Origin of the sequence: Mesorhizobium sp. M2A.F.Ca.ET.067.02.1.1 (genome assembly GCF_004023285.1) — a bacterium.
GTDB lineage: Bacteria > Pseudomonadota > Alphaproteobacteria > Rhizobiales > Rhizobiaceae > Mesorhizobium.
Genome location: NZ_RZSB01000002.1, coordinates 1 through 57,671, shown reverse-complemented (window position 1 = coordinate 57,671; position 57,671 = coordinate 1). Strand labels below are relative to the sequence as shown.

Annotated in this window: 40 protein-coding genes, 5 pseudogenes and 1 riboswitch; of the genes and pseudogenes, 24 read left to right on the top strand and 21 right to left on the bottom strand. The window is 60.8% G+C overall.

Annotated elements, in window-relative coordinates; genetic code table 11:
- Nucleotides 1-702 precede the first annotated feature (702 nt).
- Both EOA28_RS00600 and EOA28_RS00595 read left to right on the top strand, forming a co-directional pair.
- Nucleotides 703-923, top strand: a pseudogene (locus tag EOA28_RS00600) (insulinase family protein); the annotation flags it as partial.
- 57 nt (nucleotides 924-980) lie between these two features.
- Nucleotides 981-2,039: a class I SAM-dependent methyltransferase gene (locus EOA28_RS00595; protein ID WP_024504268.1), complete on the top strand. Its 1,059-nt coding sequence runs from the start codon at nucleotides 981-983 to the stop codon at nucleotides 2,037-2,039.
- Between the two features lie 606 nt (nucleotides 2,040-2,645).
- Here the strand turns inward: EOA28_RS00595 and EOA28_RS00590 are convergent.
- From EOA28_RS00590 to EOA28_RS00580, 3 genes are read right to left on the bottom strand one after another with little or no spacing between them, the layout of a single operon-like run.
- Nucleotides 2,646-3,701: a hypothetical protein gene (locus EOA28_RS00590; RefSeq protein WP_126057630.1), complete on the bottom strand. Its 1,056-nt coding sequence runs from the start codon at nucleotides 3,699-3,701 to the stop codon at nucleotides 2,646-2,648.
- Nucleotides 3,698-5,764, bottom strand: coding sequence for a hypothetical protein (locus EOA28_RS00585; protein WP_126057629.1), 2,067 nt, complete (start codon nucleotides 5,762-5,764; stop codon nucleotides 3,698-3,700). The genes EOA28_RS00590 and EOA28_RS00585 overlap by 4 nt, the downstream gene beginning before the upstream one ends.
- Nucleotides 5,765-5,766: 2 nt before the next feature.
- Nucleotides 5,767-7,224 carry a metallophosphoesterase gene (locus EOA28_RS00580; protein WP_126057628.1) on the bottom strand — a complete coding sequence of 486 codons (1,458 nt, stop codon included), beginning with the start codon at nucleotides 7,222-7,224 and terminating at the stop codon, nucleotides 5,767-5,769.
- A 59-nt stretch (nucleotides 7,225-7,283) separates the two neighbouring features.
- Here EOA28_RS00580 and EOA28_RS00575 point away from each other — a divergent pair, with 59 nt between their 5' ends.
- On the top strand, nucleotides 7,284-7,613 hold the full coding sequence (locus EOA28_RS00575; protein WP_186815491.1) for a hypothetical protein: 330 nt from the start codon (nucleotides 7,284-7,286) through the stop codon (nucleotides 7,611-7,613).
- A gap of 21 nt (nucleotides 7,614-7,634) precedes the next feature.
- On the opposite strand, the gene EOA28_RS00570 is transcribed toward EOA28_RS00575, so the two are convergent.
- Nucleotides 7,635-10,319 carry an AAA family ATPase gene (locus EOA28_RS00570; protein WP_126063811.1) on the bottom strand — a complete coding sequence of 895 codons (2,685 nt, stop codon included), beginning with the start codon at nucleotides 10,317-10,319 and terminating at the stop codon, nucleotides 7,635-7,637.
- Between the two features lie 671 nt (nucleotides 10,320-10,990).
- Between EOA28_RS00570 and EOA28_RS00565 the strand changes: the two genes are divergently transcribed.
- The 3 genes from EOA28_RS00565 to EOA28_RS00555 are packed head-to-tail and all read left to right on the top strand — an operon-like array spanning nucleotide 10,991 to nucleotide 20,722.
- Entirely contained in the window at nucleotides 10,991-16,954 is a 5,964-nt protein-coding gene (locus EOA28_RS00565; RefSeq protein WP_126057627.1) for a DUF3320 domain-containing protein, read from the top strand.
- 13 nt (nucleotides 16,955-16,967) lie between these two features.
- Nucleotides 16,968-18,092, top strand: coding sequence for a DNA repair exonuclease (locus EOA28_RS00560; protein WP_126057626.1), 1,125 nt, complete (start codon nucleotides 16,968-16,970; stop codon nucleotides 18,090-18,092).
- A complete protein-coding gene (locus EOA28_RS00555) occupies nucleotides 18,089-20,722 on the top strand; it encodes an ATP-binding protein (protein ID WP_126063810.1) in 2,634 nt (877 codons plus the stop codon). Before EOA28_RS00560 ends, EOA28_RS00555 begins: the two co-directional genes overlap by 4 nt.
- A 21-nt stretch (nucleotides 20,723-20,743) precedes the next feature.
- On the opposite strand, the gene EOA28_RS00550 is transcribed toward EOA28_RS00555, so the two are convergent.
- From EOA28_RS00550 to EOA28_RS39870, 3 genes and pseudogenes are all read right to left on the bottom strand, one after another.
- A complete protein-coding gene (locus EOA28_RS00550) occupies nucleotides 20,744-21,121 on the bottom strand; it encodes a DUF5615 family PIN-like protein (RefSeq protein ID WP_126057625.1) in 378 nt (125 codons plus the stop codon).
- A gap of 4 nt (nucleotides 21,122-21,125) precedes the next feature.
- The gene (locus tag EOA28_RS00545) at nucleotides 21,126-21,776 is read right to left on the bottom strand and encodes a DUF433 domain-containing protein (RefSeq protein WP_126057624.1); all 651 of its coding nucleotides are present in this window, start codon (nucleotides 21,774-21,776) and stop codon (nucleotides 21,126-21,128) included.
- A gap of 533 nt (nucleotides 21,777-22,309) precedes the next feature.
- Nucleotides 22,310-22,832, bottom strand: a pseudogene (locus EOA28_RS39870) (SMC-Scp complex subunit ScpB).
- Between the two features lie 898 nt (nucleotides 22,833-23,730).
- On the opposite strand from EOA28_RS39870, the gene EOA28_RS41055 reads away from it, so the two are divergent.
- The 11 genes and pseudogenes from EOA28_RS41055 to EOA28_RS00480 form a co-directional block, all read left to right on the top strand.
- On the top strand, nucleotides 23,731-24,192 hold the full coding sequence (locus EOA28_RS41055) for a hypothetical protein (protein ID WP_306283303.1): 462 nt from the start codon (nucleotides 23,731-23,733) through the stop codon (nucleotides 24,190-24,192).
- A gap of 662 nt (nucleotides 24,193-24,854) precedes the next feature.
- Nucleotides 24,855-25,082: a hypothetical protein gene (locus EOA28_RS00530; protein WP_245454713.1), complete on the top strand. Its 228-nt coding sequence runs from the start codon at nucleotides 24,855-24,857 to the stop codon at nucleotides 25,080-25,082.
- Nucleotides 25,083-25,203: 121 nt separating this feature from the next.
- Nucleotides 25,204-25,320, top strand: a riboswitch (TPP riboswitch).
- A 103-nt stretch (nucleotides 25,321-25,423) separates the two neighbouring features.
- Entirely contained in the window at nucleotides 25,424-27,259 is a 1,836-nt protein-coding gene (gene thiC, locus EOA28_RS00525) for a phosphomethylpyrimidine synthase ThiC (RefSeq protein WP_126063809.1), read from the top strand.
- Complete coding sequence (gene thiO, locus EOA28_RS00520) at nucleotides 27,256-28,257, top strand: glycine oxidase ThiO (RefSeq protein WP_126057621.1); 1,002 nt, start codon at nucleotides 27,256-27,258, stop codon at nucleotides 28,255-28,257. The genes thiC and thiO overlap by 4 nt, the downstream gene beginning before the upstream one ends.
- Nucleotides 28,226-28,423 (top strand): sulfur carrier protein ThiS, encoded by a 198-nt coding sequence (gene thiS, locus EOA28_RS00515; RefSeq protein ID WP_126057620.1) that lies wholly within the window; start codon nucleotides 28,226-28,228, stop codon nucleotides 28,421-28,423. Before thiO ends, thiS begins: the two co-directional genes overlap by 32 nt.
- Before the next feature lies 1 nt (nucleotide 28,424).
- Nucleotides 28,425-29,198: a thiazole synthase gene (locus EOA28_RS00510; RefSeq protein WP_126057619.1), complete on the top strand. Its 774-nt coding sequence runs from the start codon at nucleotides 28,425-28,427 to the stop codon at nucleotides 29,196-29,198.
- Nucleotides 29,195-29,800 carry a thiamine phosphate synthase gene (locus EOA28_RS00505; protein WP_126057618.1) on the top strand — a complete coding sequence of 202 codons (606 nt, stop codon included), beginning with the start codon at nucleotides 29,195-29,197 and terminating at the stop codon, nucleotides 29,798-29,800. The genes EOA28_RS00510 and EOA28_RS00505 overlap by 4 nt, the downstream gene beginning before the upstream one ends.
- Nucleotides 29,791-30,606, top strand: a complete 816-nt coding sequence (locus EOA28_RS00500; RefSeq protein ID WP_126057617.1) for a hydroxymethylpyrimidine/phosphomethylpyrimidine kinase — start codon at nucleotides 29,791-29,793, stop codon at nucleotides 30,604-30,606. The genes EOA28_RS00505 and EOA28_RS00500 overlap by 10 nt, the downstream gene beginning before the upstream one ends.
- Nucleotides 30,607-31,233: 627 nt before the next feature.
- Nucleotides 31,234-31,458: a DUF982 domain-containing protein gene (locus EOA28_RS00490; RefSeq protein WP_245454712.1), complete on the top strand. Its 225-nt coding sequence runs from the start codon at nucleotides 31,234-31,236 to the stop codon at nucleotides 31,456-31,458.
- A 531-nt stretch (nucleotides 31,459-31,989) separates the two neighbouring features.
- The gene (locus EOA28_RS00485) at nucleotides 31,990-32,622 is read left to right on the top strand and encodes an Hsp20/alpha crystallin family protein (protein ID WP_126057616.1); all 633 of its coding nucleotides are present in this window, start codon (nucleotides 31,990-31,992) and stop codon (nucleotides 32,620-32,622) included.
- Nucleotides 32,623-32,651: 29 nt separating this feature from the next.
- Nucleotides 32,652-33,434 (top strand): annotated as a pseudogene (locus EOA28_RS00480) (sensor histidine kinase); the annotation flags it as partial.
- A 298-nt stretch (nucleotides 33,435-33,732) separates the two neighbouring features.
- On the opposite strand, the pseudogene EOA28_RS00475 reads toward EOA28_RS00480, so the two are convergent.
- Together EOA28_RS00475 and EOA28_RS00470 are read right to left on the bottom strand one after the other, a co-directional pair.
- A pseudogene (locus tag EOA28_RS00475) lies at nucleotides 33,733-34,015 on the bottom strand (transposase); the annotation flags it as partial.
- Nucleotides 33,915-34,127: a hypothetical protein gene (locus EOA28_RS00470; RefSeq protein ID WP_126057615.1), complete on the bottom strand. Its 213-nt coding sequence runs from the start codon at nucleotides 34,125-34,127 to the stop codon at nucleotides 33,915-33,917. The gene EOA28_RS00470 and the pseudogene EOA28_RS00475, both read right to left, overlap by 101 nt.
- A 122-nt stretch (nucleotides 34,128-34,249) precedes the next feature.
- Here EOA28_RS00470 and EOA28_RS38560 point away from each other — a divergent pair.
- A pseudogene (locus EOA28_RS38560) lies at nucleotides 34,250-34,763 on the top strand (transposase); the annotation flags it as partial.
- Between the two features lie 314 nt (nucleotides 34,764-35,077).
- Here EOA28_RS38560 and EOA28_RS00460 read toward each other — a convergent pair.
- Nucleotides 35,078-37,660: an EAL domain-containing protein gene (locus tag EOA28_RS00460; RefSeq protein WP_126057614.1), complete on the bottom strand. Its 2,583-nt coding sequence runs from the start codon at nucleotides 37,658-37,660 to the stop codon at nucleotides 35,078-35,080.
- A gap of 422 nt (nucleotides 37,661-38,082) precedes the next feature.
- On the opposite strand from EOA28_RS00460, the gene EOA28_RS00455 reads away from it, so the two are divergent.
- From EOA28_RS00455 to EOA28_RS39860, 3 genes are read left to right on the top strand one after another with little or no spacing between them, the layout of a single operon-like run.
- Complete coding sequence (locus tag EOA28_RS00455; protein WP_245455307.1) at nucleotides 38,083-40,554, top strand: hypothetical protein; 2,472 nt, start codon at nucleotides 38,083-38,085, stop codon at nucleotides 40,552-40,554.
- Nucleotides 40,514-41,446, top strand: coding sequence for a shikimate kinase (locus tag EOA28_RS39865; protein ID WP_245455306.1), 933 nt, complete (start codon nucleotides 40,514-40,516; stop codon nucleotides 41,444-41,446). Before EOA28_RS00455 ends, EOA28_RS39865 begins: the two co-directional genes overlap by 41 nt.
- A complete protein-coding gene (locus tag EOA28_RS39860) occupies nucleotides 41,334-41,876 on the top strand; it encodes a shikimate kinase (RefSeq protein WP_306462658.1) in 543 nt (180 codons plus the stop codon). Before EOA28_RS39865 ends, EOA28_RS39860 begins: the two co-directional genes overlap by 113 nt.
- Before the next feature lie 540 nt (nucleotides 41,877-42,416).
- Here the strand turns inward: EOA28_RS39860 and EOA28_RS00450 are convergent.
- The 11 genes from EOA28_RS00450 to EOA28_RS00400 all read right to left on the bottom strand — a co-directional run bounded on the left by EOA28_RS00450 (nucleotide 42,417) and on the right by EOA28_RS00400 (nucleotide 55,217).
- Nucleotides 42,417-43,646, bottom strand: coding sequence for an HlyD family efflux transporter periplasmic adaptor subunit (locus tag EOA28_RS00450; RefSeq protein WP_245463413.1), 1,230 nt, complete (start codon nucleotides 43,644-43,646; stop codon nucleotides 42,417-42,419).
- Nucleotides 43,647-43,651: 5 nt separating this feature from the next.
- Nucleotides 43,652-46,015, bottom strand: coding sequence for an ABC transporter permease (locus EOA28_RS00445; protein ID WP_127249581.1), 2,364 nt, complete (start codon nucleotides 46,013-46,015; stop codon nucleotides 43,652-43,654).
- Nucleotides 46,016-46,019: 4 nt separating this feature from the next.
- On the bottom strand, nucleotides 46,020-46,727 hold the full coding sequence (locus EOA28_RS00440) for an ABC transporter ATP-binding protein (RefSeq protein ID WP_127249582.1): 708 nt from the start codon (nucleotides 46,725-46,727) through the stop codon (nucleotides 46,020-46,022).
- Nucleotides 46,728-46,730: 3 nt separating this feature from the next.
- Entirely contained in the window at nucleotides 46,731-47,195 is a 465-nt protein-coding gene (locus EOA28_RS00435) for a hypothetical protein (protein ID WP_127249583.1), read from the bottom strand.
- Nucleotides 47,192-47,866: an isoprenylcysteine carboxylmethyltransferase family protein gene (locus EOA28_RS00430; RefSeq protein WP_127249584.1), complete on the bottom strand. Its 675-nt coding sequence runs from the start codon at nucleotides 47,864-47,866 to the stop codon at nucleotides 47,192-47,194. Before EOA28_RS00430 ends, EOA28_RS00435 begins: the two co-directional genes overlap by 4 nt.
- Complete coding sequence (locus EOA28_RS00425; RefSeq protein WP_127249585.1) at nucleotides 47,863-48,144, bottom strand: DUF2933 domain-containing protein; 282 nt, start codon at nucleotides 48,142-48,144, stop codon at nucleotides 47,863-47,865. Before EOA28_RS00425 ends, EOA28_RS00430 begins: the two co-directional genes overlap by 4 nt.
- Nucleotides 48,145-48,153: 9 nt before the next feature.
- The gene (locus EOA28_RS00420; protein ID WP_126080597.1) at nucleotides 48,154-48,531 is read right to left on the bottom strand and encodes a cupredoxin domain-containing protein; all 378 of its coding nucleotides are present in this window, start codon (nucleotides 48,529-48,531) and stop codon (nucleotides 48,154-48,156) included.
- Nucleotides 48,528-51,059: a copper-translocating P-type ATPase gene (locus tag EOA28_RS00415; RefSeq protein WP_127249586.1), complete on the bottom strand. Its 2,532-nt coding sequence runs from the start codon at nucleotides 51,057-51,059 to the stop codon at nucleotides 48,528-48,530. Before EOA28_RS00415 ends, EOA28_RS00420 begins: the two co-directional genes overlap by 4 nt.
- 650 nt (nucleotides 51,060-51,709) lie before the next feature.
- Nucleotides 51,710-53,029 carry a glucoamylase family protein gene (locus EOA28_RS00410; RefSeq protein ID WP_127249587.1) on the bottom strand — a complete coding sequence of 440 codons (1,320 nt, stop codon included), beginning with the start codon at nucleotides 53,027-53,029 and terminating at the stop codon, nucleotides 51,710-51,712.
- A 69-nt stretch (nucleotides 53,030-53,098) separates the two neighbouring features.
- Nucleotides 53,099-53,542 carry a Spy/CpxP family protein refolding chaperone gene (locus EOA28_RS00405; protein ID WP_189341864.1) on the bottom strand — a complete coding sequence of 148 codons (444 nt, stop codon included), beginning with the start codon at nucleotides 53,540-53,542 and terminating at the stop codon, nucleotides 53,099-53,101.
- Nucleotides 53,543-53,738: 196 nt separating this feature from the next.
- Entirely contained in the window at nucleotides 53,739-55,217 is a 1,479-nt protein-coding gene (locus EOA28_RS00400; RefSeq protein WP_127249589.1) for a multicopper oxidase family protein, read from the bottom strand.
- A 789-nt stretch (nucleotides 55,218-56,006) separates the two neighbouring features.
- Between EOA28_RS00400 and EOA28_RS00395 the strand changes: the two genes are divergently transcribed.
- The 3 genes from EOA28_RS00395 to EOA28_RS00390 form a co-directional block, all read left to right on the top strand.
- Nucleotides 56,007-56,420, top strand: coding sequence for a hypothetical protein (locus EOA28_RS00395; RefSeq protein WP_127249590.1), 414 nt, complete (start codon nucleotides 56,007-56,009; stop codon nucleotides 56,418-56,420).
- Nucleotides 56,421-56,674: 254 nt separating this feature from the next.
- A complete protein-coding gene (locus EOA28_RS40805) occupies nucleotides 56,675-56,971 on the top strand; it encodes a caspase family protein (protein ID WP_281059021.1) in 297 nt (98 codons plus the stop codon).
- The coding region (locus EOA28_RS00390; protein WP_281060877.1) for a caspase family protein at nucleotides 56,968-57,671 on the top strand (704 nt) is incomplete at its 3' end. The genes EOA28_RS40805 and EOA28_RS00390, both read left to right, overlap by 4 nt.

Here is a 57,671-nt window from a genome sequence, read left to right as displayed (position 1 = left end):
AGAAACGCCAAGTCAAAAGCAAGCTGTTTGCGTAGCGACGCGCACCTGTAACGAGTACGGGGAATGAGCGACCCATGTAATCCTCCCTGGGGCATTTTGCCAATTTTTGGGTCCACTCCTCCATCCCGAGTTTGCTCATAGCCACAATAAGCGGTTTCCAACGACCTCGCTCTGAATGCACCAGGCCAACTGGGTAAAAACGGGTAACCGGCACTTAAAGGCGATGTAGTATCGCCACCAGAAATACTGCTCCGTGGTGCTGGCCTTTGCCTGGGGGCGCAACACGGCAACTACCCGCTCAAAACGGTTGGTCCTCTACCTCTTATTCACCGTCGCTTTCCTCGCGGCCTAACCCGGCCGGAATATCCGTTGCCAGAAAAAGGCCTCGCGGCCGGTTCGAGGCGCATCCCTCCTCCGAAGCAGCACGCTCAAGTATCGTCACAAGCCCCGAGCGCTTCGCGTTCGGCGATGTCCAAATTCCGACAATGTCGGATACAGTCAGATCTACTGGATTGCGTTTGAATGGTTTTCTCATTTGGCACAGTACATGCGGGTCATCCGCAAAACACGTGACCGACCAACAAGAGTTCGCATGATCACCTTACCACAACATACAGCCGCCGCGGAACAATCACTTGGCCCCTGATCGCCCGCCCCGGCACCACAACCGGAGTCATCGATGTTCTGACAGGCTGCCCAAGGATACCTGCTGCAACAGGGCTTGCCCTGGTGACGACCACTCCGGCTCCGCCGGTTACCGACGAGGGCAAAGTGACGGATTTCCTGCTTTTCAACGGCATGGAGGTGGCTGTCATTCCCGACCACCGCGCCGCTCGTCACCGATATGGTCTGGTGCAGGATCGGCAGCGCGGATGAGCCGCCGGGGATATCTGCATGTCTTCGAGCATCTGATGCTCAAGGCGCCTCATGACGAGCACGGCTCCGTCGCCTGGAGAGATTGAACCCAAAGGGAGATTCAGATGTCTGAAGCGAATCAGGAAAAGTTGGACGCATTCTTGGGGAAAATGGTCGGCGATCTCGGTGCGATCGCAACGGGCGCGGGAGTCCTGCTGGGGGACAGACTCGGCCTGTTTAAGGCATTGCGCGAAGGCGGCAAGATGACGGCCGCCGAACTTTCGACACGCACCGGCACCCAGGAACGCCTCGTAAGGGAATGGCTTTCCGGGCAGGCGGCGGCGGGTTACGTCGACTACGATGAAGCGAGCGACAAATTCTATCTCAACGCCGAGCAAGAGCTGGTGTTCGCTGATGAAGACAGCCCGGCCTTCATGGCAGGCGCATTCGAGTTCCTGTCCGCGCTGTGGCTCGATGAAGAAAAGGTGAGGCAGGCATTCCAGTCCGGCAAGGGCGTCGGGTGGCACGATCATAGCGCGTGTCTGTTTCGCGGTACGGAACGGTTCTTCCGTCCAGGCTACAATGCCAATCTGATCGACTCCTGGCTGCCGGCCTTGGAGGGCGTCGTCGAGAAGCTCGAACGCGGCGTGGACGTCGCGGATGTTGGATGCGGTCATGGTGCATCGACCGTGCTCATGGCACAGGCCTTCCCCAATTCGCGCTTCGTCGGCTTCGACTATCATGCCCCCTCGATTGAGCGCGCCCGCAAGGCGGCCGAGGTAGCCGGCGTCGGCGTTAACACGCGGTTCGACGTGGCGGCCGCCAAGAGCTATCCCGGAACGTATGACCTCGTCACATTCTTCGATTGCCTTCACGACATGGGCGACCCGACGGGCGCCGCCACCCATGTCCACGGATCGCTCAAGCCGGACGGCACGTGGATGATCGTCGAGCCGTTCGCGCATGATCATCTGGCGGCGAACCTCAATCCCGTCGGCCGCGTTTACTATGCCGCTTCCACTTTCGTGTGCACGCCCGCATCCGTGTCGCAGGAAGTCGGGCTCGCGCTTGGAGCCCAGGCCGGTGAGGCGAGGCTGCGCAAGGTTGTGACCGGCGGCGGCTTCAAGCGATTGCGTCGCGCCGCGGAGACACCGTTCAACATGGTGCTGGAGGCCCGCCCTTAGCGTGGCCGTCGCCAGAAATTGCAGCTCATCGCATTTGATTGAAGATCACCGCCAAAAATCCGGACGCATCGGGGACATTTTCAAGGCGCCTGGGTTCACGCAGAGGTCGCTGCCGAGTTGTGTGCCAAGAGTCCCATACGTTGCGGCTCAGAAAGGACCCGACGCACGGCTACGAACATGCCCATAGTGATGGCCGCTATAATCACATATGCCCACCATGGCGCGTTCACAAAGCTGGTAAGCCACGTCGCACCGAACGCGCTTACGACAAAAACGAGAGCCTCGATAAAATGACTGAGCCTGTACACATTCAGTCGTCTCATCCTCATACCACCCATCCAAAGACTGAGCTTGTTGCGCTACTGCGACAGAGCCTAACATATTGGAGAGCGCTCACTATTTCTATGCTAAACAGTCTCGCCTGAGTATATGTTTTGAGTCGCTAATTATGGAATTCTGCCAGTCTGCATTTCCCCTGATCTGATGTAGAGCAGCTTCTAAGTGGGAATTAGTCCCCCATCGACCGGATCGGGCGACACGAACATGCGCTGAAGGCTTGGCGGAACGGCTACTGGGACCATGATGCTACTCGAATGCAAGATCGTGTCAGAACGTCCCGGGAAGGCTGCAGGCAGGGGATGTCAGGTCAATCAGCCTATAGATATGATACCGCCCATTCGCTGAGACTTCACGATGGGCATAGGAGGTGGGAATTCGTGCCTTGAGATGGACGCGGCTGTCGGAGCAGGCGAGCACGGCAGCAGCGATGGCCTGAACCTTCGGGCCGCTGACAAAAACGTTCACCACCGCACGCGAGCCGAACCCGTCGAGATACGTCTCGAAAGCATCGAGGTGGGCCATCAGCCCGAAAGCCTGGATGTCGCGAACTTCGCCATCTTCGAGCCGGTGGGTTTCACGTACCTTGGCCACCTGTTGATCGAGCAAAGCATCGATATGCGCATTCTTCTCGCTTCTTGGGACGAGGAGCGAGATCCGTTCCGGACTGACGATATCGATCAATCCGTAGAATACGTCGGCATCTCCTCCGATCCCCACGAGCAGGACTTTCTCTTCGCCCATTCCTCCGCTGCCTTGAAGATGAGGGACGGTGACGTATCGGTCCAAGCCGCTGGAAAAATCCTCTTTGCCGATCGCGTTCCCGTAGATACCTTCGGCGTACCCGAATTCGAGAGACTGAATCGACATTTTCTTGAATGCCACCGCAATCAGCCATTGGATGTAGATTCGCGGCATCGTCGAGCACTCGACGAAAACCTTCCGCAGGCTTCCTTCGTATGAGCCACATGAAGCGGCCATCTGAGTGAGCAGGTGATCGAGGAGATTGATGTTCTTCTGATACTCGATGGAAGGCTCGAGGGTGATCGCAGTCACTTCGACGCCCCATCGGGTACCCATAGCGATGAGCTTTCGCCGGTTTTCTTCGACGGCTGGGACGTTCGCTTCCTTCAGAGCAAAGTCCAGAACCACGATTTTGCCGACCTTCAGGTCAAGATGGTTTTCGAACGCGGCGAAACGCGTTTCCCATCCAAGCGCGACGATCGCGATATCTGCCTCCATCGTTTCGCAGGTACCTGCATCTCTCGCCTTCTCAGTGACGGCCAGATGGCCGAAGACTCGATACTCGACAGTTGAAGCGGTCATTCGAGATCGCTCTCGAAAAGCGAGTGCTGGAATTCGGTCTTGAGTGCGGGCCGCGCGACGAGCTCCTTAAACACCGAGTCGGCCCAGTCTTCTGGGAGCCGATGCCTGGTAAAAAGCAGGTCGACCATCTGCGCCGCAGGGATTGTGTTGATTTCGTACGGGCCGCGATAGGAGAACCCGAAGTAAGGTGCAAATCGCCGATGCAATCTGATCAGCATCTCCTTCGATGCGGGGTCGGCGCGGTCCACCTCAAAGTTGCCGGCGGCGGAGACCTCCCGGATAAACCCATCCCTTTCCGCCCGACGCAGGACCTCGTCCAGTTTTCCGCTGGGTTGCTCCAGTCGGTTCACCAGCGAGCGCATTTCCTTTAGATCAACCCTGAAAATGCCTCTCTCTGTCGTTCCTAGAGCATTTTCTTCGGCAAACTCTGTCTGGAGGCGAGCGGTCAGGTAACCCAACGCCCGCACCATGCGCACGCTCTCTTCTTCGTACGGATGTGAAAGCGCCTGAAGTCCATCAAGCTTCCGTTGAGAGGCGGCGTTCACAGCCTGTCTCTGCTGTTCGAGATGAATCTGTAAATCCGAGTTGATGAATTCCACCAGTTTTCGTGGATCACTGGAACTCGGAACACTGCGGCGGAAGATCTCTCCCATTATATCAAGGAAATCGCGTATACAGACGTCGCTCAATGATGTGATGATCTGGTGCCCTACGTACGGGTAGTCATGCAGACGCAGCATCTGGCACGCTTTCAGAAAAGCCCATCCCTGTTTCCGGGCGATCGACCTCTTCAGATTTGAAGCATCCGCCTTGCTCATGGGCCGGCGCTTGATTTCCGGGTTCATGAGCGCGAGCGCCAGCCCTTCGGCATAAGGGCGCGCTTTTCGATCAAGAAGGAATTGCTGCTGATCCGCCGTCCTCAAATTCACGGAGAGGAATTCACGTGCTGCATCAGCGAGTGCCACAAGCTCTTCTCTGCCCTCGGAATGACCCGATATGATAACCCGCTCGATGATGTCATTGACGGAAAGCCGCCCCAGCCGGTTTTTGAGCGAAAACGCGCTGAGCGCATCGTTGCGCTTGAGATCACTCCGCAGATGGTCAGGAAGCGCATAGTAGAGCCGAAGCGACGACACGTTCTCGCACAGCGTGGCGAACTCCCTCGGATCGACTGAATCAAGATTCTCGACGTCCCGGTCAGCATTCGAGAGCGACTGGCCGGGTATGATCGTCCGGATCGTGTCGTAAAGGCCGCCGATGTAGGCGAGGACCCATTTCACATTGCCGCGCGTCTTCCTCACCAAGGTGTTCAGGAACTGCTGTTGGAGCGGTGTCAGTGCCTCACAGTCGTCAATCAGGATCTTGAAGAAGGGCGCCCTGTCACCGGCGAAAGATGGGCCATTTAAAAGTGGGGTGATCGCGGTCGCGACCTTGTTAATGATCGCGCCAGGGTCTGTCGCTCTGAAGCCGGTCGCTCCCTCATCGGCGGCAAAGAAGAACGCGTTGAAGCATTCGTCGACGTACCGGGTTATCCCACCCCGCAGCTCATCTATGCTGAAGAAGTCGAGACGGGCAGGTTGGGGTATGAAGTGCAGCACTTCGCGATGCAGTGCCAAGGCGACGTCCCTATCTTCAGAGGCCCGGTATTTCAAGTGGCTGTCGCGTCTGAGCTGGCTGATGCTCTCGAGCAGGCGTTCGACTATCTTCAGCTCCAGATAGTGAGAGAAGATTACGAATTGCCGCGGGATCACGGCGGCCGTGTCGAAGCGTATCCGCTCCGGAATGAGGTTCAGAACCGCGTTGTCGATTAGGGGCGAAAATGTCTCATTGAGCTGGAAGAAGACGCCATACCAGCCGAGCTTGCCGACTTGGTCCGCGAGACTTTTGTCTTCGAGGATATGAACTGTGGAAAGCGAGCGAAGAATACTGGTCTTGCCGCTGCCTCTCGTCCCTGCGACGAAGACCGGCTTGGCGGCGGCAGAAATCAAGGCCGACTTCTGACTGAACCACAGTATCGGGCGACTTTCGTACTCGATCCTGTTGGGGCCGAACGGATTCTCCATCTCTATTCGTCCCTTACCTTAATGCGCCAAGCCGAGTTTGCCTTCGTGAGGCCGTCTATCTCGACGAAGCGCGCCGCTTGGAGCATCAGAAGAGAGTCTTCCAAATCTAGCCCGAGCTCGGCGGAGGCGGCAATCTCAGTGATCTCGTCCCAGAAGAGTAACCCATTCCCGCGCCTGGTGGCATGGTCGCGCAGTCGGCGCATCAGGTCAAACGTGTCGTTGTTCAGAAAGGCCTTGCCGTTGGACATAGTCGAGATGAAGCAATGTTCGCCTTCCATGACCGTCCCGTCGGCGACATTGGTGCGGTAGGGTATAAGTCGGATGCCGACGAGCTCTCCCTGATCGGTCGTGAAGAAGACGAGCTCATTGAAACCTGACTGTATCTCTGGTGCTGAGATGCAGATCAATTTGCCGTCCGGAAACCTTGGATCGTTGACGATCTCGACCGGATCGGCATGTATGTGTCCATGCAGGTAGACGATAGGCTTGTTGCCCTGCAGCAGCTGAGTTCTGACAAATCCGCTGTTGAGCATCTCCGCGTATGGCGTAATGCGCGGAGTCTTTTGTGGCAGCAGATTGTGATGGCCGATCATGATGCCGTAACGCATGTCGGGCTGCTGGAGCAATTCCTGTAGGCCTGCAAGCATCTCACGCGAGATGTATGGCGTGTCCATCTGACCGTAATACTCGTCGTCGGACGCCTCCTTGTCTGGATCGCTGGGAGGTGTCGCGGGCGAATGTCCCGAGGTGTCCGGCGAGCCGAGATCTACAGGTTCTGTAGAAGGACCGAGTGCCTCGAGACGATCACGAAGGAACGCGGGAAGGTTCTGAAGCTCCCAACTGCCTATCGCTGTGTTGACGAGGATGAAGTTTGCGCCTGCGGATCCTGTCGGAAGTCTGAAGTGCACGGGTTGGTCCACGGGAACGGTCTGCCAACCCAAGCGGGCGGCTAAACTCGCCATTTCGCTGAATTTCTCAGTCGGTCCAAGTTCGCGCGCGTCATCACGGTTCACATCGTGATTTCCCGGTACGAATATCAACGGAAGCGCCTTTGAACTGCGCCCCTGTGCGCGGCAGAGCAACGTGAAATGCTGGAATGCCGAAGCAATGAAAGTCTTGTCGCCACGGCTCGTGAAATCCCCCATGAAGGCGATCGAATCCAAGGGCTTCGAAGTCGTCAGCCGCCGAAGCTTCGTCAAGACGGCACGCAGCGAAGACGCGCGTAGCTTCTGCGTTATTTTCGGAGCGAACTTGCTATCCTTGGCATCGATGTTGCTAGAGGAAGGATGCCAATCCGGATAGTGAATATCGCCTACTTGAAGGATTCGCACCCGTCGCATAACTCGCCCCCCCGCCGAGAGCCATAGACTAATCCGTTCGCTTTTGCCAAGCGCGAAACGATCATCCGACCGCATCGCCTGGAAAGCGCGTTTATCTTTTTGTTGGTAATGGAGAGGCACGACGCAATTGTGCCCCCGGTTGCTTGTCTGCCCACCAAATGGGCACTCAATCTGGGCGCATGGCTTATGATTTCTCGAGTTTGTCCCATAACGAGTTTGAGGATTTGGCCCGCGACCTCGTAGGTCGCGAGATCGACAAGCGTTTCGAGGCCTTTCCCGAGGGACCGGACGACGCGATGGATGGTCGACATGCCCTTGCCGGCGGCGACATTGTGCAGGCGAAGCACTACCAGCGGTCAGGCTTCTCGGCGCTGAAATCCAAGATGAAGAGCGAGCGCACAGCCATTGATGGCTTGGCGCCCTCGCGATACTTCCTCGTCACGTCGGCTTCGCCCGCGGCAGGCGGACACCGGCATGCGCAGCAGGATGAAGCCAGTGAGGGCCAGTAATACACGACAATAGTCATTAGGCTAGAGTACAGTCGCCTTGGGAGGCTGTTCGAATTCAATCCGGCGCTTTTCGGCATCCTTTTTTCGTTTGGTGGTGTCGATACGATATTGGTCAATTCCATCAAGATCGCTCTTCATATCGTTTGGTGTTGGAACTGGAATGGCCTTGGCGGACGCCATGTCATGTCCAGAACGCTCCGAAACTCGCTTCATGGCCCAATAGATTCGCTTGTGGTCTTCGTCCTCGACCACCACACCCTTCAGGCTCTGTGTCTTGACATCGCTGTTAAATCGCTCGACGACTTTACCGAGCAGGATTTCTTCAACGAGCCTCTCCCAGGTTTCCCGAAGATCGCTGTAGAAATCCTTCGCTGACCTTCGCCAAGCATCGGTGGTGAAATCAGTGGCGCCGTCGAAGCTCTTCAGGCGCGTCTTGAGAGTCTCGATGCGCTTCGTGACAGACTGTGCGATCCACGGCTCGTCAGTTTCGCTAATCAAGCCAAAACCGGCAGATTCGGACTTGTTGATGTAGTTTCGAACAAGGGGAATCGGCGGATTGGCCTGCGCAGCTGCGTCAACCACCTCGTTGAAGAACAGAAGATTATGGGTGAAAATAATAATCTGACGTCCTGTGGCCGCTTCTTTTACGAGCCTTGCCGCGACCCGCCTGATCCGAACATGGTCGAGAGATGACACGGGGTCGTCGATGATCATGCCTTGACGCGATGTGTCTCCTCCGACCTCGGCTAAGAAACAGGCCAGGGCAAGCGCGCGCTGCTCTCCTTCGCTTAAGACCTTGCTGTTTGAGATCGCTTTTGCCGCGTTGAGCCCGACCTCGAAATAGCTCTGCCCATCTTGACTACGATCATTAACTGCGAACGGGATGTGCGTTAACGCCAGAGTCTCAATCTCGGCGACGACGCGCTTTTCGAGATCCTGCATGACGAGGCTTCGTCGAAGCGACGTCATCTGCCGTGACACCGAGCCTGTTTCGACAGCATCGCAGCATGAGAGAAGCTTGCGCCGCTCTTCGAGATTCGCCAAGCGCGCGAGAACGATGGTGAGATCGTCGCCCAGTTTTTTCCGATCCTTGAGTGTATCGCGACGAGCTCGATCGGTAGCGCGGTTCCCGTCGTCGGCCGCTGCCTTGTCGTCCGTCAGCGCTTCGGCCTCTAGCGCCTCCGCCTCCGTTCGGAGTTTCGATGCAACTGGCGCCGCAAGTTGCGGGAACGCAGCGTACTCGGACAGCGCAGCCGCAACGACAATTGCATCACGCCTTTTACCTGCCTCGACATAATATGCCGAGATCAGGGCCACCATCGCCTTGCGTGCGGCGGACAGATCGCCAAACTCTCCGAGAGCCGCCTCAACCGCCTCCCCGGTCGCAATGGTGAGTCCTTTGATTTGGCGCAGGGCCTCTTCATGGGCAATAGATGCGACTTGCGCCGCCTTATTTGCGGCGCCCGTTACGAAGTCATTGAAGGATTGGATCCGCCCCGCGGCGTCCGCCGTCATCGGCTCCTGGCAGAGCATGCAACGATCGCCTTCCTGATCTGGCAAGTGCTGATGATCGATGCCAGTGACGCTCGCTAAATAGGCTCGTGCATGGTCGAACATATACCGCCAGGGAGAAAGCCCAACGCCGCTCAACGGCATAGTCGCGAACGCTCCTGAGGCGGCAAGTTGTGCAGCCTGCGCTGTAGAATCGGCTGTTGCATATAGATTGCGATAAATCTCGAGGGCCGCCGCTGAGAGAGCCGCGTCGATCTGTTCAGATGCAGTCAGCAGTTTTTCCAAGGCCGCCTTGGCACGCCGACGCTTTGTCGCCATCGTTGAAGGGTCGCTTGCCAGAGCCTGTTCGAGGCCAGCGAGATCAGCCATGTCCTGCTCTGAGAGGGCAGCGAGGTTTTTGATTTCGGCTGCGGAAGGCATCACGTCCTTTGACTTGATTTCGAGACGAGCCAGCAGCTTTACGACCGCGCCGGCAGCTGTGTACCCACTCGGCAATGGTGTCTTTAGGTTCTTTTCGATCGCTTTGATTTCTTCCCGGAAGTCGGCTTCGAGCTCGGTGCGGTGACGTCCATGGCTTTCGAGAAGCGCGATGGCTGCGGGCAGAAAACCGATACGGTTTTGCTTATCGACGTAGAGGCGAGCGTTCGCGGAGTCGAAAACGGAGATCCGTGCAATTGACGCGGGGGGCAGCGTTCCGTCCTTCCAGGTTATGGGGGTCGGTTCCGTAGCACCCTCTTCGAGAAACCGGACAAGCACTTCGGCTGGCGGTTTGGTGCCGATCTCGAACACGTTGCCAAGAAGATCATCCGCCGTCAGACTACGGCAAAGCTTCTTCGCGATCCGGCAATAGCCGCTCTTTCCGCTTCCATTGTCGCCGTAGATAATGGTGATGCCATCGGTGGCGAAACGCAGTTGCTGCTCTTCGGCGAGGCGGTTCAAATGCTTGACGGGGCCGAGTGAGCAAAGCACCGCGCGCGGCTCGTTCGAACTGTTGGCCCTCAAATGCTCCGCCGAGAGCGGAGAGCATTCGGGCAGATCAGCGGTAAATCCACCGACGTGGCGGACCCGAGCTGTTACACCGGCCTTATCCTCCTGCTCGAGGTTGAAGCCCGGCCGCGCGGCGTGTCTTCTTAAGGCATCCCTAATCCAGTCGGGCTGCTTATCCGCCCATTCCAAAAGTCCAACCTCGGCCATTCCTGCCCCCCGAATCTTACCATCATTATACTTATTGATTAGTCCAGATTCGATGAATTCGCTTGTCTGGACAAATTTTCCTCGCGATCGCACATAGAGTGCTGGAGATGTACCCAATAAATGACCTCCCCCCGCGCCGCTAGGTCAGCAAACAAATGCTTCAGCGATCAAACGTCTCCACAACGACATCAGCAATCAAAGGCATTGGACCGCGCGCACGAATTTAGGTAGCCGGCAACGCGTACGAGGAGATAGAGCTGGAAGTGCGTGCCTTTCGATAGTCTATGGGCGGAATTCGACCGCCTCACCGATAGGCCGATCGAGGTTCGCCGTCACTGTCGGGCTGGGTCCGAGTCCGCGATAGGCGCCACGACAGCGCTCGCGATAGGCGCGCAACGCTTGGTCCATGGCGCCCGGACCGCCACACATTTGCGGATGACGTCCTGCCCGTCTTGGGTTTCAGCAGCGTGCGCCGGCGCTCCGATTTCCGCGACTTTTGGATCCCCTCCAATCGTGACGACCGATTATCGCCTGTCTCCATTTCGACCGTTATCTGGGCGGTAACACTTTTAGAAATCTATGCTGCTGGACATAAGCGGCGACCATACCGAGAATTTACTTTCAAATTCTGGCGGCAAAGTTCTATCGTAAATGAAAATAGGGGATGGGGTATGGAAACGAGTTCGGAGACTGGCGATGCTGCCGGTATATCAGCCGCGCCCGTAATAGAAGTCGTGGCGGACATCGCCGCCAGCTTTACATATGCGTCCTTCCAAAATGCTATTCCGGTGATCCGGTCTATCGCGCTCAACAACCCGACCCAGCAGGGTTTCGAAAAATGCACTCTCGAGCTGACATCGAACCCCCCTTTTTTGCGCGCCAAAAGCTGGACAATTGATCGGATCGTTGCTGGCGACCGGCTTCCCTTAAGCGATCGAAAAATCGATCTCGACGCCGGCTATCTGGCCGGTCTCAACGAGGCTGAGCGCGGGGAGATAACGTTGCGCCTAACCTCAGGAGGCGCAGTGCTGGCCGAGCAGCGCGTTGCGGTGCGCCTGCTTGCCCGCGACGAATGGGGTGGCGTCGTCGATATGGCGCAATTGCTCGCCGCATTCGTCATGCCGAACGACCCGGCGATCGCAGGACTGCTGCGTTCCGCAGCGGAGCTGCTCGCAGCGCATGGTCATCCTTCCAGCCTCGATGGCTATCAAAGCGGCAATCCGCAACGCGCATTCATGCTGGCGGCCGCAATTTATTCGGCCATTGCTGGCCTATCGCTGCATTATGCAGAGCCACCTGCGAGCTTCGAAAGCCGCGGCCAAAAAATTCGACGTCCCTCAATTATTACGGCAGAAAAGCTGGCAACCTGTCTCGATACCAGTCTGTTATTCGCGTCCGCCCTGGAGGCGACGGGCTTGCATCCCGTCGTTTTGATGTTTCAGGGACACGCGGCCGTCGGCGTCTGGATGACACAAAGGACGCTCGCCAACGCCATTGAACCCGATGCCATGGAGGTCCGCAAGGCGCTGGCATCGCGCGAACTCATCGTGTTTGAGACGACAGGCGTGACGCATCGGCCGGCGATGACGTTGGAGGCTGCCCAACACGCAATCGAACAGCGGCTCGACGAAACGCAGGTAGCCACCTTTGTCGCAGCCATCGATATACGCCGCTCGCGCAGCGGCGGCATCACACCGCTTGCTTCGCACGAACCGACGCGCCGCAGCGTGGATGCAGAGGCGGCAACCGAAATCGCGTTGCCGTTGCCAGCCGCACCGGCCGTGGTAGCCCTGCCGGTCGAGATCGTCGAGGTAAAGCCGACGACAGCGGCCGGACGGATCGACCGCTGGCAGAAAAAGCTCCTCGATTTGACACTGCGGAACCGCCTGCTCAATTTTCCGGACTCCAAGAAGACAATTCCGTTTCTTTGTACTGACGTCGGCTACCTCGAGGACCGTCTGATGGCAGGCGCTTCGATCCGGCTGATTTCGCTCCCCGAACAGAATCCACTGGGCGAGCGGGATGCTGTCCTCTATCGCGAGGTGCACGGACGTGACCTCCAGCGTGGCTTTGCCGCGGAAGCGCTTCTGCGCGACGAGCTCCCGTCGACGCTCGATGGGCGTCAATTGGAATCCCGGCTGATCGATCTTTACCGGCAAGTGCGCAACGATTTTGCCGAGGGCGGCGCGAATACGCTCTTCCTGGCGGTCGGCTTCCTGCGCTGGAAGAAGAAGGCCGAGGACGAGCGCAGCTATCGCGCGCCATTGCTGCTCGTACCGGTCAAAATCGAGCGCCGCAGCGCAACATCGCATTTTACCTTGCGCTTCCATGAAGATGAACCGCGATTCAACGCAACCTTGTTGCAGTTTCTCGAACGCGACTTCGAGCTCAAACTGCCACAGTTTTCCGGTGAGCTGCCCGAGGACGAAAGCGGCGTTGATGTGCCGAGGCTGCTCGGTCTTATGCGCCAGGCAGTGCGCGACGTCCCCGGCATGGAGGTGGTGGACGAGACGGCGCTGTCGACCTTTTCCTTCGCCAAGTTTCTCATGTGGAAGGATCTGGTCGAGCGTACCGATGCGCTGCGCGAAAACCGTGTCGTGCGCCATCTGATCGACACGCCGGAGATAGCTTTCGAGGGCAATGGCGCATCATTCCGCGACGAGCGCGAACTCGACCGGCACTATGCCCCGTCCGACATGGTTTTGCTGCTGCCGGCCGACTCCTCACAGACCGCCGCAAGTCTTGCCGCCGCTGAGGGTCGCGATTTTGTCATCATCGGTCCTCCCGGCACTGGCAAGAGCCAGACCATTGCCAACATGATTGCCAACTGTCTTTCAGTTGGCAAAACCGTGCTGTTTGTGGCCGAGAAGACGGCGGCGCTCGATGTGGTGTATCGCCGCCTGCGCGAACATGGCCTGGGCGCGCATTGTCTCGAACTCCATTCCAGCAAGGCGGACCGACGCAACTTTCTCACCCAGCTCAGGATCAGCTGGGAAAGCGGCGTGCGCGTGGACGCAGCGGAGTGGATTGCGATCAACGAGCGGCTTCGCGTCCGTCGCGACGAACTGAATGCCTATGTCGAAGCGCTGCATCGGCACCATGTCAATGGTCTGACGCCTTATCTGGCGCTCGGCATCGCTCTCAAGAACAAGCGGCAGCACGCTCCGAGATTGTCCTGGCCATCGCGCGATTCCCATGACGAGGCAAACCGGCTGGCGCTGGAGCATATTGCCGCCGAAACAGGTCTCGCATTTCAGTCGGTGGAGATGCGGTCGGTCTTGCGTCTTATAGATGTCACCGAGTGGACGTCAGGCTGGCAGGACAATTTGCTCGAAGGGGCAAAGACCCTCAAGAATGCGTCCGAGGTTCTAGCGACCGCACTCGACGCCTTCCTGGTGAGCATCGGCCTGCGCGCCAAAGGCGACGCGTCAAAAGCGGAGCTCGAAGCGCTGCGAAAACTAGCAGCGGCACTCCAGGACAGTGCCGGCTATGACGTCAGCATTGTCTTTGATCGAGATTTCGCCCAGTTGCGGGGAGCCCTCGCCACTCTCAATGAGGCAATCGGAGACTATCGCAAGTCTCGCAAGGACCTGTCGGCCCGCTATGACGAGGCTGCCGTTGCGCGCATACGGGTGGAGGACATAGAGCAGCAATGGCAGCAGGCCGCTTCTGCATTCTGGCCAAACAGTCAGTTGGGCAAACGCAAAGTCCAGAAGCTGCTTCAAGGCTATGTCACAGAGGGGGTAGCCGATCCTCAGCACGACTTGCTGCTGTTGCGCCTGATGCAGGACCGCCGGGCCACTGTCGAAGCCAACATCCTATCTGGGAAGCCGATCGGATTTGCCGCACTTGATACCGACACCCACCGTATCGATCAGATACTCTCGATGGCCGAAAGGCTTCGACAGACGCTACGCCTGCCCGGCCTCGGCACGGAGGATTTCAAAGCGCTCCTGCAAGCAACCGCCCCGAGCCTGCGAAGCGGTGCAGCAGATAGCACGATGCGCTATGGGGCAGCCCGCTTCCTTGCGGCTTCTGCAGCATTCGAGGCTGCCAAGACCCAATTTGCGATCCCTGCTGGAAAGACGCCTTCTTGGGCAGAACATGATAACCCGCTGACCGAATTGACGACTGCGATGGGAGACTTGCTCGACGCCCGTCATCTTCTCCGGGACTGGACTTCGTGGTGCGGCATTCGTCGCAGGGCTGTCAGTCACAATCTGGGAGCGTTGGTCGACGATATCGAGGCGGGTCTAGTGCGACCAGCTGAAGCTCAATCCGCGTTCCGCCTGGCCTATGTACGCTGGTGGCTGCCGGCCACGCTGGATGCCGATCCGGTGCTGCGGAATTTCCGTCGCTTCCAGCACGAGCACGCCATCGAAGATTTCCGGGAAATCGACGATCTTGTCCGCGCTCAAGCAAGCCTTCGCGTCATCAGTGCCATCGCTCATGGTTTGCCGGCTGTGCAAGGCGTCCCGCGCAATTCCGAGTTGGGCCTGTTGCGCCATCAGATGGAATTGCAGCGGCCCAGCCGGTCAATCCGCGAGATGATTGGCGCGATGCCGACGAGCTTTGCCAAGCTCGCGCCGTGCATGCTGATGTCCCCTCTTTCAATCGCTCAATATCTACCGCCCGACCAAGCCCTGTTCGACGTGGTGATTTTCGACGAAGCATCGCAGATCACCACCTGGGACGCCGTCGGTGCCATCGCGCGAGCCCATCAAACCATAATCGTAGGCGATCCCAAGCAGTTGCCGCCCACCAATTTCTTTGGCCGCAACGAGGAGGACGAGGAAGTCGTCGAACACGAAAAGGATCTTGAGAGCATTCTCGACGAAGCCAAAGCGGCCGGCATCCCGGTACGTGACCTGCGCTGGCATTATCGTAGCCGCAATGAGTCGCTGATCGCCTTTTCCAACCATCACTACTATCAGAACCGGCTCATCACATTCCCTTCGCCAACGGTGGAAGATCGGGCAGTTCAGCTGCGAAAAATCACGACCGGCATCTATGACCGTGGCAAAAGCCGCACCAATCGAATCGAAGCCCAAGCGGTAACCGACGAGGCGGTCAGCAGGATGCGGCGTTGGCTGGCCCTACCGGAAAAGGACCGACCCACGCTCGGAGTCATCACTTTCAACGCGCAACAGCAGTCGCTCATCCTCGACCTTTTCGACAAGGCACGCCAGACAGAGCCGGAGCTTGAATGGTTCTTTGCCGACGAGCGTATTGAGCCCGCCATCGTCAAGAATCTGGAAAATGTCCAAGGGGACGAGCGTGACATAATCCTGTTTTCGATCACCTTTTCGCAAGATAATGCCGGCAAGCGCAGCATGGATTTCGGCGCGCTGAATCGGGACGGCGGCGAACGCCGGCTGAATGTCGCGGTGACGCGTGCGCGGCAGGAACTGATCGTATTTTCAGGTTTTGCCGCCGACCAGATCGACCCCAACCGAACCAAAGCGATCGGCGTACAGCATCTCAAAGCCTTTCTCGATTTTGCCGAACGCGGCGCTGTGGCATTGCCAGCGCAGGAACGCGGATCGGTCGGAGCCCTGGAATCCCCTTTCGAGGAGGCCGTCGCTGCCGAGCTTGAGAAGCGCGGATGGACCATCGTTCCTCAAGTCGGCATTTCGGGCTTTCGAGTGGATATAGGGATCCGGCATCCCGATCTCGCCGGCGCCTATCTGGCTGGGGTCGAATGCGACGGCGCGACCTATCACAGTTCTGCCACGGCGCGAGATCGAGACAAGGTCCGCGAGCAGGTCCTGCGCGGCCTCGGGTGGAACATTGTCCGGGTATGGTCAACCGATTGGTGGTTTGATCTCGAAGGTTGCACCGAGAGGCTTCATGCCAGCCTGGCCGCGCTGCTCGAGGAAAGCCGTCGCAAACAGGCTGAACAACAGGAAAGTGAAGCCGCGATCCATTGGGACATGGGACATAAGGTCGACCCCATGGACCCATTGCCAGCCGAAGACCTAGCATCGGCCGGCGAACCGGAACATCCGTCGATAAAATCAGAGCCAGAACTTGTCGCCGCTCCCCTCGCGACGGGAGAGCGCCCATCGGCATCTGCAGGAATTTTGCCTGCGGCCGCGCATTCGACGCATGATACCGTACCGACGGGCGGCCGTTATCGCCTGACTGATCTAACCGGATTTTCCACCAGCCCGGATCAGTTTTATGACTTCGTCTACCGAGGCACGCTGCGGTCCATGGTCGACGCGGTGATCGAGCAGGAAGGACCTCTGCGAGATGACGTCCTTGCGCAGCGCATCGCACGGGCGCATGGCTGGCTCAGAACGGGCAACAAGATTCGGGAGCGGATCGACCTGCATCTGCGCGAGTTCGATAGAACTGAAGAATCCAGCGGCAGCTTCCTATGGAAGAGAGGGACGGTGGTCGACCTGCTTGATTATCGCATGCCGTTCGATGCCGATGCCCGCCGGTCCATTGCCGACATTCCAATCGCCGAGCTGGCCGCTGTCGTCGTTGCGAACGAGGACATTCTGGAACAGTCCGACCCCGCTCTCGACCTTGCACGTCTGCTCGGTGTCGAGCGACTTGCGGCGATTTCACGCTCCCGGCTGGATGAAGCCATCGATCGCGCCCAGCGCAACCTGGCATCGACATAGTCTCGGAGACTCCATGTTTCGATTCATCCACAGCTCCGATCTTCATATCGGCAAGCGGTTCGGCAACATGCCAGAGGATCTGCGCGGGCGGCTCCGTGAAGCGCGCCATGGCGCGATCAGCCGGCTGGCAGAGCAGGCACGCGTCCATGGTGCATCCACCATACTTCTGGCCGGCGATACGTTCGATACCGAAACGCCCACTCCAGCGATGTTGCGGCAGGCCATGGCCGAGATGAGCCAGAGCGCGCCTCTGCGCTGGATATTGCTGCCTGGCAACCATGATTCCCTGTTGGCTGATCAATTGTGGAGTGCAGCGGACAGCGTTGTGCCGGACAATGTCCTGCTGGCGACGCGGCCCGAAACCCTGACCATTGGCGCGGACGTGGCGCTGCTGCCTGCACCTTGCACCACCCGCAGACCCGGTCGCGACCTTACCGAGTGGATGAACAGCGCCGCGACGCCGCAAGGCGCCATCCGGCTCGGCCTTGCTCATGGCGCTATTCAGAACTTTTCCGAAGATTCAGCAGCGTCCGATGTCATTGCACCAGATCGCGCGACTAAGGCCGGCCTCGATTATCTGGCACTTGGCGACTGGCACGGACCCGTCACCATCAATGAGCGCAGCCGTTATAGCGGTGCGCCCGAACCTGACCGTTTCAAGCATGATACACCCGGTCAGGCCCTTGTCGTTTCCATTGCCGGGCCTGGCGCCGTGCCCGAGATCGTGGCCGTTGAAACAGCTAGCTTTTCCTGGAAAACCGCTCCCCTGCATCTGCTGTCTGGCGACGACAGCGCCGCGGCATTTGAAGCGTTGCTTCCACCGGCTCATCTGCGGCGTCAGACTTTGCTGCGAATTGCCGCGTCTGGCCGGGTGCGGTTAAGTGGGCGAACGATCCTTCAAGCGGCGATCGCGGTAGCCGCGCCCGACTTCGCCTATCTGGAACTGGACGGGGACGGGCTCGCGACCGACTGCGAAAGTGGCGATTTGGATCGGATCGACCGCTCTGGTGCCCTTCGCGAGGCAGCGCAGGCACTGTTGGATGAAAGCAGCGACGAAACCCGGTCGGCTGTCGAACGCGACATATCGCGAGAAGCACTGGTTCGGTTGTTCAGCTATTGCGAGGCGATGGGATCATGAAACTTACGGCCCTTCGGCTCCACAACGTCAAACGGTTCGCCGGGCAAGGCGTCGCCATCGAAAACATCGGCGACGGCGTCAACGTGCTTTGCGCGGTCAATGAGTTCGGCAAATCAACCTTCTTCGAAGCGCTGCACGCACTCTTTTTCCAGCCTCACACGGGCACACCCGAAGGCGTGCGACTGTTGCGGCCTTACAGTGGGGGCAATCCGGTGGTGGAGGCCGACATCACCACTTCAGAAGGACGCTATCGACTTGCCAAGCAGTTTTATGGCGGCAGGCTGGCCAGCGTTATTGACCTCGACGGCGGGCGACTGTTGGCTCAAGCCGATGAGGCCGAAGCCTTTATCGGCAAACTAATCCATGGCGGAAGCGCAGGACCGGCAGGATTGCTCTGGGTTCGCCAAGGGGTCACCGGCATCGAAAGGCGCAGCAAAAGCGAGGAGGACGGCGAAAAACGCGTGCGCGAAAGCCTACTGTCCTCGGTTCAGGGGGAAGTTGAAGCCCTGACCGGCGGGCGACGCATGGCCGAAATCGCCGCGGCATGTGAAGAAGAACTCTATAGCCTGGTTACGTCAACGCTGCGTCCCAAGAGCGGCGGTCTCTATGCGGCAGCGCTCGACGAGCGTGACAAGCTGGTGAAAGACGAGCAGCGTCTCAGCGCCGAAGTCACCGGTCTGCGCGATTCGCTCGACAAGCGGCGCATGGCGTTGGCGCGTCTGTCTGAGCTTGAAAACCCCGAAGAAGGCGCCACTCGGCGGGAAGCCATCTCGGCCGCGGAAGCCGCAGTCGAGGCCGCCAAATCGCACAGCGAAGCCTTGAAAGCCGCCGAGGCGGAAGCTGCCCTTGCCGCAATTCACCACGACGCGGCGCAGCAGGCCCTCGATAGTTTTCGGACCGCGCTCAAACGAGCCACGGATTTGCGCCAGCAGTCGACGATTGCGCAGCTTCGCCGCAGTGAGGTTCTCGATCGGCGCGCTTCTGCCATTGCCGAAAACGAACAAGCGATGGGCGAAGTTCAAGCAGCCGAACTGGAAGAGCGCGAAGCACGCGAATTGCTCGCGCGGCTGGATGCGACTCTTTTGGCGCGTGACGCTGCCGAACAACTGGCCGGCTCGGACAACCGGTTGAAACAAGCCGAAGTCGCCAGAACCCAGATCGAAGATGGAGAGGCAGCACTGGCGATGCTGGCGGTGCCGGAACAAGCTGTCGAGCAACTCCAGGCGCTCGAAATCGAGATCGCCAGCCTTCGTGCAGCTCACCTGGCAACCCTGCCGACGCTATGCATGGAATACCGGGACGGCGCCGCCGATTTGGTGACCATCGATGCCAAGCCCTTGCCCCATGCAGAAGACCAAAGCTTTGCTGGCACCGTACGCCTGGATATTGCCGGCATCGGAGCCTTGACCCTGCGATCGAATCGGCCGCAGCAGGCCGACCGGACCATCGAAGACGCCGAAGCGAAGCACCGCAGCCTGCTTGCGTCCCTCGGTGTCGATAGCCTCAGGACGGCACGCCAGCGCCTAGTGGAAGCGCGCGACAAAGCTACCGAACTGGGCTTGGCGCGTCAGCGACTTGCCGATCTCGCGCCCAAGGGGATACAGCAATTACACGAGGAGCTTGCTCGTCTGAGTGCCCTCGGGGCCGGGGACCTCGAACTCAAAGTCGATCCAGAACAGATCCGGCAACATCATGCCGCAGCCGAGCAGCGTGTGGCGACAACACGCAACAGCGTGCGCGAGGCCTTGCCTTTGCGCAGCCATGCCGACGAGGCTGTCATGGCTGCGGAGACGGCTTATGTCACCATCCAGGCGGAACTGACCAGCCTCGAGGTCATATTGGGACCCGATGCAGCGCGCGAGGAAAAGGGGCGCTTGCTGCTCACCGAGGCCACCGCACGACAAAAGCTGCGCGAAGCGGCCGAAATGCGCGCTGCTCCCCTGCGCGACGGCGCTCGCGATCTCACCAGCGCTGAAGCCGTTCTGCGCCGCGCCCGTTCGGTTCAGGATGCCGCCACACAGGAAGCAAGTCAGTTGCGTGTAACCCTGGCCGATCTCAATGGCCATATTCGCACTCGGTCCGACGACGCGGTGGAAGAAGCTTTGCGCGAGGCCACAGAAAAATTGGAAATCGCTGGAGAGCGAGCGAGACGCTTCGAATTCGAAAAAGCCGTCCTCGACCGGCTGCGCACGACGCTGGTCGCTGCGCGCTCGACGGCACGCGATCTTTATCTGAAGCCGGTCATGTCCGAGCTGCGACCGCTGCTTGGATTGCTATTCGATGACATCTCCATAGTGTTCGACGAGAACACACTGTTGCCACAGACCGTTCGCCGCAATGGTCAGGATGAGGATGTCGATAGGTTGAGTGGCGGCATGCGAGAACAGCTTTCGGTTCTGACACGTCTGGCCTTCGCCCGTTTGCTTGCCCGCGACGGCCGACCCACACCGGTTATCCTGGATGACGCTTTGGTTTATTCCGATGACGACCGCATCGAGCGCATGTTCGACGCTTTGCATCGTCAATCACACGATCAGCAGATTCTCGTTTTCTCCTGCCGCCAACGCGCGTTTGCAAAACTCGGCGGTAACATTTTGCAGATGAGCGACTGGCAACCGGGTCGGTCATAAGCGGAGATCGCGCAGCCTCAGCTAGGGCGACGGCAGATCGTATCGTGTTACGATTGCAATGCCGTTTTCGATCTCGATTTCGATAACTTCATTAATCAGGAATTCCTCTGGGCCAAGATCCTCGAGGAGAGCATCGAAGAGCTCTCTCTGTTTTTCAGGCCCGACCTGAGGGACGACGATAATCAGGCCGGCGTGAACCGGTTCTTTGGCATAGAGCTTCCTGAAGTCCTTAGCATTGTTGGTGACGAAGGTGAAATCCTCATCGATAATGAGCGGCATGAGGTCCCAGTCGGTTTCGCCGCTTAGCCCAAGCCAGTTGACGTGGTTTGCTTCATGTCCGCGTTCTTGGGCTACCGCAACCAGAGACGTGTGCAGGCACTCATCGATCAGAAACCTCACGAGGTCACACGCGTCTCGACCTGGCCGACGGACCTGGGTCGCCCTTCAAAACCACGCGCTTCGACGACTTTATTTTCACGCCCTGCTCGACCAGCTTCTTAGGCCGCCCACGAACCGGGTGCGCGGCGACCCACATTCTGGCGAGCTCAATCACGCGCGGCGTTAGCTTCGGATATCCCTCCAGAACCTCCGCTTCATCTGCGCCCTGCGCTAGCATCGTCGTGATCATACGAACAGGGATGCGGGTTCCTTTGAAGACAGGCTCTCCGCCCATCACCCCTTTAACGCGGCCGATGGCGGCCTCCGCTTCATCAAGATCCACGATGCGCGCTTTGAGCTGTTTACGTGCCTCGGCGACGTCGACGATCAGCAGGTCGTCGGCCCTTACGGTCTTGGCCCTTGGGGCAGCTTTGATTTCCTCGAACAGGCGGTAGCGACGATCAGCGGGCAATGTCGCACCCACGCCATACCAAAGCTTGAGCCGCAGCAAATCCTCGCCGGTCAATGCCCGTCGGACGACCCCACCGATGCGCCGAGCAGTGCTTGGCACAGTATCGACAATGCGTTTGTCGATCGCATTGTGCACGGCCTTGATTCCTATCCCGCTGACGGCGGCTGCCTCTGCGGGGGTGTAGATGCGAGCAAGTGTGCCCATTATTCTTCTCCTTATAAAGAATAATATAGGCCGTTTGACCCCCTCCGTAAAGGCACGCGTCTTTGGAATCACGGCGGTTAGCAAAGGCGGTGGTGAGCCGAGAGGCCTCACAAACCCTTGGGGCTCGAGATGGCAGACTCGGCGCAGTATAATTGCGCTAACTATCGAATTTGCAGTTGGCGACAAACGACACACGAGTTCGTCGCGGACTTTTAACTCTGCGAAGGCGCGTCTTCGAGCGCTTTGAAACCCTACACCCATCTGCAGGCCATCTGTATCAAGCTTTGGACCAAAACCGTTTCCATCGCTCACGAGCGTTCTCTCTGGGGGTCTCAAGTGGGGCTTGCCCATGGCCACGAATTTTTGGGCGACAGCGGTGCAGAGGCCGCATACCGCTGCCTGCTTGACGTCGCTGACCGTGTCCATGTCCGAAATTTGCCTACAAATTTCGGACGCCCTTGGGCGCGCTAGATTCGCTATGGAAAGCTGGAAGCACTCGCAAGCCCGGTGGCCACAGCGTCTGCAGCGCCAAGCTATTCCTCCGTATCCAAACCCGCATCCTCATGGCCACTAGCCAACTCTGGCATAATTTCACCAGCAAGCAGCTCATCTCTGCTCAGCAGCCCGGCATCCTCGAGCGCCTCGCAGTCCGGGAGATCGCGAAGCGTGTCGAGGCCGAACTCGAGCAGGACGCTTTTGTCGTCACATAGGTGTAGGGAGCGCCGGGCGTCGGACTGCGCGGGTTCGACGCGATCAGGCCGGTGCCGCAGATGGCCGATCAGGTCGCGACTGATTACTTCCCGAAAACCGACGACAATTCGGCGCGGGTAATCGGCTGGAAGTGCCGATGCACATCAGCATCAGCACGTCCGACCACGTCAGGTCCACGGCACGCCCGCTGCTTCCGCAGGCGCGGATGGCATCGGCATAGGCCGGCCGTGTCAGGTGCTTCCAGCCGCCGGCGACAGCGACGAGGTCATAGGGCCGTCCGCGCAGCTCTCGGATGTCGTCGATGAGAAGGTCACGGGCGAGCTCGCGGGAGAGACTGCACCGCAAGCGCGTCCCGCGCGCGCGAACTGCTCGATCAACTGATCTCAGACGACGACGAATCTCGTCCAGATTCCAAAAGCGGTGGCCGCAGCGGCGCTTTGCGGGCTCGCGTTACCACAGATCGCAGAACTGTGATCTCGCCTTGTGCCCGAGACCGCAATCTGGGCTCGCGACGAAGCATATCGCTTGCGATCATCAAAGGACGCGTCGACGCCGTCGGTTGCCTTTTCCACCGCCGCCTCACACATCGTGTTGGGGCTGAAGAGCTACCTGCAAATCCTCGCAACGGGCGCGGCCGCATCCTTGATTTTACAAATTGACACGTCTTGGTTTTTAGAAAATGCCACGTGCGATGATGGCGCCAAAAAAAAATGTCACGCGAGATGATCATGCCTGAGGTAAATGGTCCGCCAAAGTTGGGAAAGGTATACCGGTTGAATGGTGGATAGGTACGCCGGATAAAAAGGGCTTCGGGTTCCGGAAGACGAACTAATCGACGGATAGGCGCTGCTCGTGAGGGAAACTGCATGCGCATTACGGTTATGACCATCCAGGGATGTCGGATATGATCTTGAATAGTGACATTGCAGGCCAAAGAGCGGCCGAGAAGCTAGCAGAGGGCCTGAAATCGCAGGGCAAGCAGCAATACGAAGAAAGGTCGAGGGAACGCGAACGAGATGTGTCTCGTTAGGTCGCACGTTGCACCAGGGGTGCGTCGGAAGGCACTCCGCCGTGTCCTGAAGAGGTAGCCTGCACTTGAGAATAGCCACGGTGGTACCTTATTTTCGGCTGTGAAGCACACGAGACCCGCGACGTGAGACCCAGTTGCTCAATACCCAGTTGCTGGGTGAGCGTGCATGACTGCCAACGGAAGGTCTTGCACGCACCCTCGCGATCTTGAGCAATGGTCGCCATGACTTTCTTCTTGCAGGCTTTTGAGTGGCCCAGCCTGCAATCACCAGACCCCACCGACTCTAAAGAGCGTGGCAGACGGGATAGTCGAGGTTGCCCGGCACAATTACGCTCAAGGCTTGCGCCGCCCAGAGGACACGCTGAAAAGGCAGCATGGGCGCGCAAGCACGCCATTCACGAGAGGTTCGACATGAAGACTATGCAAGAAAAAGACATTCCGGCATTCGTGCAAGCAGTTGTGGAGGCCGGCTGCAACATTTGCGCGATTGGCAACTTGGGATATGTCTTTGGCGATGCTGATTTGACGCCGGCGCAACGGAGGTCCGTCGAGCCACAGCTGCGCAGGATTGCTGAGATCTACGGCGAACGCGATCATCTCATGGACGAGATAGCTGTATATCTGCGGTCGATCGGACGCCATGTCGAGGTTGAGCCGAAGACAGGTGTTTCCTGATGGCCGCGATCGATCGCGTTCCGTAGTCGCCATTTCTATTGGGTAACGAGCAGCCGTCTTCCAACCTCTGAAACAAAAAAGAGGTGACCCCCAAAGGCCGCTCTCGAGACCGCAAGTCTGAGCCGCTAACGCATTGCGATAACCAGGCTGTCCGAACTGGGCGTCGATGCCTTCCTCGACCAGGTCGCGGTAGGCGGCGATCTCATCTACCGCATGCATAGCCAAGCCAGAGAAGTTTTCGGCAGCGGAATTCTCGGTCGCTTCCCCTTTTATGACTAGAGGGTGCGGCCGATCCGGCCGCGACGATCTCGCAGGGATTGCCATATACGGCAACACGAACACCGGCGGATCAATACTCGGATAATGGCGGCCGGCTATGTAGCGATCGATCGCGCACCAACATATCAATGCAATAGCTTAGTTGCTTTCAAAGGCGGGTCTCTACGAACTGCAAGCAAGCTAAACGATTGCGTCAACTCTTCCTCGCAGAGCGAAAACTCCGCGCCCACGCGATTTCTCTGCTGGAACAGCGGCACATCCTCAGCGCCAGGACACGGCCGCCGCCGTCGGGTTTTACGAAGCCGGTGATTGCATAAGTTGCCCGCAAGATATCATTGGTATCGGGAACGCCGCCGATGCCGCATCCTGAATAGAGCGGCCGCTTGCACCTGCCAGCCCGACGACCAGATCATATCTGCAACTCCATCTACCTGGACGTGGTGCAAATCACCTCGCTGAAGCCGCAAATCGTCGCCTTCGACCAGGATAACCACATCCGTGACCGCCTGAGCTACTCGGTCGATCTCGACGCACATGGCCGATACAGTTTTTCCATCCTTCACGAAGCGAATGAGACTTTGGCCATTCCAGCCCTGGTCTACGGGGCGTGACTTGTCCCCGATGCATGCGCGAGCTCTCCGCTCGGCCGGCCGCCGGACGTCGCCACCGGCCGAAGGCGCCCGAAGGCGCCCGAAGGCGCTTGACAAAGCAGCACCGGCCCATTCAACTTGAGGCATTCACCAGGGGAGTCCCGGTAAGGGGCTGAGATACTGCTGGCTTTCGCGGCGCAGTGACCCGTTGAACCTGATCCAGTTCATACTGGCGTAGGGACGGTGCAAGCGCTTTGCGGGAGTTTACGCCCGAGGTCCTGCTGCAGCAGGTCTACAGAAGCGTCTTTTCATCCTTCCGGCACAGAACTGGGTCTCCAATGCATGAGCAAAGGAGCCTCACGATGAATGCCCTCACCCCCGCCGTGTCGACGGGACCACTGCCCGCCTCGCGGAAAATCCACAAGCCCGGCGTCCTCTACCCGCAGATCAGGGTGCCGATGCGCGAGATTTCCGTCCATCCGACGGCCGGCGAACCGCCCGTCACCGTCTACGATCCGTCCGGCCCCTACACCGATCCATCAGTCCAAACCAGCATCGAAAAAGGCCTTGCCCGGCTTCGCCACGAATGGGTCACGGCGCGTTGCGATGTCGAAGCCTATGACGGCCGCCACGTCCGGCCGGAAGACAATGGATTCGCCACCGGCGAGCGCCTGACACCGGAATTTCCGATACGCAATCGGCCGCTCAAGGCCAAGCAGGGCAAGGCGGTGACCCAACTTGCCTATGCGCGCGCCGGCATCATCACGCCAGAAATGGAGTTCGTAGCCATCCGCGAGAATCTCGGCCGCGAGGTGATGCGCGGCAAGCTGCAACGCGACGGCGAAGCCTTCGGCGCGGCGATCCCAGATTTCGTCACACCCGAATTCGTGCGCGACGAGGTGGCGCGCGGACGCGCAATCATTCCCGCCAACATCAATCATCCCGAGAGCGAACCGATGATCATCGGGCGAAATTTCCTGGTGAAGATCAACGCCAACATCGGTAACTCGGCTGTCACATCGTCGATGGCCGAAGAGGTCGAAAAGATGGTGTGGGCGATCCGCTGGGGCGCCGATACGGTGATGGACCTGTCGACCGGCCGCAACATCCACAACATCCGCGACTGGATCGTGCGCAATGCACCGGTGCCGATCGGCACGGTGCCGCTCTATCAGGCGCTCGAAAAGGTCGGCGGCATCGCCGAGGACCTCAACTGGGAGGTCTATCGCGACACGCTGATCGAGCAGGCCGAGCAAGGCGTCGACTATTTCACCATCCACGCCGGCGTGCGGCTGCACTACATACCGCTGACCGTCGACCGGGTCACGGGCATCGTCTCGCGCGGCGGCTCGATCATGGCCAAATGGTGCCTGCACCATCACCGGGAGAGCTTCCTCTACGAGCATTTCGAGGAGATCTGCGACATCGCCAGAGCCTATGACGTTTCCTTCTCGCTCGGCGACGGCCTTCGTCCCGGTTCAATCGCCGATGCGAACGACGCGGCGCAATTCGCCGAACTGGAAACACTTGGAGAACTCACCAAGATTGCCTGGGCAAAGGACTGCCAGGTGATGATCGAAGGCCCGGGCCATGTCCCCATGCACAAGATCAGGCAGAACATGGACAAGCAGCTCGCAGTGTGCGGTGAGGCGCCGTTCTACACGTTGGGGCCGCTGACGACCGACATCGCGCCGGGCTATGACCACATCACCTCAGGGATAGGTGCCGCCATGATAGGCTGGTTCGGCACCGCAATGCTTTGCTACGTCACGCCGAAAGAGCATCTCGGCCTTCCCGACCGCAACGACGTCAAGATTGGGGTGATCACTTACAAGATAGCCGCCCATGCAGCCGATCTGGCGAAGGGCCATCCGGCAGCGAAAACCAGGGATGATGCCCTTTCGCGCGCGCGCTTCGAGTTCCGCTGGGAGGACCAGTTCAACCTGTCGCTCGACCCCGAAACCGCACGGTCCTTCCACGACCAGACCTTGCCCAAGGAGGCGCACAAGCTGGCACATTTCTGTTCGATGTGCGGGCCGAAATTCTGCTCCATGCGCATTTCCCACGACATCCGTGCCGAGGCTCAGAAGGAAGGCATGGCGGCAATGGCGGCAAAATACCGGGAGGGCGGCGATCTCTACATGCCGGCGGACGAGACTGGCGTACCGGTCGTGCCGGAGGCTCCCAAACCATCATGAGGGTGCTCGTCAAAGGGGCCGGCGTTGCCGGCCTCACCGTCGCTTTCGAACTCGCCGCCCGCGGCGCGACGGTCACAGTCGCCGAGATGCGGCATGGCCTTGGCGGCAACGCGTCGTGGTTCGCCGGCGGCATGCTGGCGCCATGGTGCGAGCGCGAAAGCGCGGAGCAGCCGGTGCTGGATCTCGGACGCGACGCTGCCGACTGGTGGGATGCGGTGCTGTCGGGTCAGGTGACACGGGCCGGGACATTGGTCGTGGCCGCGCCGCGTGATGCCGGTGAGCTTGACCGGTTCGCCAGTCGCACGTCAGGGCATAGGCGCGTCGATGAAAACGAAATTGCGCTCCTGGAACCCGACCTCGCCGGCCGCTTCCGGCGTGGATTGCTCTTCCCCAACGAGGCTCACCTCGACCCACGCCAGGCGATGGCGGCACTTCATGACAACCTTGCGACCATGGGTGTCAAATTCCACTTCGGCTGCGACGCCCGGCCTGTTTCGGGTTTCGCCCGTCAGATAGACTGCATGGGAATGGCAGCGGCCGATGACAGGCTGCGCGGTGTTCGCGGCGAAATGCTGATCCTTCGCACGCCTGATGTCTCGCTGTCGCGGCCGGTCCGTTTGCTTCATCCACGCTTTCCGCTTTATGCCGTGCCGCGCACCGATCACCGTTTCATGATCGGAGCGACGATGATTGAAAGCCAGAGCGCCGGACCGGTGACGGCGCGTTCCATGATGGAGCTGCTGGGCGCCGCCCATGCCCTCCATCCGGCCTTTGGTGAGGCCGAGATCGTTGAAACCGGTGTGGGTGTCCGTCCGGCATTTCCCGACAATTTGCCACGCGTCGAAACAGACGGTGAGATCATCGCGATCAACGGTCTTTATCGTCACGGTTTTCTCCTCGCCCCCGCCATGGCGCGCCAGGCTGCCGGCCTGGTTTTCAGTCAAGACAGAACCAAGGAGCATGCTCATGAAACTGATGGTCAACGGCGAGGCGCGTGAGATTGCCGCCACCACGCTGGCCGAGTTGCTTGCCGCGCTCGACTATGAGGGCGATTGGCTCGCCACCGCCGTCAACGGCGACCTCGTGCACAAAGCCAACCGCACGGAGTTCCAGTTGAGCGACGGCGACCGGATCGAAATCCTCTCGCCCATGCAGGGCGGCTAGCATGTTGGAGCTTTATGGAACCGAGCTTTCGTCGCGCCTGCTTCTCGGCACCGCTCAATATCCTTCGCCGGCCATCCTTGCCGATGCAGTCAAGGCGTCGGGCACGTCGGTGGTGACCGTCTCGTTGCGGCGTGAGATGGCGGGCGGTAGAGCCGGCGAACAATTCTGGTCGTTGATCCGCTCGCTGGGCGCCAGAATCCTGCCCAATACCGCCGGCTGCCTCTCCGTCAAGGAAGCCGTCACCACCGCGAAAATGGCGCGCGAGGTCTTCGGCACCAACTGGATCAAGCTCGAAGTGATCGGCAATCACGACACGCTACAGCCGGATGTGTTCGGTCTGGTTGAAGCCGCCCGCATCCTGTGCGAGGACGGCTTTGCGGTATTCCCCTATACCACCGACGATCTCGTTGTCGCCGAGCGGCTGCTGGAAACGGGCTGCAAGGTCCTGATGCCGTGGTGCGCACCGATCGGTTCCGCCTTGGGACCGGTCAACATGACGGCGCTGCGCTCGATGCGCGGATATTTCCCTGGCGTCCCGCTGATTGTGGATGCGGGGCTCGGACGGCCGTCGCACGCGGCCACCGTCATGGAACTCGGCTTTGACGCCGTGCTCCTGAACACAGCGGTCGCCAAGGCGGCATATCCGGTCGGCATGGCGCGTGCTTTCGGTAAGGCGGTCGACGCCGGTCGTGAGGCGTTCAGTTCGGGAATGCTCGAACCGCGCGACGTCGCCGTGCCATCGACACCGATGGTCGGCAGGGCCGTTTTTTCATGAAGCTCGATCCCTTTTATCTGATCGTCGACAGCGCTGCCTGGATCGAACGGCTGGTCCCACTCGGAGTCCGGCTTCTGCAACTGCGCATCAAGACCGTGGATGAGGCTGGGTTGCGCGCGGAGATCCGCACCGCGAAGGCCTTGTGTGCTCGATACCAGTGCCAACTCATCGTCAACGACCACTGGCGCCTGGCAATCGAGGAAGGCTGCGACTTCATACATCTCGGCCAGGAGGATTTGCAGACCGCTGACCTCTTGGCGATACGGGCAGCCGGCGTAAGGCTCGGACTGAGCACACATGATCATCAGGAGCTGGAAACGGCGATGGCCGCCGAGCCTGACTACATAGCGCTTGGACCCATCTATCCGACCATCCTGAAGAAGATGAAATGGGCGCCGCAAGGGGTCGAACGGATCAGCGAATGGAAGCGCCAGGTCGCGCCGTTTCAATTGGTCGCCATTGGTGGCCTCAACCCTGAGCGGCTCGACGGTGTCTTTGCGGCTGGCGCGGACAGCGCGGCGGTGGTGACCGACATCACGCTCAACGACGACCCCGAGGCGCGCACGCGAGAATGGATCGAAAAGACGGACCAATGGCGCTGAGGCGAGAACCACATGTGCTTGTCGTCGGTGGATCGGACTCCAGTGGCGGTGCTGGAATTGCACGCGATATCGAGACGATCTCTGCCATTGGCGTGCGCACCTGTCTCGCCGTCACAGCGCTAACGGTGCAAACGCATGACGCCGTGATCGAAATCTATTATTCGCCACCTAGCCTGGTGGCCAATCAGATGTGCGCCGCGCTGCAGGCCAACGACGTGGCCACAATCAAGATCGGCATGCTGGCGACTGCCAAGATCATTGTTGCCGTTGCCGCAGTGCTGCGCAAATTTCCGCATGTCCCCGCAGTACTCGACCCTGTGCTGGCCTCCACCTCAGGCCGCGCACTTCTGCAAGCAGGCGCTATCGCTGCCATGAAGCGCGATCTTATGCCGCTTTGCTGCATTGTCACGCCCAACCTCCCTGAACTGGCGCTCCTTAGTGGCTCCGAACTGGCAGTGGATGAGGACGGAGCGCTCCAACAAGGAAAAAGACTGCTGGCCGCCGGCCCTCAAGCCCTGCTGATCAAGGGTGGGCATGCGTCGGGAACCCGGTCGACCGATATTCTGTTACGCTCCGGGCACGAACCCATCCGCTTCGATGCACCGCGCCTTGCCACATCGATGCGCGGGACAGGTTGCATGCTGGCCAGCGCGATTGCGGCGCATCTGGCGAAGCCGAAGCCGCTCGAAGACAGCGTGCGCGAAGGCAAGCTGTTTGTCTTGGAGAGGCTTCAGAAATGCCGGCTGAATAACCACAGCGTTCTGCGTCCAGCCAAGCAGACCCATTTTCCAGAATTTTTCCCGTAGCGAGACTAGAGAAGGGGCTACTGCTTCTCTATGCCATCCTCACAACGCGTTGAGTTTCTCACTGCCAATTATGCGACTTTCGAGGTGCAAATAGCGAATATCGAGTTCTTAGTGACAGAAACGACCGGAATTGGTTGCGTGGATCACCAGGTCGCTACCGATTGGGTCAGCGACTCAATAGAACGTCACATCTCTGTCCACACTCGAGCTTATTTGCCGCAAACGCGTCGAGCCCCGCGTCAATCGGTCTTATAATAGTATCCGGGGCAGCTCCAAAGCTGTGGCATCGGCTACCCGCCGGCCGTGGCGCTTGCTGTTCGAGCGTCGGACGCCGCCTGCCATTGAACATCTGATGGGCTATTGGGTGGCGGCGACACACTCATCCAGGTGCAACTGGCTTTTTCAACTCGGGAACCAGCAGAAGCCTTCGCTGCGTCGCAACATTTGGATTATGTCGTACAGCCCGATCTTCCAGAGAAAACAAGACCTAACGTTCGAAACCTGTCACGCAACCAACCACCGAATGAAAGATCCAGCGTGCGATCGCAGGGAGGTAAGAATAACCGGTCTGGCTTTCCTATCGCCGGTCCAGGTTAAGACCAACGACGTCGTCACGACATCAACACAGTGCGCGAAGCGCTCGTATTCCTGAATCAGTGGCCAAAAGCGCGTCGGGGACCGGTATTCAGTTGCGCGGTGAGAAGCAGCAACGCAGCGATCGCCGGACAGATGACACCCGAGCAGGCGCGGCAAGCATTGTGGGATTTGCCAGGATTGCCGGCGTGCTGGCCAAATCTGATTTCGTCGTTGGTGGCGACTGATTTAAAGCTGCAGGAAGATCACCGCCGGTAACGCGTTGGCCCGCTGCTCGCCAAGACGGAAAGAACGCCGCCTTGTGAGTTCCAATAATGGGCGATGCGGGAATTGCACATGTCTGTGCCCATCTGTCCGGCCGAAATGCAAATGGCGTCACTGGCGAAGGTCAGCGAACGCGGCACGCAGGGCTGGATTCTTTTGACTTGCGGCAAGCCGACATAGGTGCTGGCTTGATGTCTCGGTCACTGCGACGTGTCATGCCGATTCATTCGTCAGCTACCATGACGATGCGGCGCGTCGCCTGCGATCAGTTGATCGAACCGCGGTGCAATTCGGGACGCTTCGTCGATCCCGACAGTTGCGCAAAGGGAAGCCAAATCAGCGACTAGAGGCAACGTGGCTACGGATTCGAAGGGACCCCGCTGTTGCCGAAGAGGTGACTGGTGGAATGTCAAAGATCACCTCGTGAAAGGCCATTTGGGGCCACCTAATGATAAAGCCGGATGCCGCTATCGGGTCCTGGCACGGGAATGACGGTCCGGCCCTACGGTGGATCGAGTTCGGTTCATGTCGCTTCGCAAGGAGGATGTGTTCCGGCGTCTGCCCGAACCCCTCTTTCTCGCATTCTGCGAGGTTGCGCGATCGGGCCGCTCGGTCTCTGTGCTGATCGCCCCTCCTGTTGCCATCGATCGATTCCGCTTCCGGTGCGCACGCACGTGTCGCGCGTGGCAATCATGCAAGGTCGTGAATCATAGGAGGATGTACATGCTTTTGTCGGATTTCGGCCGCATCGGGTTCGATCCGTTTGTGGAAATGCGGCGCATGCAACAGGAAGTAAACCAGCGTTTGGCCGGGCTGACCGCCAGCGCCGCTCAGGAGTTTCCGCCGATCAATCTTTGGACTGGCGAGGACAGCGTGGCGGTGGCCGCGGAACTGCCGGGGATATCACCTGACGAAATCGGCCTCACGGTGCGCGAGAACATTCTGACATTGAAGGGAACGCGCGAGCCTCGAACGGAGGACGAGAAATCCGTCTGGCACCGCCGTGAGCGCGCCTATGGGACCTTCTCCCGGACAGTGCAATTGCCATTCCGCGTCGACCCGGAACGGGTCGAGGCGCGTTTCGCCAACGGGCTGCTCGAAGTCGAGTTGCACCGGCCGGAGGCGGATCGGCCGAAGAAGATCCAGATCAAGGGATAGAGGGAGGCAAGCATGGCTCAGGAACGCGGATCGGCCGTCGCACCATGCTGCTCAATGCCCGCAAGGTGCTTTACGACCATAGTTCGGCCATCACCATCCTTCTCGCCTTCAATGACATAACGGCCCGTCGTATCATCGAGCGGGAGAAGGAAGAACTGCTCGGTCGCACCGAAGACCTGCTTCGGCAGAAAGACGTCCTGCTGCGCGAGATGGAGCATCGGGTTGCCAACAGCCTGCAGATCATTGCCTCGATCCTGTTGCTGAAGGCACGCTCGGTGACGTCGGAAGAGACGCGCCAGCATCTCAAGGACGCCCATCAGCGCGTTCTGTCCGTGGCCGAGGTGCAACGCCATCTCCACACCTCCGCCGGCGTCGACGAGATCGATGTCGGCTCTTACCTACCGAAATTGTGCAGCAGCCTCGCCTCGTCGATGGTCGGCGAAGCCCAGCCGATCACGGTCACCGTAATGGCCGAAGGCGGCAGGATAGATTCGCAAAGGGCAGTCAGTCTGGGACTAATTGTCACCGAACTCGTGCTCAACGCCATCAAATATGCTTTCCCCAAGAAGAGAACCGGCGCTCGCATCCAGGTGAGCTACGAGACCGCGGGCAGTGACTGGAAACTGACGGTTTCGGACAATGGCGTCGGCAAGATCGCCAACGACGTACCGGCTACCGGACTTGGAACAGCCATCGTCGAAGCACTGGTGAAACAACTGGAGGCCAGGGTGGAGATTATCAGCGATATTGACGGCACCAGCGTGTCGGTCACCCGGGCGACGTTCACCTCGCGCGTGCCGCGAGCGGCGTAAAAACCGTTACTACGATGCTGCCTTCCGGACATCGCCTGATGTCCAGGGGATCTTCTGCCGCCACGGCCTTGTCCCCGGAGCGCAGGACTGCCAGTCGCATCGCATAAGCCGAAACCTCTCAGTCGGTTGAGGGCGCTTCCGATGGCCAAGATCCGCTTTTTTGGCGTTCAGCCGGTGGGACCAAGCTCTGAAGCTGACGCTGCGCAGGTCTTTGCGTGGATGACTCGGTGCGGTCGGTAAACTCGAAGTGGCGGTTGTGTGCGTCAAGTTCTGCAAAATGGGGCGGCCACGATGCTGGTCATGCGGCTTGGCGTAGAGCGAGCTTCTTGTGCTCGCGCAGGTCGTCAATGTTGATGTAGGGCCTCCATCCAGTTTTCGTTGGTTTCGACAGCCGGCGCCCTGACGAGGCGCAGGCAGCTTTCGGCGTTGGGGAAGATGCGCACGACATAGGTGCGCCGGCGGATTTCCTCATTGAGCCGTTCAAGCATGTTGGTGCTCTTGAGATGCTTGTGATGCTGGCGCGGCAGGCAAAAGAAGGTCAGCGTGCGCTCGATGGTCTCCTCCACCGTCGTCCATCTCGGCCTCGAGCACCTCCTGCATCACCGCACGGATCATTTCGTGAAGTCCGTCCGGGTCTGAAAGCAGAATGTCTTTGACGGCAGCGCTGGCGGTCTTACTTTCAATCTTGGTCATGGTGGCGTTCCTTCGCGGGAATCGGCGACATGAACAATCACCAGATCCCATGGCGACGGATGGATAGCGGCGCGTGCTCTGGCAGAGTGACGCTGCTAACAAACACCCCGCGGAGGAACACCATGCATGTAGTGGCCGACCGATCCGAAACTCTGACTGCTATCCGGACTGGTCTGGGCGCAATCTTCGTATCGCTGGAGCTCAGCCGTTCAACCTGGCTGATCTCGTCGTTGTCGCCAGGTGGCGGCGAGAAGTTGTCGAAACACAGTGTCCCCAGTGGTGATTTATCCGCCTTGTTCCGTCGCTTCGATAGCGTGCGAGAGAAGGCAAGAGCACGCATGGGGCCAGACTTCCCCGTCGTCGCTATCCAGGAAGCCGGGCTCGATGGCTCCTGGATCCATCGGGTTCTGAGCAAGGCGGGGATCGAGAGCTACGTCGTTGATCCCGCTTCTATCGCAGTGTCTCGTCGCAGTCGCCGAGCCAAAACCGATAAGATCGATGGTGAAACGCTCGTCTCTCCTTGCCTTCAAGCGAGGCGAACCGCGCATATGTGCAATGGTCAAAGAGCCAACACCGGAGCAGGAGGATCGCCGGCGTATCTGTCGTGAACGCAAGGTACTGACGACCGAACGGGTATATAAAACGCCGCTCACTCAGAATGGTCTCGTCGCCCGAGCCCAGCGGCCGTAGGCGGGATGTTGGTGCAGCCGTGAAGAGCAGCGACCGAATGTGAGGTTGATCTGCTCGGTTACGAGCAGAGTCCTGCAAGTCGGGTTCAACCTGGATCCCATAATCGATATGACAAGCTAATCCCACTTTGACCGGCGCTCAGCACACCTAATTTCGAGCCGCGCCGACCTACACACCCGCTATCGACATGATCCGAGTGGCGGCCTGAACTAGGCCGGCAAACTCATGTTCGTTGGCACTGTTTTTCGCTTGCATCCCGGTTAGGCGGGGACAGACGCCCTACTGCGACGCCTGCCCGGCTTGTCCGTGTCTCGCTCGCCTGACGTTTCGGGTTCGGTCTCAATGATCTCGCCCGCCACCACGGCGCGGGTCCGCTCCAGCATCGCGGGGATGTCCCGCGCGGGCAGCGGGCGGCTGAGCAGGAAGCCCTGCGCCTCGGTGCAGCCTTCTCTTCGGACCCGTTCCAGCTGCTCCACGGTCTCGACGCCCTCGGCGGTGGTCTGCATCCCGAGGCTGTTGCCGAGGCTCGTGACCGCTCGAATGATGGCGACGGAACTGTCGATATCTCCGGCGTCCGTGATGAAGGATTGATCGATCTTGATCTTGTCGAATGGGAACGAGCGCAGATAGCTCAAGCTCGAATATCCGGTTCCGAAGTCGTCCATCGCGATATGAACGCCGAGCATGTGGATATGTTGCAGCATCGAGAGAGTCGCCTGGCTGTTGGCCAGCAGCACTGTCTCGGTGATCTCAAGCTCAAGCCGGCTGGGGGGCAGTCCCGAGATATCCAATGCCTCGACGATGGTGGAGAGCAAGCGCGCGTTGCGAAATTGCGCCGGGCACAGATTGACGGCGACCTTGATGCTACCGGGCCAGCTTGCCGCGTCGAGACAGGCTTGCTTGATAACCCATTCACCGATCGGGACGATGAGGCCGATGTCCTCGGCCAGCGGGATGAATTCTCCCGGGGATACGATGCCGCGCGTCGGGTGATGCCAGCGCAGCAGCGCCTCGAAGCAGCTGACCTCGCCGCGGTCGAGATTGAGGAGCGGTTGGTAGTAGATTTCGAACTGCTGCCGCACCACCGCTTCGCGCAGGTCGAGTTCGAGAAACCGCCGCGCCTGCATGCGCGCATCCATTTCCGGTTCGAAGAACCTGTAGGTTCCGCGGCCTTCCGCCTTCGCCCGGTAGAGCGCCATGTCGCCGGTCTTGAGAAGTTGGTCGGCGTCAATGCCATCGTCCGGCGCGATCGAGATGCCGATGCTGGCGCTGATCATAACCCCGTGGCCATCGACGACATAAGGTGCGCTCAGCCCATCAATGACCCGTTGGGCAAGAGCTGTCGCCTCGACCGGCTGATCAACCGCGGTTTGAATGATCACGAACTCATCGCCGCCGAGCCTTGCCACGGTGTCGCCTTCACGGGCCACCTGTTTCAGTCTGGCGGCGACCTCCTTCAGCAAGGCGTCGCCAACCGGGTGCCCCAGCGTGTCGTTGACCATCTTGAAATGATCGAGATCGAGGCAGTGGAAAGCAATCTTGCTACCATCACGCCGCATCTCGACCAAAGCCTCCTCGGCGCGTTCGCGGAACAATATGCGATTTGGAAGCTCGGTAAGTCCGTCGTGGCGCGCCATGTATGAAATCTTGGCTTCGCTCCGCCGCAAGTCGGTCACGTCATGGTGAGTGGCAAGCCACCCGCCGCCCGGCAGTGGCTGATGGATGAGGTCGATGGTGCGTCCGTCCCTGAGTTCCACCAGGCTCACCGTCCGCTCTGCGCGATCGATGGTCTCCGTCAGCTGCTGCACATACTTTTCCGGGTCATGGCCGGCATAGAGGCCCGCCGCGATCCGGAACCGCATCAAATCGATCCACGGCGTGCCGGGACGAGTCAGGGGCTCCGGCACATGGTAGAGATCGGCGTAGCTTTGGTTGCACAGAACCAGCCGCCTCTCCGCATCGAACATGCAAAGCCCTACGGGCATATTGGCGGCGGCCGCGGCCAATTGCTGCCGCTCCAGCTCGGCTTCTCGGGCCAAGGCATCGCTGCGCTCCAGGCTGGCCCGGTAGCCGGCAAAGGCCGAGAACAGCACTCCAACCTCGTCCTGCCGATCCCTTTTCAGCGCAATGAGACTCGAACGGCGCTCGCCCTGCGCCAAGCAACGCATCGCCTCGGTCACGGCGAGGATCGGCTTGCTGACATTGTGGCGTATCCAGGCGACAAGCCCACCAAGACACCCGGCGGCAAAAAGAACTGCCAGCCAAGTCAATCTTTGCGCAACGGTGTAGGTCCTGTCCGCCATCACCGCCGCGGCCGTGCTGCGCTCGTTGGTGAGGGCCAGCAGGTCGTCCAATCGCTGCGTGGCGGCGGCAACGGTCGGGAGCGATACCGTCTCGAACTCCTTGACAGCCATTGTTCGCCCTCCTGTTTCGAGGAGCGGGAAAATCGATGTCAGGGAATCTTCGTAGGCCGTCCATAGGTTGACGAACTGGTCGAACAGCTGCTGCTCGGCCAGCGATCCGGCACTCCGGCGATAGGCGCGCCGACCTTGCAGTATTTCGTCGCTTTCCCTCGCCATCTCCTTCTCAATGCCGGCTATCTGCGCAGCCTCGGCAGTGCGCACGCGCAACGTCGCATAGAGCTGGTGTTCCGCGAGGTTGCGCTTCATCTCGCCGACGATCTGGACCTGGGGCAACCAAACGCTGGTGATCTCGCTCGTGACCTTGTTGAGTGATCGCAGTTGCGCGACCCCAAATACTCCCACGGCCACGACGCACAGCAGCGCCAGCCCAAAGCCCAACGAGAGCTTGGTCCCGACGCTAATGTCCTTTAGCCCTCTCATCTAGAAAACTGCAAACGCAAGACCAGTCCTCGTCAAATAGCATCGAGCTTTAGCGAATAGTAAAAGTATTCCTAGTGTCGCGTCTAAGGTATTAATGCTGGCTTAAGACTGCGTAATCCCCTAGAGGATCGACCAAACCACGTTGTAAAAGGCCGGCGGATGAAGCTCACCGATTTCCATATGATCCGATGACGGGCCTACAATGAGATCGAGGTGCTCGCACCTAGTCTTGGAAGCCGCTTGCAGCTTCTTTCACCGCACCGTGGGATCGGCCTTCGATCCCCTTCGAATGTAGCGAGGCCAGCCCATATTATGCACGACGATGGGGCTTTGAGGCTGGCAGTCGAATCTATGATCGGCAGTGTTCATCAGCCGAGGAAGGAGCGCCGCGGCGCGCGCCGAGGCGGTGCGCGAACTCGAGCGTGATCGCCGAGATCGAGGCGAAGGAGCCGCTCGAAGCGCTCGACACCTTCATGGCGCAGAACGCATCGATGATCCAGGCCCAGCATGCAGCCTCCAGCTTCGATGTCCATCGGGTCCTTCAGGCCATGGACCACGAGCCGAGACCGCCGCAAGGCGATGCCGGACTGATGCGGCTGCCGGTGGTCGACATGCAAGGCCGGCCGCTGGCCAGCGAAGCCGAGTTGCGCTATTCCATTTTCCACCGCTTGACCTCGGGCGCGGTGAAGGTGGTGGCGGTGCAGCTAAAGGGAACTCCGACTGGAGCCATGCTGACACGCACGTTCACCGTGGAGGGCGTGCCCTACCGCATGGACCTGTTCGGCGGCAGCAAACTGAAGCCGCCGCAAAAGAGCCTGAACCAGCTTGCCTCTCACCTGCCTTTCACGGCCGCAGAGGCCCCAAGCGGCAAGCTTTTGGCGATCCCCTATGCCGAGACGGCTCCGGGTACGGCCTTTGAGCAGCTGTCGCGGGCCTGGGCGCCGTTCAAGGAAGCCTATTACTATACCCAGCGCCGCGGATTTGCCGCGCCGCCGGGCATCCCCGACATTGGCCCCCATGATTATGCGCTGGAAGGGTGCTTCAAGCTGTCCCTTCTGCCCGACCATCCCGCAGGCGCAGTGCATCCCTTCCGGTTCGAGGGGCGAGACGGCGAGATCGCCTTGCGGCCGCATGACGGCTGCGGCTTCATTAGGGCCTCACTGGCCGAGCGCATGCCGTCCATTGCCCGGGCTCGCCACGACGCTCCCGAGCGGATGCCTGCCTATGCCGATAAAAGGCAATCGGCGGTACCGCCCTCGGCGCTGCAACATTATCCGCGTAGCGTCGAGGTAGCACAGGAGACCCGCGAGAAGGCTCAGGCTTGGCTCGAAACCCATCAAAGCCTCACCGCCGAGGAGCTGTTCCGGACGGTCACGGGCGGGCATATCGAGGGTTCGAGCGCTATCGCCGTGCCGTCCAGCGACGAATGCCTGCATGTGCCGACGGGCAAGAGCAAGACCTTGACCCGTGACGCTGGCGTGCTTGTCGGACGCTCCCCCTATGACAAGCCCAACCTGCGCCCGTTCGCCGCCGACCGGGTCAGGTCGGCGCGCGATGGCGACCGGACCGCGGCGTTCCTGGATCGGTGCGTGGCCTTCCAATATAGCTTCAACTTCGCGCACAGGTCGGGGGCTGGGCTTGCCGCCGACGATCCGACCTTCTTTGCCAAAGGCATCTTGATCGTTGTGCCCGACGAAATGTGGCCGGCGGACTTCGCCGAGCGCGGGGTCGTGATGTCTGCCGAGGACGTAAAGTGCCATTCGTACTGGCTGGAGGAAAAGGACCGGGTCAAGGCCGACACCGCGCTCGAGTGCGTCGGCATCCTGCAGGCGACGGAGGTGTTCGCGCCCGGCTCTTTGGTTGCGGTTCCAAGCGTCGAACAAAAAATGCTCGACGGCGATTTTGATGGCGACACCGTCGTCATCATTGGCGACCAGCCTCGCCTTTACGAGCATGTGCGCCAGTTCGACGCGCAGCTGCAGGCGCGCGGCATCGCCTCGATGAAGCCGCCGAAGTCGCACACGCCGGCCATTGAGAAAAGCGGCTACCAGTTCACCCGGTCCAAGCAGATCCTGTCGGCCACCGGGCTGGTGCTGGAGACCTACAGCTGCCTGCAGCGCAACGTGCTGGCGCAGCCGCTGGAGGCGCAACGCTGGTTTGCCGAGCGTGCCATCTTCGGCACCTACGAGGGCATTCATAATGAGCTCAAGGCCGACATCCGCGCACTGTTGCAGGAAGATCGGCCGGATGGCCAGGCCCTCCATGAGCTCATCGCCAGGGCGAGGGAAGACAGCAAGGCCGCCAGGCATCCGGTGGCCTGCGAACTGGCCGCGTTGTTAGTGGCCGAGCTCCAGGACTGGAACCTGCAGCTCAATAGCGAGCCGGCTCATGAGCAGTCGGAAGTCAAGCTGCATGAAAGCGCCATCAATCTGTTGAGCGTCGGCATCAAGGTCGGCACTGACGCCTACAAGTCCGATACCGGTGCGCGGGTGTTCATGCAAAAAACCACCGAATTGCAGCGGCTCTTGGAGCAGAGGCCGGGCTTCAAGTCGGCGCCATATGTCAAGGCGCAGGCGGCAAAGCTCCACCAGGGCCGGTTCGACGTCGATGGCAGCCTGGCGGATCTGAAGGACAACCCCACGCTGGCGGCATCGGTCATGGAGGCCTCGATCAGACTCGCCGTCGAAAAGCGCATTCTGCTCAGCGCCTTAGCAATCTCGGCCGAAGACGACCGCGCCAGCACGATAACGCTGAGCAGCGAACAGGCCCTTGAGCGGGCCAGGCTCGAAGCCGCCCCCGCCGAAGCGCAAGAAAGCGCGATTACCAAAAATTGTGCATGCGGTTGCCGAGCTTTTGCGGCAGGACGGCATCGAGGTGAAGGTGCCGCATCTTGACCAACGGTCGGGCGGGCAGGTCTGGATAGCCGACGAGTTGACCGGCCAGAGCGTGAGCACGGCGCCGGAGGCCCAACTGGTCACCAATGCCGTGCGCCATGTCTTCGAGATCCCGGACGAGGCTTTTACGCGCGCCTTCAGGAAGGCGGCACTGGCCTTCGAGGAGCGGGACTGCAGCGAGGTCGAGACCACCAACTGGGTCATCAGGATGGACAGGCCGCGGTTACGCGGCGTTCACACGGCGTTCAGAACCGCGCAGAACTATCGCTTCGAGGTCGAGTTCCCTACGCCGGCCAGTTATCGGGCCGAGCTCGCGCACCGCGCGCAGAGCTCACAGCTAGTCCCCATTCCCCGTGGTGCCTGGGAGATATTACACTGGGACTCGTCAGGAGAAAGCAGGTCGAGGGCGGCAGGGACCTCCAGGTCGCCCATCGTCGCAAGACAACAGATTGCGGTCGCTCGCTCGCCGCAAGCCGGCGAGATCCTCGCGGCCCTCGGTACGCGGCCGGTCGTGCTCGTCGGCATGCCGGCGAGCGGCAAGTCGACCATCGGCGCCCAGCTTGCCAAGGAGTTGGGGGTGGAGTTTGTCGACATCGATAAGCATATCGTCGCCGATCACGGCAATCTGATGGAGATGTTCGCCGACCCTGGCCGTGGCGAGGCGCACTTCAGGGACCTGGAGACCAAAGAGCTCGCCAAGCAGCTGGAGAGAGGCCCCATCGTCATCGCAACCGGCGGCGGCTGCTTTGGCAAGGAGTCCAATCAAGCCCTGATTCTTAATAAGGCGAGGTCGATCTGGCTCGACACCCGAGCTGAAAGAGCTCCGCAGGCGCCTCGAGAGGGACACCAGCCGGCCGCTGCTGCAAGGCGCCGACATCGAGCAGAAGGTTGACCAGCTGTACGAAGAGCGCAGTCCGTTCTACCAAAAGGCCGATATCAGGTTGCCCCTCGTCCCGCCCTTTCAAAAAGACAAGAAGGACGCCCGCATTTGCGTGAAGGAACTCTACGCTTTCCTGTGCAGCGACAGAGAAGCCGCTCTGCCCGCTGCCGAGATATCACATGTCTCCGGTGCTTCCGGCACCGCCATCAGCATGTCCCCAACAGCTCAGCGCATGCACGATGATCATCACAACGGCTACGATTGCGGGGGCGGCGTCGTGGAAACCATCCAGGCGCCGGCGGCACTATTGAGTGAAAGGGAACGGCCGCCGCTCCTCGACACCCTCACCGCCGACCCGCAGCCTTTGCTGGCCGGCAATAACGCACGAGCGAATTTAGCGTCTTCCACGAGAAGCAGGGAACGCTCAAGTCGAGGACGATAGCTTAGGCGTCGCAGGTTTGGTGCAGGGTGCGGGTTCGCACCGAATGCTAATAAAAGTGGGAAACGCATGCATAAGTCGTGAGAAGCCTGATGGCCGAGTTGATCCGGCCTGGATGACACAAACGTACAAAGACGAACCGCCGGTGCCGGGTCGCGCGCCAAATCCTGGTGATCGACCGGAAAGGATCAGCTCCGAGTCTAAACGGCATCGTCAACTTAATGAAGCGCGGATACTATGACAGAGTGACCCAATCCACCGCCGCGCCATTGCGTCGGTTTCGACAGATAAGATGGATTGGGCAGGCGAGCTCAAAAGAGCGATTGTAAATCGCAGTTGTAGCAGTGTAACAAACTGCGTAACAAAAAGCGCGAAAAGCTTAGCATTTTCAGCAGGATAGGCGTGAAACCGAATCCCTCCCTCTCCGCCATCCTGCTTTGCTCTCCGAGCTTCGCAGGACAAGTCCTATCTTCAGCGCGAAGCAGGACGCCCTCCGAAGCCTCGGCGAAGGAGAGCCCAAGGCAGCTTACAGGCCGACCGGGCCTATCGAACCCTCCGCTCGCGCACGGCCACGCCGTCGCCCACCCGGTCGTTCGGGTGCAGCACGACCCGATCGCCTTCCGACAAGCCGGACTCGACCTCGGCCATCCTGCTGTCCCGGTGGCCGATCTTGATTACGGCCGTGCGCGCCCGTCCGGCCTCGGCGAGATACACGGCCCAGTCATCGCCCTGCCGGAACAGTGCCGCTACCGGGACGCTAAGGACATTGTCGTCCCGCCAACTCGTCACGTGCACGATCACGCGATAGTCGTGCCCAAGCTGCGACCACATCTCGGCAGGGTCGACGATATCGATCTCCGTGTGGACGCGCTGCTCCTCGATCCCAAGCGCCGAGACCTTGAGAAACCCGGCCGGGTCGATCCGCGTCACCTTGCCCTGAAGCGCGGGTCCGCCCCAACCGTCGATGCGAACTGAGGCGCCCGGCCTGATCTGGACCGCGTCGGTGGAGAGCAGGTCCGCCGCCACCTGCAGGTCGCGCGGGTCGCCGATCTCGACAAGCGGCGCGCCCGGCTGGACCATGCCCTCGCTCTCCTGAACGATCTTCAGGATGCGGCCGCTCGCCGGCGCACGAAGTTGGACGCAGCAGGCCGGATCCGATTGTGCAACATCTCCGGCAGGCTGCCCGAGCCGCGCCTGGATCATCGCGTGTTCATTGCGCCGGACTTCGACCTGCGCCTTCGCGCTCGCCAAGGCTGCCTCGTTGGTGTCCACTTCGAACTTCGCCTTGTCGAGGGCGTTCTGCGAAATCGCTCCGGACTTGGCCAGCCTTTCCGCGCGATCGAGCTCGGCGCGCGAATATGCAAGCGCCGCCTCGAGACGTTTCACCTCCGCTTCCGCGAACGTCACGGCCGCTTCTGCCGCGCCAAGCGCCGCCAACAGTTCTTCGTGCGTGCGAACATCGTGGAGACCGGGGATGGTCGGCTGCATGACCGCCACCACCGTCTCGTCCTTGGCTACCTCGTCTCCGACATGGTGCGGCGGCGAAATTCTGAGCACCTTGCCGGCGATTGGCGCGGATACCGTGTAGATGTGCCGCACCTCGGTCTTGGCCTCGTCATCGACGGTCACCTCCATCGGACCCTTGGCTACCGTCGCCAGGTCGACCGGGATCGGCTGCGGCCATGCGAACCAGACCGCCGCCGCGGCGATCAGGCCAAAGGCCGCGATGCCGCCGATTCTCCTCATCCAGTTGGTCATCGATCTGGTGCGCATGGTCTTCAATCCCGCGTCTTGAGAACAGCAACGAGGTCGAGTCGATTAACCCGCCTGCGGACGATCAGCGCTGAGAGCACAGCCGCCGTAATGACGATCGCGCTGGCGAAGACATAAATGGCAGGGTCGACAACCAGGCGTACGCGCATCAGTTCGCCGGCCAGGTTCGTCTTCATGATCCAGGCAAGACCATAGCCGAGGGCCCAGCCCGGCGGCTGCGCGATCAAGGTCAACAGCGCGAGTTCAAAGAGAAGGATGCCGAGCACTTCGCCGCGGGTGAAGCCAAGCACCCGCAGGCTTGCCAGTTCCCGGGCCCGCTCGGACAGCGAGACACGCGCGTTGTTGTAAACCACGCCGAACGCGATGACGGCGGCGAGACCCGTGTAGATGCTGGACATCGTAGTCACCAGAAGCGCCACGGCGTCGCGGAAAGTGGCGAGGGACGCCGTCTGCAGAGCCAGGCTGCTCACCGCCGGCATGGCCTTGACCGCCGCGTAGAACTCGTCCCGTCTGTTCTTGTCCAGGCTGACGCTCACCCCGTTCGCCATCGGCGCTTCACGCAGCAGCCTGGCGAGCGCTTCCTCATCCATCATCCCGCGCATGCCGAGATAGTCCTCGACCAGCGCCGCCACCGGAAGCGAGACCGTCCGGCGCTCGCTGTCGAGCAAATCGACCTCGACGGTGTCGCCGACCCGCACCTTGAGTATCTTGGCCAGCATGTCCGAGATCGCGAGGCCTGATTCCGGCAGGACCACCGGCCGCAGGTCCGCATCGATGATACGGTTGAGCTCCGCCCCGCGCGGCCTTGCGCGGAGGATGATGCGACGCTCGACATGGCCATTGCGGATGCGGACCTGGACTTCTCGATAGGGTTCCGCATTCAGCACTCCGGGAAGCCTCGCAATCTGGAAGGCCACTTCCCTCGGGCGCTTCTCGAAAAAGCTGACGGTCGCGTCCTGTCGATCCGCAAGGAAGTAGGTCACGTCGACGAGCTGCTCCATCGTGCCCTCCGTGAAGAGCGACACGATCAGGATCGCCGTCGCCAGCGACATGCCGAATGCGGTGAGAAAGGATCGAACTGGATGATGCGCGACGTTGCGCAGCATCATTCTCATCGGCTGCGAGACAAGGCCGGCCGCGCTAAGGCTCAACGGCAGCGTTCGGCGGAAAACCGGCGGAGCCGGCGGCTGCATGGCAACCGCGGGAGCCAGATTGACGACTTCGCGCAAGCCTCGCAGCGCGCCGATTGCCGCGGCAAACGCGCTCAGTCCCGCCGCCGCGACGTAGAGATCGGGGGCCTTGGTGAACAGCAGAAACGGGAAGCGGAAAAAGTCGGCGAATACTCCGGTCACATAGCTGCCGAGCCAGGTGCCGATCAGGCTGCCGATGACGATGCCGACCGCCGTGATGACGCCCACAAATTTCAGGTAGTGCAGGACGATGCCGGCATTGCGGTAGCCGAGTGCCTTCAGCAGGCCGATCTGCTCGCGTTCGAGCGAAACGAGCCGGCTGAGGGTAAGGTTGACCAGGAACGCCGAAACCAGCAGGAAGATCGGCGGCAGCGTGCGGCTCATGTTGTTGAGCATGTCGAGCTCGTGGTCGAGCCAGGCATGCGACGTCTGGTCCTTGCGCCCGTAGGCAGCGTGCCCGCCATAGCGATCGAGCAGGCTGTCGAGACGCATCATCACCTCGCGCTCCGACGTTCCCGGCAGCAGCTTCAGCGACACCGACGAAAAAGCGTCTTCGAGATCATAGGCGCTGGCCAGAGCCCGTTCGGACATCCAGATGACGCCGAAGCGGTGGCCGTCGGGCATGATGTCGCCGGGGCCGACGGCATAGATGTATTCGGGAGAAAGCGCGATGCCGACGATCGTCAGATCGCGCCTGCGACCGTTGAGGGTCGCCGCGAAGCTCGAGCCCAGGGTGAACCGGTGCGCTTCGGCGAAGGTCTCATTGACGACGACCTCGTCGTCCCGGCTCGGATCCGGCGTGCGGCCCGCACGCATATAGAGGCGATTGAGCTTCGGCTCGCCGACCTCGGGCAGCGAGATGACTACGCCGGTGGCCGGAGCGGTCAGACCCGGCGTTTCGAGCAGCGCGAACTGTGCGATGCGTGCATCCACGCTAGCCACACCTGGGATTTCGGCGATCCGGCCGAGGAGAGCTTTCGGCGCCCGTCGCACCGTGGCGAAGACATCGGCGAAGCGGTAGCGCTCGTAGTAAGCCGTCCTCGTCTCATCGAGGGAACGGTAGGAGCCGACGGCGAGGAGCAGCGTTGCCACGCCGCCGCCGACCACCAGCGCGATGGCCAATGCCTGCGCCCAAAGACGCAGGAGATCGCGGAAGAGCTTTATGTCCAGGGCGCGCATGTCTTCACCACTGCAGCTCGGCGACAGCGCGGCGGGCCTCGTTGGTGACGGCCTTCGATATCTGCCCGTCGCTGAAGAACAGGACCCGGTGCGCGACCTCCTGGATGATGGCGTTGTGGGTGATGATGACGGTGGTCGTGCCGAGTTCGGCATTGACCTTCATCAGCGCATCGATCACCCGAACGCCTGTCCTGGAGTCGAGCGCGCCTGTCGGCTCGTCGCAAAGCAGCACTTCCGGACGCTTGGCGATCGCGCGGGCGATGGCGACGCGCTGCTGCTCGCCGCCTGATAGCTGCGCCGGGAAATGATGCATGCGCGGCTCCAGCCCAACGAGGGCGAGAGCTTCCTCGGGACGCATTGGATCATCGGCAATCTCGGTGACCAGCGCGACGTTCTCATAGGCTGTCAGGCTGGGGATCAGATTGTAGAACTGGAACACGAAACCGACGTGGCGGCGGCGATAGGATGTCAGACCCCTGTCATCGAGGTCGGTCAGCCGCAAATCCTTGAAGGACAGCTCGCCGCTGCTCGCGTGATCGAGCCCGCCCATGATGTTGAGCAATGTCGATTTTCCACTGCCCGACGGGCCGAGCAGGACGACCACTTCCCCTGCCGAAATCGCCAGGTTCACGCCGCGCAGGGCGTGCACTTGCGTCTCGCCCGAGACGTAGGTCTTGGTGAGGTCCTTCGCGGTGAAGACAGGGTCGGACATGGATCACTCCGCCCTGCCTGCCCGCATGGCAGCTTGCCTGAGCTCGACCAGGAACATGCCCATGCTCGCGGCCCATAAGATCGCGATAGCCAGCAAGGCCCACCGGAAATCGGATCCTATGATGAAGTTGACGACAGCCATCCATCCGATGGAGGCGACGCCGGCGGCGAGCACGCCCAGAAGAGCCCACCGCTCGTGCCGCCGGAACGACGTCACGGCGACCGTGACGGTGAGGATGCCCGAGGCGACGGCATACCCGCCAAGCACCTGAAACACGCGCTCGAGCCACGATGCCATGCGTGGCTGCTCGGCCTGAAGCTGTTGCAGCGACAGGCCGACGAACCGCACGTCCTCCGGCAATAGCGGCGGCCGAAGGAACATGAAGAAGGCGCCGATGCAGACGAGCGCCACACCGAAGACGGCGAGCAGGATCGCCGAAAACGGCCAGGATCGGCGGTGCCGTGTCATGGCGCCAGGCCTCGTCCAGGGCCGCCGACCGACCCGCCGGACAACCGGTTCCAGCTCGGAATGAAACCCGGAACCTGTGTCATGTAGTTGCGGTAGACGTCGCCGAACGCGGCAATCGCTTCGCGCTCCTCGGCCCGCGCCAGCCTCACATACATCACGACCAGCACCGGGAACATCGCCAGCGTCAGCAGCGTCGGCCACTGAACGAGGAAACCCAGCATCACCAGGATGAAGCCGGCATATTGCGGGTGGCGCACGTAGCTGTACGGGCCGCTGGTGGCGAGAGAACGGTGCTGCTGAGCGTCGTAGAGAACGCTCCATGCGACCGCGATCAGCCAGAACCCACCGCCGATCAGGACGAAGCTCAGCAGATGGAAGGGGCCGAAATGTGGATTGATCCGCCAGCCGAACATCATTTCCAAGAGATGCCCGGCATCATGCGAGAACCAGTCGATCCGTGGATAGCGGGACTGCAGCCAGCCGGAGAGCAAGTAGATGGTGAGCGGAAAGCCGTACATCTCCGCGAACAGCGCGACCAGGAAGGCGCTGAACGCGCCGAACGAGCGCCAGTCACGGGTCGTCGCCGGCTTGAAGAAGCTGTAGGCGAACAGGATGAAGACGGCGGAGTTGACGATCACCAGGCTCCAAAGGCCGTAGGCCTGCATGCTCATGACGGATTCCTTTCGTCGGGCTGGTTGCGGTGGCCCCCACCATGCCCATGTCCTCCATGCTCACGTCCTCTGTGGCCGTGTCCTCCATGCATGAAGAAGTGCATGAAGACGCAGCCGAGCGGCAGCAGATAGAATAGCGCGCCAAGGACATGGGCGCGGTGCTCGGTGAGGAGCAGGAACCCGCCGATCGCAAGGAAGCCAAGCAGGACAAGGCCTGCCCGGGACGTCAGAAAGGAGCCTTGCGGTTGGTCGTGGTCCGAATGGTCATGCATTGACATGCTGGTCTCCTATTCGACGATGAGGCGGCCGCGGAACATGCCCATGGGGCATGCGAATCCGAACTCGCCTGGTTGCTTGGGCATCAGATCGACGGCGACGGTTTCACCGGTAGGCAGATCGGCGCTCCTCTGGAAATCGGGGAAGATCACCTTGTCCGAGCAGGAGGCGGTTTCCTCACGGCGGAAATTCAGCCGGACCGGGCGGCCGCTGCGGACGACGATCGTGTCGGGCGTGTAGCCGCCCTTGACCAGGATCATCGCCTCCTGATAGCCGCCGCTCGTATCCGCGGCGCGGATGCCCTTCGAACGCTTGAGCCAGAAGAACCAGATGATGAAGGCGACCAGGCCGATCCCGGCCACGGTCACTATCCAGCGGTCGGGTGTCATGAGCCTGTCCTCCTCGGCTGAAAGAAGCGCAAACGATTGGCGTTGGTGACGACGGTCACCGAACTGAAGGCCATGGCGGCGGCTGCGATGAGGGGAGAGAGCAGAAGCCCGATGAACGGGTAGAGCACGCCCGTCGCGACCGGGATTCCCAGCGCGTTGTAGCCGAATGCGCCGACGAGGTTCTGCCGGACGTTGCGCATCGTCGCCCGGCTGATCTCGATCGCCGTGACCACGCCCATCAGACTGCCCTTGATAAGCGTCACGTCGCTTGCCTCGATGGCGACGTCGGTTCCGGTGCCGATGGCGAAACCGACATCGGCCTGGGCGAGCGCCGGCGCGTCGTTGACGCCGTCGCCGACCATGCCGACCGACTTGCCTTCGAGCTGTAGTTTCTGCACCTCGTGCGCCTTGTCGTCTGGCAGGACCTCCGCCAGCACGCGATCGATGCCGACCTCGCGCGCGATTGCCCGACCCGTGCGTTCGTTGTCGCCGGTCAGCATGACGACCTCGATGCCGAGCCCTCTCAGGATTTCGATCGCCGCCCTGGAATCCGGCTTCACGGTGTCGGCGACCGCGATCAGTCCAGCCGCCTGCCCGTCGACCGCCACATACATCGGCGTTTTGCCTTCATTGGCGAGGCGCTCCCATTGGGGCAGCAGCGCGTCTGCGGGAACACCGCGGTCGCGCATGAGCTTGGCGTTTCCGAACAGCACATCATGGCCGTCGATCCGGCCACTGACGCCGTGGCCCGGGATCGCCGCGAAGCCTTCAGCATCGACCAGCTCGATCAGCCACGCTTCGGCGCCCTTCACGATGGCCGAGGCCAGCGGATGCTCGGAACCGCGCTCAAGAGATGCAATGAGCCGCAGGACGGCGCTCTCTTCGTGGCCCGGCGTGACCACGACGTCGGTCAGCGCCGGCTCGCCCCTGGTGATCGTGCCCGTCTTGTCGAGAATGATCGCGTCGAGTTTCTCGGCCGCCTGCAGCGCGTCGCCCGAGCGGATCAGGATGCCGTTTTCCGCTCCCTTGCCGATGCCGACCGTAAGCGATGTCGGCGTGGCAAGGCCGAGCGCGCAGGGACAGGCGATGATCAGCGTCGTGACCAGGACGACCGTGGCATAGATCAGCCGCGGCTCAGGCCCGAAATCGTACCATGCCACTGCGGCCAGGATCGCGACGATCATGACCGCGGGCACGAAGTAGCCCGACACGGTATCCACCACGCGCTGGATCGGAGCCTTCGACCCCTGCGCGTCCTTCACCATGCGGATGATGCTTGCGAGCGCGGTATCCTTGCCGACCTTGGTAGCGGTGAAGCGGAAGCTGCCCGTCTTGTTGAGCGTGCCGCCGATGACCTCGTCGCCGGCCTGCTTTTCGACCGGCATGGATTCGCCGGTGATCATCGACTCGTCGATAGCGCTCGATCCGGCGCTCACCTTGCCATCGACCGGGACCTTTTCGCCGGGACGGACGATCACCGTGTCGCTGACCAGCACCTCCTCGACGGGGAGGTCGATTTCCTTGCCGTCGCGCACGACTCTTGCCGTCTTGGCCTGCAACCCGATCAGCTTCTTGATCGCCTGCGAGGTTCGGCCCTTGGCCTTGATCTCGAGGGCGAGACCCAGCACGACGAGCGCCACGACGACATCGGTGACGTCCCAGAAGACTTCGGCCAGCGCCATGTCGGGAAAGATCCCGGGCCATGCGACCGCCACGACCGAATAGAGGAACGCCGCCGTGATGCCGATTGAGATCAGCGTGTGCATATTGGCAGCGCGGTGCTTCAGCGCGTCCCACATGCCGACAAAGAACTGCGATCCGGACCACAGCAGGACGGGCAGGCTCAGCACGCCAAGCAGCGCCCAAACGATCCGGCGCGTGTCGCTGCCCATGGGCATCCATTCGCGCAGTCCCGGAATGAGATCGGGATAGCTGAGAGCCATCACCGGGAGGGAGATGACGGCGGCGAGCCAGAACCTGCGCATCAGGCCGCGGTATTCCTGCTCGTTGGCCGCCTCCGCCGGGTCCAGCGTCTCGTCCGTGGGTTTCACCTTCGGCTCGGCGACCCGATAGCCGGAGGATTCGATCGACCTCCTCAATTCCTGGAAATTGGCCCGTTCCGGTTGATACTCTATGTCGACAACGTTGGGTGCGAGGCTGGCGCGGGCGGCGATGACGCCCGGGGTCATCTTCAGCGCCAGCTCGACACGTGTGGCGCATGAGGTGCAATGCATGTTCTTGATCGGAATGCGCATCGTCGCCGTACCGGCGGCGTAGCCGACGGAGCGGATGGCGCGCAGGATTTCGGCGACCTTTGCCTGGGCAGGATCGTAGCTGACCATCGCCGTCTGGGTGGCGAGATTGACTGAGGCGGTCTGCACCCCTTTGACGGCCCGAATGGCTGTTTCGATCGTTGGCGGGCAGTGGGCGCAGTTCATTCCTCCAATGCGGAGGGTGAGTGACTCGCGCGCCTCGGCCAGGCCACCAGACGGGTGGTCAGGGATCGCGGCTTCTGTCCGCATGTTCATGAGTTTTCTCCTCGAAATACATTCGCGACCGAAGCCAGCGTAGGCCCGGCACAAAAGAGCGATCCTGTTCGGCAGGCGTGGAATTTGCCCGCCGAGCAGGGCGTCAGAGAACGGAACGAGGGGGCCGAAAGGCTTCGTCAGGCCTGGTCAGCGCGAAACCCGATTGGTCGGGGAAAGCTGGGGCGCCAGGCTCAGCTGCGGAGGCGAGATCAGGACCAGCTGCCAGAGCAACTGCCGAACAACCGAAACAATGTCCACCCATGCACAGGCCGCAATGGCCGTCATGGCAACCCGACTCGTCCAGGGTTGATGCCGACAGAGAGGCCGCCGAGGCCTGCCGATCGGCCTTGCCATCGGCAACCGACTGGACGACCTTGGCTGACGAGAAGTCTGGTGATGCGCCGAACTCGTGCGCTTGCGCCGAGCCCGAAGGCGTCAGCAACAGGAAAAGGGCAAGCCCGAACGCAAGCATGATCGCACCGAAGGGGCCGCTTGCAGTCCGATGGCGTCGCTGCCAGATGTGACAAGATTGTTCAAGCACAGCAAGGCTTCCGAGCTATTCACCATGGGCATGATCGCCCCTTCGATTCAGATGCGCTTTGATGTGCGTCAAATCGATCGACCCACTCGCGGGGACCAAAGCAATCAGTTCAGCCAGGATTCGCATCGTTCAGCCAGCCGCCGTTGAACCCGGCGCGGCGCAATCCGGTGAGGATGTAAGGGCAACCGCGCATCAAGCGCCAAACCGTGTCGCTCAGGTGGTTCTCGATCATCAGCACGATGGGGCCCTGGTTGATGCCGAAGTGCCAGGGCGACACCCACCACCCGTACGGATTGCCAGGCTCGCCCGGGTGGGTGGGATTGAAGGCCGCCTTGAAGCCGTATCTGTTGAACTCCTTCAGCTTCGCCTGATGGATGCAGAAGTCGAGCGCCTCCAACACGATCTCCGGAGCGAACGGCAATGAGGCGGCGACCGCCCATGGAGCGAGCGTGCCGTCATCCGGTCCATAGGGAACGCCGCGGCCGACATAATCGTAGAACTCCCGCTGGACACCATTGAGTTTGAGAGTGGCCGGACCAGGTCCCTCGCTTGCGGTGATCCCCCAGCAGCATTCGCGGTAACCTTCGAACTTACGCGGATTCATGATGGCATAGCATTGCTGGAGATAGGTCGCCCGCCGGCTGTTCTCGAAATAGTCGATGCCCTTCCCGCGCATGAACGCGTCCTGTATCCCGCGAAAGTCGATCCAGACATGCGACAGCTGATGCGTGAACAACGACCCCGCATAGAGATATTCGTAGCCGTAGCAGCTTTCCCAGCGATAGGTCGACGTCCAGGCGGCGTAGCTGCTCTCGGGAAGCGGAAAGGTCGGTGAGCCGAGCGCCAGAATGTAAAGCAGGAGGGCCTCGTCATAGCCCTCCCAGCGGTATTTGATGAACCCGTTTTCCGGGGTCCAGCCATGCGTCACCGTTGCGCCCTGGTTCTGTGCCCACTGCCAGTCGGCACGGCGATATAGCGCATCGGCAAGCGTGCGGATTTCCTGCTCGTCGGCGGTCTCTTCACCGAAATACGCGGCCGCCGACAGGGCGCCTGCCAACAGGAGGGCGCTGTCGATCGTGGACAGCTCGCACTGCGAGGCGCGCCGTCCTGTCTGCATGTCGAGGAAATGATAGTAGAGCCCACGATAGCCGGTCGCGTCGGGCTCCGGCCCCTGGGGACTCGTGTGGAAGAAGCGGAGCGTAGCCAGGGTCCGCGCGACGGCTTCTTGCCGGGTCATGTATCCGCGCTCGACGGCGACCGGATAGCAGGTGAGAGCGAGACCCGTCGCCGCTATGCTGGCCGGCCAATCGGCGGCGGTCTTGTCGCGGATGAGGCCGTTGGCGGGATTCACCTCGCCCAGGAAGTAGTCGAAGGTTTCGCGCTGCAAAAGCAGCAGCTCTTCCGCGCGGACGCTCCGCTTCGTCTTCATGGTCTCACCTGGAGATCTCGCGTCGATCGCGGGGGCCCTCGTGGTCTGGTGCAACGGCCCCTTCATGTCTCACATCATGCCCATCGGGGCCGGCGCGAGCAGCTTGTCGGCCACCGCCTTCTGGGCATCGTCCAGCGACGCGTAGAAGGGCTCCAAAGCGACCTTGAGCCGCCTCAGTCCCTCGAGCCGCGTCGACAGCATTCGCTCCTGAACCTCGATCCGCTCCACTGGCGTTTCGGGGCCGGTATCCCCGCCCATCATACCGGCCGGCATTTTCGCCATCATGTCCTTGGCCGAGTGAGCGTTTGCCCGCAGCGCCTCGGCGACGGCGTCCCACAGGGGCCGCTGGGCCTTGGTGAGTTTCAGTTCGGTCGAGAGGAAGGCGATCCGCCCCTCGACATGGTCGGGCGACATCATCTGACCCATAGGAGTGTCGCCGCCCGCCATCATCGCCATCATCATCTTCATCATGCCGTTCGGCATCATGGTGTTGGACAAGTTGCCCATCATCATGGGCATCCCCGAGCCAGTGCCTCCGTCCTCCGCATTCTCCGTCGCGGCAGGGGGCGGCGAGGAGTCTCGGTGCCAGCCGGATGATGCGCATCGTTCGCGAGAACGGGCGCCGAGAATGCGAGGACTGCTCCGATCGCCAGGGTCCTGAAGAGGGTATTCATATGGTTCTGTCTCATGGTCCTGTCCTTGAAATCGGTTAGGCGGTGTAGTCGACGACGGTCATCATGCCGGTCGCCATGTGATAGAGGTGATGGCAATGGAACGCCCATGTCCCTGGGTTGGCGGCGTCGAATGCCACCGTCACCTCGTGCATCGGCGGCAGCCAGACGGTGTCGCGCACGGCTCCCGCGAAGCGGCGGCCGTCGATGGCGACAACCTGGAAATGATGGCCGTGGAGGTGCATGGGATGGCCCATCATGCTGGCGTTGCGCAGGACGAGTTCGATGCGCTCACCCTTTCGCACGGCGATCGGCTGATGGTTGCCCCATGTCCTGCCGTTGAGCGTCCAGGAGTAGCCCTGCATGGTGCCGCCAATCTCGACGGCCTGGTTCCGGTTCGCCGATGTCAAGGCTAGAGGCTTGGCGGCGACGAGGCTGGACTCGAATGCGAGGTCGAACGCGGCTGTCGCCTGATCGCCAACCGGCGCGATGCGCTTTACCGCGCCGCCCCTGGTCGCCAGCACGAAACCAGCGCGCTCGACACTGCCCTCACGCAGCGCCAGGATCGGCCAGGCTCCCGCCTCGTCCGGAATACGCAGCCGGATGTCGAGGCGCTGGCCCATGGCGAGCGGAAAGCGGCGACCGCGCACTGGCGTGACGGCATTCCCGTCGACAGCGATTGCCTCGCCCTCGATCGACCCGGTGTCGACCCAGAATGCCGTGGCGGTCGCGCCGTTGATGAGGCGCAGCCGGACCGTGCCGTTGCGTTCGACAGCAAACAGCTGTGGATCGTCCAGCGTCCGGTCGTTCGCCAGGTAGGCGTCGTATTGGATGTCGTTGACGTCCATCGGCATGGCCATGCCTTGCCCGTCCGACATGCCTTGCCCGCCCGACATCCCTTGCATGTCCATGCCTGACATGCCCGACATCGAGTGCCCGGCCATGCCGCCGGTTCCCGATGCAGGCGCCGATCCGGTCAGCCCGGCCAGCAATTCCTCAGGCGTCTTGAAGCTGAAGTCGTGGAAGAGCACCACCAGGGGCTGCTCGTCCGCACCTGCCTCCGCAGGATCCGTGACGACCAGCGGCGCGGCAAGCAACTGCTGTTCCTGCAGCGTGTGGGCATGCATCCAATGCGTGCCCGGCGTCGCGACGGGGAAGCTGTAATCATAGGACTGGCCCGGCTGCAGCAACGGTTGCGGCAGGTCGGGCACGCCGTCCTGTCCGAACGGCGGCGTCAGGCCGTGCCAATGGATCAAGGTCGGCGCGTTCAGCCCATTTTCGAGCCGGACCTGGAAGTCATTGGCGGCCGAGGTGACAAGCCCATGGGTGCCGTCGGGCTGGACGAGACCGAAGACTTTGGCGGCACGGCCGGCCACATCGATGACGCGGGTATCGGCCCGGATGATGCTGGGGGAGGCTGCCTGTACAGCGCGGGGATTGATCAGCGGCAGGACGATGCCCGCGGCGCCGGCAGCCACCGTGGATGCCAGGAACTGGCGACGGGATATGGATTGCATTGCAAAGCTCTCATGTTCGTGACTCGAGGGCCGGATTGACCGGCGGCGAAGCGCACGAACGCCAGGGCGCGTGCGCTCAGGCGGTCACGACGAGGTTCGGAGGGCGCAGCCCGACAGGCACGTCACTTGGAGAGGATACGAAAGGCGGCGCCGTCGCGACGGGATGGCCTCCCGAAATCGCGACGAAGAGATGGACGTCAACCGGGACGCAGAATGAGCAGCTTGAAGCCGAGATGCAGCATGTGCCTTGATGGCGCGCATGGCCGAAATCCTTGCACGGGGCGGAACCATCATGTCGGATCGCCGCGGAGCCATGATTATGCTCTGCGGCCCACTGGGCGCCAAGCGGAGACGCGGCCGAATTGGCATGGCTGGAAAGGACCGTGGTGAACGCCATCAGCAAGGCGAGGCAGCAGGCGAGCCAACGCGAGCCGCCAAATCCTGACGAGCGCTTCATTGAACGGCCAAGCCTTGGTCGGATGCCTTTCCGATCCACAATCAAACCTTTCCGAGCCACGGCAAACGCCATCTTGGAACTAATCATATCCCGGAGACGTGGGCCGTAATTTGCCAAACTCGATCAAGCACAATGCGGCTTCCAAGTTCTTCACATTAATGATTACCTCTTCAATCAAAATGCGCTTTGACATACGTCAATCCGATCGAACCGGCTCTGGGGACAATTCGGGGACAAATAAGAGGATCTCTGGTGGAACCATCCCGCGGAGGACCATTTTCGACATACGCCCTGGGCCGAACCCAATCGGCTGTTTCACGATGGTTGATAGGATGACCGCGCGAACCATCATGGCAGCCCTGGCAATTGCGTTTTCCCTCTCGCCTTCGCATGCAGCACAGCATCGTCTGCCGAACGGTTACAAATGGGGCCGCTGCCTGCTCGTCGTTCACGGCGAGACGCGCATCTCCGGAAAATGCTCCTACCAGATCGAGCAGGGCGGCGATTTCAACATCCAGGGCCCCAAGCAGGTTTTCGCGGGTATCGACTATCCCGACACGCATAGCGGGGCTGGCGAGATGTCCAAGGATTACTGGGCGGTCGTCTACAAGGACGGAGATTCTTGGGCAGGCTATGCCAACGGGGATATTCGCGAGACGCACGGCGAGGTGGGCGATTGGGGAGAGCTTCGCCGCGAAGGCGCCTGCTATATCGGGAAGGACGTCAAGGTCTGCCTTTGGCGTTGACCGGCTCAAGGCGATTGCGGGGTTGAATTCAAGCAGATCGAACTGGTGGCGAATAACCTAGTCGCCGCCATCCTCCAGATCATGCAATGTGTTTGCCCGGCGCGGTGTATCGCCGAGGCCCCGACGGCGCGGCTTCGACCGCGAGAGGGCACGCGCTTCCTGCCCGCGGATGTGCTATATTTCATAGACGCGAACATCTCTGAATGAAATTGCCAAGGCAAGCAGAGCCGCAACTTGAGTTGAGGATGCGCGCCATGAGGTTCTGGGTCGCCATCGTTGGTTTCTTCCTCCTGACCGCGGCAGATCTGCTGCCGCAGCACGGCGCCCTTGCCGCCCAGGGCAATCGGGTTGCGCTGGTCATCGGCAACAGCAAATATGTCTATGCGCCCGCTCTCCCCAATCCCGCGAGCGATGCCCGCCTGATGGCCGACGTACTGCGCAAGGTCGGGTTCAACGTTATCGAAGGCGTCGATCTCGACTATACCGGAATGCGGGATCGGCTGAACAAGTTCACTGAGGCATCCTACGACGCGGCCACGGCCTGCAGGTGAACGGCAAGAACTATCTCATCCCGGTCGATGCCGAGCTTACCGCGCCGGCGCATCTCAAGACCCGCACTGTCCAGATGGACGAGTTGCTGGCTGCTCTTCCGCCGGACCCGGCAGTCGGCATCGTCATTCTCGACGCCTGCCGCGACAATCCGCTGGCGAGGACCTTGGCGGCCTCCTTGCCGAAAAGCCGCTCGACCACGGCTCCGGGCCTGGCCCCCATTGATGTCAGCGGGTCGGACGTCGGCACCGGCGGCGTGCTGATCGCCTTTGCCACCGACCCCGGCGCGGTGTCCTATGACGGCGGCGGCGCCAACAGTCCCTATACGACGTCTCTTGCCAGGCATATCGCCGAGCCCGGCGTGGAACTCCAGAGCGCGCTGACCCGGGTGCGCGGCGAGGTGACGGCCGAGACCAGCGGCAAGCAGCGGCCCTGGCACAACGCATCGCTCGGCCGCGAGGCCTTCATCGGTCCGCAGACCGCGCAGCCGCCGGTACCGGTCCAGCCGGCTGCGCAACCATCCGCGACCGCGGCGCCGGCGGAATCAGCCAGCACCGACGGGCGCGGATGGGAAATCGAGCAGCGGGTCTGGGACGAGGCCTCGAAGCGCAACACGCTGGCGCATTATGAAGCCTATCTGCAGCAATTCCCCAACGGGGCATTCGCCGATCTGGCGCGTCTCAACATCGACCAGCTCAAGAA

What these genes read in the sequence shown, in the direction of transcription:
- EOA28_RS00420 (WP_126080597.1), bottom strand. Translation starts at nt 48,531, where the DNA reads ATGACACCCGACCGCTGGATAGTGACCGTGGCCGGGATCGGCCTGGTC.
- EOA28_RS00405 (WP_189341864.1), bottom strand. Translation starts at nt 53,542, where the DNA reads ATGATGATGGGCAACTTGTCCAACACCATGATGCCGAACGGCATGATG.
- EOA28_RS00400 (WP_127249589.1), bottom strand. Translation starts at nt 55,217, where the DNA reads ATGCAATCCATATCCCGTCGCCAGTTCCTGGCATCCACGGTGGCTGCC.
- EOA28_RS00415 (WP_127249586.1), bottom strand. Translation starts at nt 51,059, where the DNA reads ATGAACATGCGGACAGAAGCCGCGATCCCTGACCACCCGTCTGGTGGC.
- EOA28_RS00545 (WP_126057624.1), bottom strand. Translation starts at nt 21,776, where the DNA reads ATGGGCACACTTGCTCGCATCTACACCCCCGCAGAGGCAGCCGCCGTC.
- thiS (WP_126057620.1), top strand. Translation starts at nt 28,226, where the DNA reads ATGAAACTGATGGTCAACGGCGAGGCGCGTGAGATTGCCGCCACCACG.
- EOA28_RS00555 (WP_126063810.1), top strand. Translation starts at nt 18,089, where the DNA reads ATGAAACTTACGGCCCTTCGGCTCCACAACGTCAAACGGTTCGCCGGG.
- EOA28_RS41055 (WP_306283303.1), top strand. Translation starts at nt 23,731, where the DNA reads ATGGTCGCCATGACTTTCTTCTTGCAGGCTTTTGAGTGGCCCAGCCTG.
- EOA28_RS00565 (WP_126057627.1), top strand. Translation starts at nt 10,991, where the DNA reads ATGGAAACGAGTTCGGAGACTGGCGATGCTGCCGGTATATCAGCCGCG.
- EOA28_RS00450 (WP_245463413.1), bottom strand. Translation starts at nt 43,646, where the DNA reads ATGCGCACCAGATCGATGACCAACTGGATGAGGAGAATCGGCGGCATC.
- EOA28_RS00585 (WP_126057629.1), bottom strand. Translation starts at nt 5,764, where the DNA reads ATGGAGAATCCGTTCGGCCCCAACAGGATCGAGTACGAAAGTCGCCCG.
- EOA28_RS00395 (WP_127249590.1), top strand. Translation starts at nt 56,007, where the DNA reads ATGACCGCGCGAACCATCATGGCAGCCCTGGCAATTGCGTTTTCCCTC.
- EOA28_RS00425 (WP_127249585.1), bottom strand. Translation starts at nt 48,144, where the DNA reads ATGTCAATGCATGACCATTCGGACCACGACCAACCGCAAGGCTCCTTT.
- EOA28_RS00560 (WP_126057626.1), top strand. Translation starts at nt 16,968, where the DNA reads ATGTTTCGATTCATCCACAGCTCCGATCTTCATATCGGCAAGCGGTTC.
- EOA28_RS00445 (WP_127249581.1), bottom strand. Translation starts at nt 46,015, where the DNA reads ATGCGCGCCCTGGACATAAAGCTCTTCCGCGATCTCCTGCGTCTTTGG.
- EOA28_RS00575 (WP_186815491.1), top strand. Translation starts at nt 7,284, where the DNA reads ATGGCTTATGATTTCTCGAGTTTGTCCCATAACGAGTTTGAGGATTTG.
- EOA28_RS00590 (WP_126057630.1), bottom strand. Translation starts at nt 3,701, where the DNA reads ATGACCGCTTCAACTGTCGAGTATCGAGTCTTCGGCCATCTGGCCGTC.
- EOA28_RS00510 (WP_126057619.1), top strand. Translation starts at nt 28,425, where the DNA reads ATGTTGGAGCTTTATGGAACCGAGCTTTCGTCGCGCCTGCTTCTCGGC.
- EOA28_RS40805 (WP_281059021.1), top strand. Translation starts at nt 56,675, where the DNA reads ATGAGGTTCTGGGTCGCCATCGTTGGTTTCTTCCTCCTGACCGCGGCA.
- EOA28_RS00505 (WP_126057618.1), top strand. Translation starts at nt 29,195, where the DNA reads ATGAAGCTCGATCCCTTTTATCTGATCGTCGACAGCGCTGCCTGGATC.
- thiC (WP_126063809.1), top strand. Translation starts at nt 25,424, where the DNA reads ATGAATGCCCTCACCCCCGCCGTGTCGACGGGACCACTGCCCGCCTCG.
- EOA28_RS00570 (WP_126063811.1), bottom strand. Translation starts at nt 10,319, where the DNA reads ATGGCCGAGGTTGGACTTTTGGAATGGGCGGATAAGCAGCCCGACTGG.
- EOA28_RS00485 (WP_126057616.1), top strand. Translation starts at nt 31,990, where the DNA reads ATGTCGCTTCGCAAGGAGGATGTGTTCCGGCGTCTGCCCGAACCCCTC.
- EOA28_RS00460 (WP_126057614.1), bottom strand. Translation starts at nt 37,660, where the DNA reads ATGAGAGGGCTAAAGGACATTAGCGTCGGGACCAAGCTCTCGTTGGGC.
- thiO (WP_126057621.1), top strand. Translation starts at nt 27,256, where the DNA reads ATGAGGGTGCTCGTCAAAGGGGCCGGCGTTGCCGGCCTCACCGTCGCT.
- EOA28_RS00435 (WP_127249583.1), bottom strand. Translation starts at nt 47,195, where the DNA reads ATGACACGGCACCGCCGATCCTGGCCGTTTTCGGCGATCCTGCTCGCC.
- EOA28_RS00430 (WP_127249584.1), bottom strand. Translation starts at nt 47,866, where the DNA reads ATGAGCATGCAGGCCTACGGCCTTTGGAGCCTGGTGATCGTCAACTCC.
- EOA28_RS00410 (WP_127249587.1), bottom strand. Translation starts at nt 53,029, where the DNA reads ATGAAGACGAAGCGGAGCGTCCGCGCGGAAGAGCTGCTGCTTTTGCAG.
- EOA28_RS00470 (WP_126057615.1), bottom strand. Translation starts at nt 34,127, where the DNA reads ATGACCAAGATTGAAAGTAAGACCGCCAGCGCTGCCGTCAAAGACATT.
- EOA28_RS00440 (WP_127249582.1), bottom strand. Translation starts at nt 46,727, where the DNA reads ATGTCCGACCCTGTCTTCACCGCGAAGGACCTCACCAAGACCTACGTC.
- EOA28_RS00500 (WP_126057617.1), top strand. Translation starts at nt 29,791, where the DNA reads ATGGCGCTGAGGCGAGAACCACATGTGCTTGTCGTCGGTGGATCGGAC.
- EOA28_RS00595 (WP_024504268.1), top strand. Translation starts at nt 981, where the DNA reads ATGTCTGAAGCGAATCAGGAAAAGTTGGACGCATTCTTGGGGAAAATG.